At 41.5% G+C, this 57,671-nt stretch carries 49 protein-coding genes (1 of these 49 running past the window's edge); 34 read left to right on the forward strand and 15 right to left on the reverse strand.

All coding sequences use genetic code 11. The features are described from left to right. Positions 1 to 3,335: Ig-like domain-containing protein (locus tag BCY91_RS14760; RefSeq protein ID WP_120182820.1), on the forward strand; the 3,335-nt coding region annotated here is incomplete at its 5' end. A 216-nt stretch (positions 3,336 to 3,551) separates the two neighbouring features. Here BCY91_RS14760 and pepT read toward each other — a convergent pair. Continuing rightward, positions 3,552 to 4,793 (reverse strand): peptidase T, encoded by a 1,242-nt coding sequence (gene pepT / locus BCY91_RS14765; RefSeq protein ID WP_120182821.1) that lies wholly within the window; start codon positions 4,791 to 4,793, stop codon positions 3,552 to 3,554. Positions 4,794 to 4,912: 119 nt separating this feature from the next. On the opposite strand from pepT, the gene BCY91_RS14770 reads away from it, so the two are divergent. The 13 genes from BCY91_RS14770 to BCY91_RS14830 all read left to right on the forward strand — a co-directional run bounded on the left by BCY91_RS14770 (position 4,913) and on the right by BCY91_RS14830 (position 23,155). After that, on the forward strand, positions 4,913 to 5,683 hold the full coding sequence (locus tag BCY91_RS14770; RefSeq protein WP_120182822.1) for a hypothetical protein: 771 nt from the start codon (positions 4,913 to 4,915) through the stop codon (positions 5,681 to 5,683). Positions 5,684 to 5,687: 4 nt separating this feature from the next. Then, positions 5,688 to 6,050, forward strand: coding sequence for an MmcQ/YjbR family DNA-binding protein (locus tag BCY91_RS14775; protein ID WP_120182823.1), 363 nt, complete (start codon positions 5,688 to 5,690; stop codon positions 6,048 to 6,050). After that, positions 6,031 to 6,654 carry a rhomboid family intramembrane serine protease gene (locus BCY91_RS14780; protein WP_120182824.1) on the forward strand — a complete coding sequence of 208 codons (624 nt, stop codon included), beginning with the start codon at positions 6,031 to 6,033 and terminating at the stop codon, positions 6,652 to 6,654. The genes BCY91_RS14775 and BCY91_RS14780 overlap by 20 nt, the downstream gene beginning before the upstream one ends. 138 nt (positions 6,655 to 6,792) lie before the next feature. Then, positions 6,793 to 7,257 carry a ribosome maturation factor RimP gene (locus BCY91_RS14785; RefSeq protein ID WP_120182825.1) on the forward strand — a complete coding sequence of 155 codons (465 nt, stop codon included), beginning with the start codon at positions 6,793 to 6,795 and terminating at the stop codon, positions 7,255 to 7,257. 33 nt (positions 7,258 to 7,290) lie between these two features. After that, a complete protein-coding gene (nusA, locus tag BCY91_RS14790; RefSeq protein ID WP_120182826.1) occupies positions 7,291 to 8,526 on the forward strand; it encodes a transcription termination factor NusA in 1,236 nt (411 codons plus the stop codon). Between the two features lie 61 nt (positions 8,527 to 8,587). Next, positions 8,588 to 11,527, forward strand: a complete 2,940-nt coding sequence (infB, locus tag BCY91_RS14795) for a translation initiation factor IF-2 (RefSeq protein WP_120182827.1) — start codon at positions 8,588 to 8,590, stop codon at positions 11,525 to 11,527. A 152-nt stretch (positions 11,528 to 11,679) separates the two neighbouring features. After that, complete coding sequence (purL, locus tag BCY91_RS14800; protein WP_120182965.1) at positions 11,680 to 15,345, forward strand: phosphoribosylformylglycinamidine synthase; 3,666 nt, start codon at positions 11,680 to 11,682, stop codon at positions 15,343 to 15,345. A gap of 249 nt (positions 15,346 to 15,594) precedes the next feature. Further along, positions 15,595 to 17,691, forward strand: a complete 2,097-nt coding sequence (locus BCY91_RS14805) for a HEPN domain-containing protein (RefSeq protein ID WP_120182828.1) — start codon at positions 15,595 to 15,597, stop codon at positions 17,689 to 17,691. Between the two features lie 21 nt (positions 17,692 to 17,712). Further along, positions 17,713 to 19,224, forward strand: a complete 1,512-nt coding sequence (locus BCY91_RS14810; protein WP_120182829.1) for a TSUP family transporter — start codon at positions 17,713 to 17,715, stop codon at positions 19,222 to 19,224. A gap of 13 nt (positions 19,225 to 19,237) precedes the next feature. Further along, positions 19,238 to 19,960 carry a phosphoadenylyl-sulfate reductase gene (locus BCY91_RS14815; protein WP_120182830.1) on the forward strand — a complete coding sequence of 241 codons (723 nt, stop codon included), beginning with the start codon at positions 19,238 to 19,240 and terminating at the stop codon, positions 19,958 to 19,960. A gap of 267 nt (positions 19,961 to 20,227) precedes the next feature. After that, entirely contained in the window at positions 20,228 to 21,118 is an 891-nt protein-coding gene (cysD, locus tag BCY91_RS14820; RefSeq protein ID WP_120182831.1) for a sulfate adenylyltransferase subunit CysD, read from the forward strand. Then, complete coding sequence (locus BCY91_RS14825) at positions 21,118 to 22,365, forward strand: sulfate adenylyltransferase subunit 1 (RefSeq protein WP_120182832.1); 1,248 nt, start codon at positions 21,118 to 21,120, stop codon at positions 22,363 to 22,365. Before cysD ends, BCY91_RS14825 begins: the two co-directional genes overlap by 1 nt. A gap of 175 nt (positions 22,366 to 22,540) precedes the next feature. Then, on the forward strand, positions 22,541 to 23,155 hold the full coding sequence (locus tag BCY91_RS14830) for a LysE family transporter (RefSeq protein WP_120182833.1): 615 nt from the start codon (positions 22,541 to 22,543) through the stop codon (positions 23,153 to 23,155). Positions 23,156 to 23,224: 69 nt separating this feature from the next. On the opposite strand, the gene tamL is transcribed toward BCY91_RS14830, so the two are convergent. Beyond that, positions 23,225 to 25,516 carry a translocation and assembly module lipoprotein TamL gene (gene tamL, locus BCY91_RS14835; RefSeq protein ID WP_182995404.1) on the reverse strand — a complete coding sequence of 764 codons (2,292 nt, stop codon included), beginning with the start codon at positions 25,514 to 25,516 and terminating at the stop codon, positions 23,225 to 23,227. A 1-nt stretch (position 25,517) separates the two neighbouring features. Then, the gene (locus BCY91_RS14840; protein WP_120182835.1) at positions 25,518 to 30,545 is read right to left on the reverse strand and encodes a translocation/assembly module TamB domain-containing protein; all 5,028 of its coding nucleotides are present in this window, start codon (positions 30,543 to 30,545) and stop codon (positions 25,518 to 25,520) included. Between the two features lie 284 nt (positions 30,546 to 30,829). Between BCY91_RS14840 and trxA the strand changes: the two genes are divergently transcribed. The 3 genes from trxA (at position 30,830) to BCY91_RS14855 (ending at position 33,000) form a co-directional block, all read left to right on the forward strand. Then, positions 30,830 to 31,150, forward strand: coding sequence for a thioredoxin (gene trxA, locus BCY91_RS14845; RefSeq protein WP_120182836.1), 321 nt, complete (start codon positions 30,830 to 30,832; stop codon positions 31,148 to 31,150). Between the two features lie 159 nt (positions 31,151 to 31,309). Continuing rightward, positions 31,310 to 31,909: an OmpH family outer membrane protein gene (locus BCY91_RS14850; RefSeq protein WP_120182837.1), complete on the forward strand. Its 600-nt coding sequence runs from the start codon at positions 31,310 to 31,312 to the stop codon at positions 31,907 to 31,909. A 113-nt stretch (positions 31,910 to 32,022) separates the two neighbouring features. After that, the gene (locus BCY91_RS14855) at positions 32,023 to 33,000 is read left to right on the forward strand and encodes a Gfo/Idh/MocA family protein (RefSeq protein WP_120182838.1); all 978 of its coding nucleotides are present in this window, start codon (positions 32,023 to 32,025) and stop codon (positions 32,998 to 33,000) included. A gap of 115 nt (positions 33,001 to 33,115) precedes the next feature. Here BCY91_RS14855 and BCY91_RS14860 read toward each other — a convergent pair whose 3' ends face one another. After that, a complete protein-coding gene (locus BCY91_RS14860; RefSeq protein ID WP_120182839.1) occupies positions 33,116 to 33,514 on the reverse strand; it encodes an RNA-binding S4 domain-containing protein in 399 nt (132 codons plus the stop codon). 73 nt (positions 33,515 to 33,587) lie between these two features. Here BCY91_RS14860 and BCY91_RS14865 point away from each other — a divergent pair, with 73 nt between their 5' ends. The 4 genes from BCY91_RS14865 to BCY91_RS14880 all read left to right on the forward strand — a co-directional run bounded on the left by BCY91_RS14865 (position 33,588) and on the right by BCY91_RS14880 (position 37,673). Further along, complete coding sequence (locus tag BCY91_RS14865; RefSeq protein ID WP_120182840.1) at positions 33,588 to 34,406, forward strand: 2,3,4,5-tetrahydropyridine-2,6-dicarboxylate N-succinyltransferase; 819 nt, start codon at positions 33,588 to 33,590, stop codon at positions 34,404 to 34,406. Positions 34,407 to 34,590: 184 nt separating this feature from the next. Beyond that, positions 34,591 to 35,862 (forward strand): nucleotide sugar dehydrogenase, encoded by a 1,272-nt coding sequence (locus tag BCY91_RS14870; protein WP_120182841.1) that lies wholly within the window; start codon positions 34,591 to 34,593, stop codon positions 35,860 to 35,862. Positions 35,863 to 36,292: 430 nt separating this feature from the next. Then, complete coding sequence (locus BCY91_RS14875; RefSeq protein ID WP_182995405.1) at positions 36,293 to 37,117, forward strand: O-antigen ligase family protein; 825 nt, start codon at positions 36,293 to 36,295, stop codon at positions 37,115 to 37,117. Further along, complete coding sequence (locus BCY91_RS14880) at positions 37,104 to 37,673, forward strand: L-threonylcarbamoyladenylate synthase (protein ID WP_120182843.1); 570 nt, start codon at positions 37,104 to 37,106, stop codon at positions 37,671 to 37,673. Before BCY91_RS14875 ends, BCY91_RS14880 begins: the two co-directional genes overlap by 14 nt. A 141-nt stretch (positions 37,674 to 37,814) precedes the next feature. Here BCY91_RS14880 and BCY91_RS14885 read toward each other — a convergent pair whose 3' ends face one another. Together BCY91_RS14885 and BCY91_RS14890 are read right to left on the reverse strand one after the other, a co-directional pair. Beyond that, entirely contained in the window at positions 37,815 to 38,024 is a 210-nt protein-coding gene (locus tag BCY91_RS14885; protein ID WP_245989166.1) for a hypervirulence associated TUDOR domain-containing protein, read from the reverse strand. 154 nt (positions 38,025 to 38,178) lie between these two features. Continuing rightward, positions 38,179 to 38,580, reverse strand: coding sequence for a GreA/GreB family elongation factor (locus BCY91_RS14890; protein ID WP_120182966.1), 402 nt, complete (start codon positions 38,578 to 38,580; stop codon positions 38,179 to 38,181). A 428-nt stretch (positions 38,581 to 39,008) separates the two neighbouring features. On the opposite strand from BCY91_RS14890, the gene BCY91_RS14895 reads away from it, so the two are divergent. From BCY91_RS14895 to BCY91_RS17980, 5 genes are all read left to right on the forward strand, one after another. Continuing rightward, entirely contained in the window at positions 39,009 to 40,409 is a 1,401-nt protein-coding gene (locus BCY91_RS14895) for a CCA tRNA nucleotidyltransferase (RefSeq protein WP_120182967.1), read from the forward strand. Between the two features lie 38 nt (positions 40,410 to 40,447). Continuing rightward, complete coding sequence (locus BCY91_RS14900; RefSeq protein ID WP_120182845.1) at positions 40,448 to 41,065, forward strand: IS1096 element passenger TnpR family protein; 618 nt, start codon at positions 40,448 to 40,450, stop codon at positions 41,063 to 41,065. A gap of 135 nt (positions 41,066 to 41,200) precedes the next feature. Then, complete coding sequence (gene miaA / locus BCY91_RS14905; RefSeq protein WP_120182846.1) at positions 41,201 to 42,133, forward strand: tRNA (adenosine(37)-N6)-dimethylallyltransferase MiaA; 933 nt, start codon at positions 41,201 to 41,203, stop codon at positions 42,131 to 42,133. Beyond that, a complete protein-coding gene (locus tag BCY91_RS14910; protein ID WP_120182847.1) occupies positions 42,108 to 42,584 on the forward strand; it encodes a hypothetical protein in 477 nt (158 codons plus the stop codon). Before miaA ends, BCY91_RS14910 begins: the two co-directional genes overlap by 26 nt. A gap of 28 nt (positions 42,585 to 42,612) precedes the next feature. Further along, positions 42,613 to 42,693 (forward strand): type II toxin-antitoxin system RelE/ParE family toxin, encoded by an 81-nt coding sequence (locus BCY91_RS17980; RefSeq protein ID WP_120182968.1) that lies wholly within the window; start codon positions 42,613 to 42,615, stop codon positions 42,691 to 42,693. 1 nt (position 42,694) lies between these two features. Here the strand turns inward: BCY91_RS17980 and BCY91_RS14920 are convergent, their stop codons facing one another. From BCY91_RS14920 to dnaE, 6 genes are all read right to left on the reverse strand, one after another. Continuing rightward, positions 42,695 to 43,462 carry a hypothetical protein gene (locus BCY91_RS14920; protein WP_120182848.1) on the reverse strand — a complete coding sequence of 256 codons (768 nt, stop codon included), beginning with the start codon at positions 43,460 to 43,462 and terminating at the stop codon, positions 42,695 to 42,697. 110 nt (positions 43,463 to 43,572) lie between these two features. Then, positions 43,573 to 44,223 carry an NAD(P)-dependent oxidoreductase gene (locus tag BCY91_RS14925; protein ID WP_120182849.1) on the reverse strand — a complete coding sequence of 217 codons (651 nt, stop codon included), beginning with the start codon at positions 44,221 to 44,223 and terminating at the stop codon, positions 43,573 to 43,575. An 86-nt stretch (positions 44,224 to 44,309) separates the two neighbouring features. Then, entirely contained in the window at positions 44,310 to 44,720 is a 411-nt protein-coding gene (locus BCY91_RS14930; protein ID WP_120182850.1) for an Rrf2 family transcriptional regulator, read from the reverse strand. Between the two features lie 193 nt (positions 44,721 to 44,913). Continuing rightward, entirely contained in the window at positions 44,914 to 45,303 is a 390-nt protein-coding gene (locus BCY91_RS14935) for a type II toxin-antitoxin system VapC family toxin (protein WP_120182851.1), read from the reverse strand. Next, positions 45,300 to 45,500: a type II toxin-antitoxin system VapB family antitoxin gene (gene vapB, locus BCY91_RS14940; RefSeq protein ID WP_120182852.1), complete on the reverse strand. Its 201-nt coding sequence runs from the start codon at positions 45,498 to 45,500 to the stop codon at positions 45,300 to 45,302. The genes BCY91_RS14935 and vapB overlap by 4 nt, the downstream gene beginning before the upstream one ends. Before the next feature lie 61 nt (positions 45,501 to 45,561). Beyond that, positions 45,562 to 49,929, reverse strand: coding sequence for a DNA polymerase III subunit alpha (gene dnaE / locus BCY91_RS14945; RefSeq protein WP_120182853.1), 4,368 nt, complete (start codon positions 49,927 to 49,929; stop codon positions 45,562 to 45,564). Positions 49,930 to 50,161: 232 nt separating this feature from the next. Here dnaE and BCY91_RS14950 point away from each other — a divergent pair, with 232 nt between their 5' ends. Genes BCY91_RS14950 through folE form a run of 3 tightly spaced genes read left to right on the forward strand, consistent with a single transcriptional unit; the run spans position 50,162 to position 51,931 of the window. Then, positions 50,162 to 50,548 carry a hypothetical protein gene (locus BCY91_RS14950; RefSeq protein ID WP_120182854.1) on the forward strand — a complete coding sequence of 129 codons (387 nt, stop codon included), beginning with the start codon at positions 50,162 to 50,164 and terminating at the stop codon, positions 50,546 to 50,548. Between the two features lie 8 nt (positions 50,549 to 50,556). Further along, positions 50,557 to 51,219 carry a sigma-70 family RNA polymerase sigma factor gene (locus BCY91_RS14955; protein WP_120182855.1) on the forward strand — a complete coding sequence of 221 codons (663 nt, stop codon included), beginning with the start codon at positions 50,557 to 50,559 and terminating at the stop codon, positions 51,217 to 51,219. A gap of 49 nt (positions 51,220 to 51,268) precedes the next feature. Then, the gene (gene folE / locus BCY91_RS14960; RefSeq protein WP_120182856.1) at positions 51,269 to 51,931 is read left to right on the forward strand and encodes a GTP cyclohydrolase I FolE; all 663 of its coding nucleotides are present in this window, start codon (positions 51,269 to 51,271) and stop codon (positions 51,929 to 51,931) included. A gap of 55 nt (positions 51,932 to 51,986) precedes the next feature. Here the strand turns inward: folE and BCY91_RS14965 are convergent, their stop codons facing one another. From BCY91_RS14965 to BCY91_RS14975, 3 genes are all read right to left on the reverse strand, one after another. Next, on the reverse strand, positions 51,987 to 52,505 hold the full coding sequence (locus tag BCY91_RS14965; protein ID WP_120182857.1) for an RNA polymerase sigma factor: 519 nt from the start codon (positions 52,503 to 52,505) through the stop codon (positions 51,987 to 51,989). Between the two features lie 70 nt (positions 52,506 to 52,575). Then, complete coding sequence (gene murB, locus BCY91_RS14970) at positions 52,576 to 53,589, reverse strand: UDP-N-acetylmuramate dehydrogenase (protein ID WP_120182858.1); 1,014 nt, start codon at positions 53,587 to 53,589, stop codon at positions 52,576 to 52,578. Between the two features lie 131 nt (positions 53,590 to 53,720). Further along, complete coding sequence (locus BCY91_RS14975; RefSeq protein WP_120182859.1) at positions 53,721 to 54,158, reverse strand: sterol desaturase family protein; 438 nt, start codon at positions 54,156 to 54,158, stop codon at positions 53,721 to 53,723. A gap of 71 nt (positions 54,159 to 54,229) precedes the next feature. On the opposite strand from BCY91_RS14975, the gene BCY91_RS14980 reads away from it, so the two are divergent. The 5 genes from BCY91_RS14980 to BCY91_RS15000 form a co-directional block, all read left to right on the forward strand. Beyond that, complete coding sequence (locus BCY91_RS14980) at positions 54,230 to 54,835, forward strand: TetR/AcrR family transcriptional regulator (protein ID WP_120182860.1); 606 nt, start codon at positions 54,230 to 54,232, stop codon at positions 54,833 to 54,835. Positions 54,836 to 54,954: 119 nt separating this feature from the next. Continuing rightward, entirely contained in the window at positions 54,955 to 55,572 is a 618-nt protein-coding gene (locus BCY91_RS14985) for a TetR/AcrR family transcriptional regulator (RefSeq protein ID WP_120182861.1), read from the forward strand. After that, positions 55,553 to 56,158, forward strand: a complete 606-nt coding sequence (locus BCY91_RS14990; protein WP_182995406.1) for a TetR/AcrR family transcriptional regulator — start codon at positions 55,553 to 55,555, stop codon at positions 56,156 to 56,158. Before BCY91_RS14985 ends, BCY91_RS14990 begins: the two co-directional genes overlap by 20 nt. 14 nt (positions 56,159 to 56,172) lie before the next feature. Then, on the forward strand, positions 56,173 to 57,525 hold the full coding sequence (locus tag BCY91_RS14995; protein ID WP_120182969.1) for a TolC family protein: 1,353 nt from the start codon (positions 56,173 to 56,175) through the stop codon (positions 57,523 to 57,525). 82 nt (positions 57,526 to 57,607) lie between these two features. After that, on the forward strand, positions 57,608 to 57,671 hold the start of the coding sequence (locus BCY91_RS15000) for an efflux RND transporter periplasmic adaptor subunit (protein WP_120182863.1). The gene runs 992 nt beyond the window's last position; only the first 64 of its 1,056 coding nucleotides appear in the window; it begins with the start codon at positions 57,608 to 57,610; its stop codon lies beyond the right edge, outside the window.

Below are 57,671 nucleotides of genomic sequence, written 5' to 3' on the forward strand. Positions count from 1 at the left end.
TAGACATCACAGCGACCGGCGGAACAGGAAGCTATACCTACGTGTGGGACAACGGGAAGACCGGTGAAGATCTGACAGGTCTCACGGCCGGGACCTATAAAGTTATCGTTACGGATGCGAACGGATGTACGGCCACAGAGACGGTAACGATCGCCCAGCCAAGCGCTCCGTTAAGTTTGACCGGAACAAAAACAGACGTGAAATGCTTTGGTGAGAACACGGGAGCAATAGACATCACAGCGACCGGCGGAACGGGAAGCTATACCTACGTTTGGGACAACGGGAAGACCGATGAGGACCTGACAGCACTCACGGCCGGGACCTATGAGGTAACGGTAACGGATGCGAACGGATGCCAGGCGACAGAAACGGTCACTATTACCCAGCCGAGCGCTTCACTAAGCATCAGTGAAAACCATGCTAACGTGAAGTGCTACGGGTCTGCCAGTGGAAGCATAAACATCAGCGTAAGCGGAGGAAAAGCACCTTATGTTTATTCTTGGAGTAATGGAGCTATTACTCAAAACTTAAGCGCTTTGGAAGCAGGAGATTATACTTTAACAGTAAAAGACGCTAACAATTGTTTGGCGGCAATCGAAATAACAATTAGCCAACCTTTAGCGCCTTTAACATTAGTAGAAAACCATGAAGATATATTGTGTTACGGTGACGCAACAGGTAGTATTTCCTTAAAAGTGGATGGAGGTACAGCGCCTTACAGTTATCTATGGACAAATAACAAGGTAAGTAAAGATCTTGAGGGATTAAAAGCTGGGATTTATGCGGTAACAATTACAGATGCTAAAGGATGCACCATTGGCACACAAATTCAAATTAATCAGCCTGCTGCGCCTTTATCCATAACAGAAACACACCAAAACGTGGCTTGCTTTGGAACAAATACCGGAAGCATTGCTATCAATGTTTTAGGCGGAACTGCTCCGTATGCTTACGAATGGTCAAATGGGGTTGAAATCCAAAATCTAGACAATTTATTTGCAGGCGATTACGAAGTTAAGGTAACCGATAAAAACGGCTGTACCGTTATCAAAAAAATCCAGATCACTCAGCCCGTTGCTCCTTTGGCATTGAGCGAAACGCATGTAAATAATGGCTGCTATTCCGATAACATAGGAAAGATTACCCTTACGGCAACAGGAGGTGTTACTCCTTATACTTACCAATGGAGCAATGGCGCTACCACCAAAAATTTAGCAAACCTTGCCCCAGGTGTTTATCAAGTTGTGGTTACTGATAAAAACGAGTGTACACAAACATTATCAGTAGAAATTTTACCAATAAAGCCCTTTATAGTTAAAACCGAGGTAGAACAGATAAAATGTTTCGGGGATAACTCGGGTAAAATAAACCTTCAATTAAGTGGAGGAGAAGCTCCTTATCAGGTAAGTTGGTCTAACGGTTCAACTGGTCTGAGCCTACAAAACTTAGCTCCCGGAAATTATACCTATTCTGCAAAAGATGCTTTGGGTTGCGTTCAAACAAAGACCATCACCATCACTCAACCGCAACTACTTTCTGCAAAAGCTGAGGTTAAAAATACCAGTTGTAAGTACTCTCCAGATGGAGCAATAAAACTCAATGTTTTAGGCGGTACACAGCCTTATCGATTTATTTGGAATGGTACCGATAGAGGACAAAATAGTTCGTTAATCAATGTTAATGCAGGTAAATACGATATCACAATTATCGATGCAAATAATTGTTCTTTCAGCTTGGTAGCTGATGTTTTGCCAGGAAATTGTGCGCCAACTGCAAAAAACGACAGTTACAGCACCCTAGAAGATACGCCAATAACCATAAAAACGCCGGGAATTATCATCAATGATAGCGACCCCGATGATGACGATATCCGCGTTGCGGTGCATACGGCTAAAGACCCTTACGGCGATTTGGGCGATATTGACGGTGACAAAACCTCGTTTAAAACCACAAACGGTCGGATTATTTTAAATGCCGAAGGTTCTTTTACCTATATCCCAAACAAGAATTTTGTGGGTACCGAATATTTTATTTACAAAGCTACGGATGGCGATTTACGTTCGGATTATGCACGTGTCAGCATAGAAGTTACAGCCGTAAACGATCCGCCAAACGCAAATGACGACCATTTTACCATCAATGAAGATGAAAAATTGCTGGGCTCGGTTGCTTTAAATGATACCGATCCGGAGAACGACGAACTTCAATTTACGGTGGTGCTGCCGCCAACAAAAGGCAAGCTCAACCTTAACAAAGACGGTACTTTTGAGTACATCCCTGAAGCAAATTTTCACGGGACAATTACTTTTGGCTACCAAGTGTGCGATCCCGACGGCCTGTGCGATCAAGCGACAGCTACCATAGTGGTTATTCCGGTAAATGATGCGCCAATTGCTATGGATGATAAGTTTTCGTTGAAACGCGATGGCCAGATTGCCGAAACTGTTGCCACAAACGATACCGAGCCGGATTACGATCCAATGGTATTTAGCAAGCTCACTAATCCCGCGAACGGAAATTTAACGTTTAACGCCGATGGAACTTTTATTTACAAACCAACAGCTAATTTTAAAGGGATAGACACTTATAGCTACCGTGTTTGTGATCCTTTCGGTTTGTGCGATACCGCAACCGTTTCGCTTGTAGTGCAGCCGGTGGTTACCGTGAATTTAACACCAAGCAGGGCAGAGATAAAAGAAGGCGACACCATCTCGGTTACTGCAGTGCTCACAGAATCTTTGTTGGAAGATTTAACCGTATTCTTAAGCTACGGCGGTTCGGCACAAAATGAGCTAGATTATAAGCTGAGCGGCAATTTTATCTCAATGCTTATCCCTGCAAACCAAACCGAAACTACGCAACGGATTATTGTAAAAGCACTTGTGGACGATGTTAAGGATGATAACGAGACTGTAATTGGCAATATCAGCTCAACATCGCACCCAACTTTTGTCAACATCGGCACAAATTCGCTTATAAACATACGGGATGTTTATCCGGAAACGGTAACAAACACGCCGGATGAAAATCCGGACATTAACCCGGATCCTATGTTTTCACCAAACGGCGACGGGCAGGGCAATGAAAGTTTTATTATCTACAACATCACTAAATATCCGAACAACGAAGTGGTGATTTTTAACCGTTGGGGCAACGAGGTGTACCGCACCAAAGGCTACGATAACAAAGGCAATTCCTTTAAAGGCATCGCCAACGTGGGCATTTTAACAAATACCAATAAAGAACTGGTAGATGGGGTTTATTATTATTTGATTTATACCCACGAAAACAACAAACAAAAACTGAACAAAGGCTATGTGATTTTAAAACGATGACCGGTTGGTCCGGTGTCCGGGTTTAGTTGGTTCGGTGTTAGTTGGTTTGGTATTGATTGTTCAAAGTTTTCAGACTTACGATTTTTTCTGGCTAAGTGTGCAGAAAAATCGTAGGTCTTTAGAATACGTTTATTTACACCCACCCAACCTTTAACCTTAGGCCTCAATCCTTTACCAACCCTTCAGCCTCAACCCTTCAACCTTACGCCTCGGAAATCAGGCCCGCTCCTCCCAAATCATAGCTAAATTCACAATTGTTCTTACGGCTGCTTCCATATCTTGCACAGAAACCCATTCCTGTTTGCTGTGAAAAGCATGTTCGCCCGCAAATAGATTGGGGCAGGGCAAGCCCATAAATGATAATCGCGAGCCATCTGTTCCGCCGCGGATACTTTGTTTTTTCGGACTAATGCCCGCTCTTTCAATGGCTAAAAGCGCAAACGCGCTCACCTGTGGATGTTGCGCAATCACTTGTTTCATATTCCGGTACTGTTCGCTTATGCGGTAAGCGACCGATGCGTTAGGGTAGTTTTTAAGTACGTTTTCGCAGATGTTTTTTAATTCTTTTTCATGCTCGTGCAGTTTATGGTCCTCAAAATCCCTGATAATAAAGTCGATTAGGGCCTCTTCAACTTGTCCGCTAATGTTAACCGGATGCACAAAGCCTTCTTTATCTGCGGTGCTTTCTGGCGAAAGCCGGTTTTTGGGAAGTGCCGCAATTATCTCTCCGGCAATTTTAATGGCACTTTCCATTTTGCCTTTTGCAAAACCCGGATGTGCGCTTTGGCCTTTTATGTTCACCTGCATCCCATCGGCAGAGAAGGTTTCATCTTCAAAAGAGCCTAAAGTTTCTCCGTCTATAGTGTAGCCAAAATCGGCGCCAAGCTTTTTTAAATCTAAATGATCCACTCCTCGTCCAATTTCTTCATCGGGTGTAAACAAAACTTTAATTTCGCCGTGCTTGATATGCGGATTTTGCATCAAAAAATTCGCAGCGTCCATAATTTCTGCAATTCCGGCTTTATTATCGGCACCTAAAAGTGTGGTTCCGCTGGCGGTTATAATATCGTTTCCAATTTGCGCTTGTAAATCCGGGTGTTCGTGCAAACGCAAAACAACGGTCTCGTCATCGGGTAAAACTAAATCTTCTCCCTGATAGTTTTTGTGCACAATGGGTTTTACATTTTCGCCGCTACAATCTGGCGAGGTATCCATGTGCGAGCAGAAGCAGATTACCGCTACTTTTTTTGACGTATTGGCCGGAATGGTCCCAATCACGTAACCAAAATCGTCTATGCTAGCATCTGTAATGCCCATTTCTAGCAGTTCTTTAACCAATTCCTGGCCTAATATTTTTTGTTTAGCGGTAGATGGGAAAGTAAGGGAGCTATGGTCCGATTGGGTATCGAATTTTACATATTTTAGAAAGCGCTCTTTGACTGTATGTTGGATGTTCATAAAATACAATTTTGATTATCAAATTATTTGAAATATTTTTATGCCTTGTTCTGTGAAAGACAAAGAAAGTAAAAGATAGGTTGATAAACTTTAGAATTTTACATTAGCTTTTGAATAATTTGAAAAAATTAATATTTGCCCTTTTACTTTTTGTATCAGCAAATGCTTTTTCGCAAGCTACGTTTTACCGCATTGGTTTGGGCGTTAATGCTGGTTTAACAACAGCTTATACGGGTTTAACATATGGTCCCAGTCCTGTAGAAGGATTAGTAGGTTTTGCGCCAAGTAAAGGTTTAATGACTAACAAAACACGCTCTTTCGGCGGTTCTTTAGATTATTATTTTACGCCCTTTATTTATGGAGGCATCAACTACAATATGGTGCAATTGAAAGACGGAACAGATAAACATAATAGGGCTTTTGTTTCGGATTTTACCAATATTGAAATAAGAGGAAACGTTTCGGTAGGGCAGTTTATTGATTTTTCTTACAGTCCGTTTTTGTACGCCATACGTAACGTAAATGCTGGTTTAGGGATTGGTTTTATCAGCGGGACTAATAACGTGGCAGATTATGATCCTAATTTAAGTGTAACAGACACCAATCCTTTTCCGAGAAGGATGCACGCCGGAGACCTAGGTAAATCAAAATTCGACGGCGTGGTAGCTTTGCCAATCAGCATCGGTTATAATTTAAACCTGTATAACGCTTACCAAGAGGTGAAGTTTGTGGTAGGCTTTCAATACAAAATGGTATTTACTACTTCCGATGATTTAGATGGTTATGCAGATGATCCGAAAATTTTCCAAAACAACGCTAAAGATGCCTATACCTCTTTCGGGGTTTCTTTAAAATACTTATTTGGGCCTAGCGGCTTATACTTCAAGTAACCTGGTGAATATTGAAAGCCTCAGAAATTACTGCCTAAGCAAAGCCGGAGCTGCAGAAAGTTTCCCTTTCGGCGAAGAAACACTGGTGTTTAAAGTTGGCGATAAAATTTTTTTATTGGCGGGGCTGTCCAATCCCATAAGCTTCAATGCCAAATGTACACCCGCTTGGGCACTAGAACTTCGGGAAAAATATGCGGCCGTACAGCCGGGCTACCACATGAACAAAAAACATTGGAATACCGTTTTTTACAACCAAAACCTGCCAAACAGTCTTTTAACCGAGTTGATTGATCATTCGTACAGCTTGGTTTTTAACAGTTTACCTCAAAAAATACAACAACAAATCCATGCAACAATTTCTAAATGAAACGCCGGTATCGTTTGTTATTTTCGTTTTTACCATAGCTACCAGCGTTTACGCCTTTTATAACCCATCATTATACGGAAGGTTGATGTTGCATCCTTACTCGGTATCTCGCGGGAAAAGTATTTTCCAGCTGTTAAGCAGTGGTTTTGTACATAAAGATTGGCAGCATTTAATATTTAATATGCTGTCTTATTATTTCTTCGCCTTCAACTTAGAGCGCGCAATTGGCCATTGGCAGTTTGCTTTGTTGTACTTGCTTTCTTTAATCCTAAGCGATTTGCCAACCGTCCAGCAGCATAAAAACCATTATAATTACCATAGTTTGGGCGCGTCAGGCGCAGTTTGTGCCGTTTTATTCTCTTATATCCTTTTCTCGCCTTTCTCTTCCTTATTTATCATCCCAATACCATTTCCAATTCCGGCAATCGTTTACGGCGTGCTGTTTTTGGTTTACAGCTCATACGCTAGCAGGCACGCAAATGACGGGATAAACCACGATGCACATTTCTACGGTGCTATATCCGGCGTATTAATCACGGTGCTGTTGTATCCTCAGGTAATCCAATATTTCATCAGCACTGTTGAGGCTAAGTTTGGGATTTAGTATTGCAAATCAGTAGGTTATCAAAATAAAATTCAACAAAATTGCGTCGCAAGCTTGAAACAATAGAAAAAATTGTTACATTTGCAACGATTCGAAAGAGGGGACGATAGTCCCCTCTTTCTATTTTAGGTACAAATTATGGGCGTAGAGGCACGTATTAGAGCGTTAGTAGAAGAAAAATTGGCGGATAGGCCTGATCTTTTTATTGTTGAGCTAAAAGTAGTAAACAATTCAAAGGTGATAATTCTGTTAGACGGCGATAAGGGCATAGGCATACAAGATTGCGCGGCGGTTAGTCGCCACGTAGGTTTTCATTTAGAGGAAGAAAACCTTTTTGACAGTGCTTATAACCTTGAAGTTGGCTCGCCCGGTTTAGATGCGCCTTTAGTATCAGATAGGCAATTACAAAAAAATGTAGGCCGCCTTTTAGAAATAAAACTTAAAGACGGTAAAAAAACCGAAGGAGAGTTGCTAGGCGCCGATGAAGAGCAGGTGGTAATTATGGAGGTGCTTAAAGAAAAAAATCGCAAGCCCCGTAAAGCCGAGCGCGGTATAAAAAGAGACGAAATAGCCGAGATAAAAGTTGGCGTTTCTTTTAAATAACAACGTAACAAAGAAAAATATCAATGATATAAAATGAGCAGTATTAATTTAATCGATTCATTTCAGGAGTTTAAAGACTTCAAGAATATTGACCGCCCGACGGTTATCAGTGTGTTGGAAGAAGTTTTCCGCAGTATGTTGCGCAAGCGGTTTGGCACCGATGAAAATTGCGACATCATCGTAAACCCAGATAACGGAGATTTGGAAATTTGGAGAACGCGTACCGTTATGGAAGATGGTTTTTCTGAAGATGACGATCTTGAAATTGAACTGGCAGACGCTCATAAAATAGATCCGGATTTAGAAGTTGGGGACGATTTTATTGAACAGATTACCTTAGAAAGTTTTGGCCGCAGAGCAATTTTAGCAGCCCGCCAAACTTTGGTTTCTAAAATTTTGGAGTTAGAGAAAGACGAAATTTTCAAAAATTATAAAGATAGGGTAGGCGAAATTGTTACCGGAGAAGTTTACCAGGTTTGGAAAAAAGAAACTTTGGTTTTGGATGATGAAGGTAACGAGTTGATTTTGCCTAAAACAGAACAAATCCCGGCAGATTATTTCAAGAAAGGCGATTCTGTACGTGCAGTGGTGCATAAAGTGGAAATGTTGAACAGCAACCCACGCATCATCATCTCCAGAACAGCGCCAGAGTTTTTACAGCGTTTGTTTGAGCTGGAAGTTCCAGAGATTTTTGACGGCCTCATCACCATCAAAAAAATCGTGCGCGAACCGGGCGAAAGAGCTAAAGTTGCTGTAGAATCTTATGATGACCGTATAGATCCGGTAGGTGCCTGCGTAGGTATGAAAGGTTCGCGTATACACGGGATTGTTAGAGAGTTGAAAAACGAAAACATCGACGTTATCAACTTCACCAGCAATATTTCACTTTACATCCAACGTGCATTGTCGCCAGCAAAAATCACCTCTATTAAATTAGATGATGAAACCATGCGTGCGGCGGTTTACCTTAAGCCAGACCAAGTGTCATTGGCAATTGGCCGTGGCGGACATAATATTAAATTGGCCGGGAAATTAACCGGTTACGAAATTGATGTTTATCGCGAATCTACCGAAGAAGAGGAAGATGTGGATTTAGAAGAATTTGCAGACGAAATTGACGGTTGGATTATCGATGAATTTAAAAAGATAGGTTTAGATACCGCAAAAAGCGTAATTGCATTAAGCACTGCCGAGTTGGTAAAACGTACTGATTTGGAAGAAGAAACGATTGAAGAAGTGCTTGATATTTTACGCTCGGAATTTGAATAATTTTTGTTTTGCAGTAAGTAAACGTACTTTTGTTTTATATAAGTTAGAAAGAGAACATTAAATGTCAGAAGACAAAAAACTAGGAATTTTAAAAGTTGCGAAAGAGCTAAACATCGGTTTAGGAACCATCGCCGAGTTTTTGAATGGCAAAGGCTTCAACGTAGAGGCTAAACCTAACACAAAGCTCGACGATGAGATGTACCGTGCTCTTTTAAAAGAATATCAGGGCGATAAGATCCTGAAGGAGGAGGCAAAAAGTATCGTAATTGGTAAAATCCGTCGCGAAGACGCAAATACCACTATCGAGTCTACTCCGGCTGCAGCACCGGCTAAACCAAGTGATGATCATGAAGAAATCCTGATCAAAAACGCGGGCGCTCCGGCTGTTCCGTCGCAACCGGCTGCCCAAAAACCGGCAGAACCGGAAGTTCCTAGTACAGGCAACGCTCCTGGCGTTAAAGTTGTTGGCAAAATTGATCTTGATAGCTTAAATACCAGGACCCGTCCGGAGAAAAAAACGGAAGAACCACAACCCGAGCCGGCAAAGCCCCTAGCGCCAGAACCGGTAAAAGAAGAAGCTCCAAAAGCCGAAACTAAGGTGGAAGTACCGGAGCCGGTTAAAGAAAAAGAGCCAGAAGCACCAAAAGCAGAGGAAAAACCTGTCGAGGTAGCTCCTAAAGAGGAAAAAGCACCTGTTGAAAAGCCGGTTGCTACATCTGCCCCAGCAAAAGCAGAAGAAAAACCTGCGCCGGTGGTTAAAAAAGAAGAGCAAAGCAGCACTACAGAGGAGGATGACGAGGTAATTAGGGCCAGGGCAAAACAGCTTACGGGGCCAAAAGTTATCGGCCGTATTGAACTTCCGGTAGATCGGAAAAAAGATCAGCCGGTGGCATCTTCATCAAACCCTAATACAGCTGATAATAAACGCAAACGTAAACGCAAACCTACTGTTGGTGGTCCAGCCAGGCCGGGTCAAGGTCAGGGACAAGGTACCGGTGGCGGTTTTAACCGTGGCCAAGACGGTGGCAACAGAAACAATACCAGGCCTCCGCATAAAAAAGGACAGCCTTTGCCGCCTAAAGCAGAGCCTACAGATAAAGAAATCCAAGATCAAATTAAGGCTACTTTAGCTAGATTAAGTGGCGCAGGTAAATCAAGCAAGTTTGCACAGCGCTCCAAACTAAGAAGACAAAAACGCGACGACGTAGCAGCCAACGCCGAAGAAAGAATGATGGCGGAGGAAATGGAATCAAAAATCTTGAAAACCACCGAGTTTGTTACCGCAAACGAGTTGGCTACCATGATGGATGTTTCTGTAACCGAGGTTATTGCTACTTGTATGAGCTTAGGCTTGTTTGTTTCTATCAACCAAAGGCTAGATGCCGAAACCTTGACCATCGTTGCAGATGAATTTGGATACGAAATCCAGTTTGTTGGTGCCGAAGAGGAAGAGATAAATTTGGAAGAGGAAGACCGCGAGGAAGATTTGGTTTCGCGTTCGCCGATAGTAACGGTAATGGGCCACGTGGATCACGGTAAAACATCATTGCTGGATTTTGTTCGTAAAGCAAACGTAATATCTGGCGAAGCCGGCGGTATAACACAACATATTGGTGCTTATGAAGTAACGGTAGAAGGCGACAAGAAAATCACTTTCTTAGATACGCCAGGTCACGAAGCCTTTACAGCCATGAGGGCGCGTGGTGCTAAAGTAACCGATGTTGCCATTATTGTAATTGCAGCGGACGATACCGTGATGCCACAAACAACGGAAGCAATTAACCACGCAATGGCGGCAAACTTGCCAATTGTATTTGCGTTTAATAAAATGGATAAGCCGGGTGCAAACCCAGATAAAATACGCGAGCAACTATCTGCAATGAACATTTTGGTAGAGGAGTGGGGCGGTAAATACCAAACCCAGGAAATTTCTGCTAAAACCGGGATGAATGTAGATAAGCTTTTAGAAAAAGTACTGCTAGAGGCCGAGTTGCTTGAGCTAAAAGCCAACCCTAAAAAACGAGCCGTAGGTACTGTTATTGAGGCGCAGTTGGATAAAGGTAGAGGTTATGTAGCCACTGTTTTAGTAGAAGCCGGAACGTTAAAAGTAGGTGATCCTATTTTGGCGGGCTCGTACAGTGGTAGAGTAAAAGCTTTGTATAACGAGCGTGGCGCCAGAATCCAAAAAGTTGGACCATCGCAACCGGTACAGGTTTTAGGTTTCCAAGGTGCGCCACAAGCGGGCGATCGCTTTAACGGTGTGGAAAGCGAATCAGAAGCGCGCGATATTGCAAACAAACGTTTACAATTACAACGTGAGCAAGGTTTGCGCACGCAGAAACACATCACGTTGGATGAAATTGGCCGTCGTTTGGCTATCGGTAACTTTAAAGAGCTTAACATTATCATCAAAGGTGACGTGGACGGCTCTGTTGAGGCACTTTCAGACTCGCTACAAAAACTATCTACTGATGAAATTCAGGTGAAGATTGTTCACAAAGCGGTTGGTCCAATCTCAGAATCAGACGTGTTATTGGCTACAGCTTCAGATGCGATTATTATCGGTTTCCAGGTTCGTCCATCTGCCGGAGCGCGTAAACTGGCCGAAGCCGAAGAGATTGATGTTCGCTTGTACTCTGTAATTTACAAAGCCATTGAAGAAATTAAGTCTGCAATGGAAGGGATGTTGGCGCCAGAGTTTGAAGAGAAAATTGTGGCCAACGTTGAGATACGAGAAACCTTTAAAATCACCAAAGTGGGTACCATTGCAGGTTGTATGGTGTTGGATGGAACCATCAACAGAAACAGCAAAATCCGCATCATTCGCGAAGGTGTAGTGATTTACACTGGCGAGCTCGAATCGCTTAAGCGTTATAAAGATGATGTGAAAGAAGTTTCTAAAGGTTACGAGTGCGGTTTAAACATCAAAGGTTACAACGATATCCAAGTGGGCGATATAGTTGAAGCTTACGAGCAAGTAGAAGTAAAACGTAAACTTTAAAGTTCTAAATTAATATTACAAGCCTCTGATTTTTCAGGGGCTTTTTTGTTTTGAGGCATTTCGACGTTCAGCAAAAACTGTATAATCCTTCACCAAAAACAGACAAAAGCCAAACAAAAAAAAGCTATTTTTGCGTTTTCAAAAAATCGAGCATGATTTACTTCTTTCAAAATCCATCAGATACCATTTTTGTTTTACAAGCCGAGCAAACGCTTAACGATGCTGATATCCAAAAATTGGAATGGCTATTTGGCGACGCTAAAATTATCCAACAGGAAACATTAGAAGGTTCTTTTGTTGGTCCACGTGCCGCGATGATTACCCCTTGGAGCACCAACGCTGTGGAAATTACCCTTACTATGGGTATCGGTGGCATCTTGAGGATAGAAGAATTTAAGAGAGTAGATGCAGATTTTTCTGATTTTGACCCGATGCTTTCTCAGAAATATTCGGGTTTAGGTCAAAACGTATTTTTCAACGATATTAAACCTGAGCCCATTTTAGAGATTACCGACATTGTGGCATATAACAAGCAGGAAGGCCTTTCTTTAAGCGATGAAGAGGTGAATTACCTGACGTCGTTGGCGCAAAAATTGGGCAGGCCGCTAACAGATTCTGAAGTTTTTGGTTTTTCGCAAGTAAACTCCGAGCACTGCCGCCATAAAATCTTCAACGGAAAATTTGTGATTGATGGGGAAGAACAACCTTCTTCATTATTTAAGCTCATCAAAAAAACATCAGAAGAAAACCCTAATGATATTGTTTCTGCTTATAAAGACAATGTGGCTTTTATAAAAGGTCCAAAAGTGCAGCAATTTGCGCCAAAGCGTGCCGATGAACCTGCGTTTTATGCGGTAAGCGATTTTGACTCTGTAATATCTGTTAAGGCAGAAACACATAATTTCCCTACCACGGTTGAGCCTTTTAATGGCGCGGCAACCGGTTCTGGTGGCGAAATACGCGACCGTTTAGCTGGCGGACAAGGTTCTTTGCCATTGGCCGGCACAGCCGTCTATATGACAGCGCTTTCGCGTTTAGCGGATGACAGACCATGGGAAAAAGGGGTGAAAGAAAGAGATTGGTTGTACCAAACACCAATGGATATTTTAATTAAAGCATCAAACGGTGCAACAGATTTCGGAAATAAATTTGGCCAACCTCTAATTACCGGCTCTGTTTTAACTTTTGAGCACGAGGAAGACGGCAGAACTTTGGGTTTCGACAAGGTGATTATGCTTGCCGGCGGTATCGGTTACGGTAAAGCCAGTCAGGCGCAAAAGAAGAAGCCAAAACAAGGGGATAATATTGTGATTTTAGGTGGCGATAACTACCGTATTGGTATGGGCGGTGCAGCAGTTTCTTCTGCCGATACCGGCGAACATGGTAGCGGTATCGAACTAAACGCCATCCAACGTTCTAATCCAGAGATGCAAAAAAGAGCAGCCAATGCGGTGCGCGGATTGGTAGAAAGCGATTTAAACCCGATTATTTCTATCCATGATCACGGCGCTGGCGGTCATTTAAACTGCCTTTCCGAATTGGTGGAAGAAACCGGCGGATTGATTGATTTGGATAAATTACCTGTTGGCGACCCGACTTTATCTGCAAAAGAGATCATCGGCAACGAATCACAAGAACGTTTAGGTTTGGTGATAGGGGATGAGCATATTGAAACTTTGCAAAAGATAGCAGACAGAGAACGCTCGCCAATGTACACCGTGGGCAAAGTCACCGGCGACCACCGTTTCACCTTTAAATCCGAAAAAACTGGCGCAAAACCAATGGATTTAGAGCTGGCGGCGATGTTCGGCAGTTCGCCTAAGATTGTGATGACGGATAAAACCGTTAAACAACAATATCAGGGCATTAGCTATGATAGCGCAAAACTGCAAACCTACTTAGAACAAGTTTTACAACTGGAAGCAGTTGCTTGTAAAGACTGGCTAACCAACAAAGTGGACCGTTGCGTTGGCGGACGTGTAGCCAAGCAACAGTGCGCAGGCCCTTTGCAGCTGCCTCTGAACAATTGCGGCGTTACCGCATTAGATTTTCAGGGGAAAGAAGGTATTGCAACCTCGATAGGACACTCGCCTTTAACCGCCTTAATTGACGCGGCGGCGGGCAGCAGAAACGCTGTTGCCGAAGCGCTTTCCAACATTATTTGGGCACCTTTAAAAGACGGTTTAAAAAGCGTGTCGCTTTCCGCCAATTGGATGTGGGCCTGCAAAAACGAGGGTGAAGACGCACGTTTGTACGAAGCGGTGAAAGCTTGTTCGGATTTTGCCATAGCGCTTGGCATCAATATCCCAACCGGAAAAGACTCTCTGTCCATGAAACAAAAATATCCGGACGGTGAAGTTATTGCGCCCGGCACGGTAATTATTTCTGCAGGTGCCAACTGTAACAATGTTTCTAATGTGATAGAGCCTGTTTTGCAAAAAAACGGTGGTGCTATCTATTATATCAATCTCTCTAACGACACTTACAAACTTGGCGGTTCTTCTTTCGCACAGATATTAAACAAAATTGGCAACGAGGCGCCAGATGTTAAAGATGTCGCTGCATTGAAAAATATGTTCAATGTAATGCAACAGCTGATAAAAAACGGTAAAATTGAAGCAGGTCACGATATTGGAAGCGGGGGCTTAATTACTACTTTATTAGAAATGTGCTTTGCTGATGTGAATTTGGGCGCAAAAATCGATCTCAGTTCGTTAGGAGAAGAAGACAGTATAAAATTGTTGTTTTCAGAGAATATCGGCTTAGTTTTCCAAGCAAAAGCTTCAGCAGAAGAAGTTTTAACAAAGGCAGGTGTGCAGTTTCATAAAATTGGTGAGGTGCTTTCAACCGCTAAGTTGGAACTTAGCAATGCCACAGATCAATATAGTTTTGACATTGCGCACTTGCGCGATGTTTGGTTTAAAACATCGTACCTGCTAGATAGCAAACAAACCGCCAACGGCTTAGCCAAAGAGCGTTTTGATAATTATAAAAACCAACCGCTAGTTTTCAAATTTCCAGCAAATTTTGATGGGAAAGCGCCACAGATTAACCCTACTAAACCGCGTCCTAAGGCAGCAATCATCCGCGAAAAAGGCAGTAACTCTGAACGCGAAGTAGCCAACGCCATGTATTTAGCAGGTTTCGATGTGAAGGATGTTCACATGACCGACCTAATAACCGGCCGCGAAACTTTGGAAGATATACAGTTTATTGGTGTTGTAGGTGGTTTTTCCAATTCGGATGTTTTGGGTTCTGCTAAAGGTTGGGCCGGTGCGTTTTTATATAACGAGAAAGCTAAATTAGCGTTGGAGAACTTTTTTGCTCGGGAAGATACGCTTTCGGTAGGTATCTGCAACGGTTGTCAGCTGTTTATCGAGCTGGGTTTAATCAATAAAACTCACCAACAGAAGCCTAAGATGTTGCATAACAAGAGCGGCAAGCACGAGAGCATATTTACCTCATTAAAAATCGAGGAAAACAATTCTGTAATGTTATCAAGCTTAGCCGGTACAACTTTGGGGGTGTGGGTATCGCACGGCGAGGGCAGGTTCTCTTTGCCTTATAGCGAGGATAAATACAAAATTGTAGCAAAATACGGTTATGATCAGTATCCGGCCAGCCCTAACTTCTCTGACTACAATACTGCTGTAATGAGCGACGATACCGGCCGCCATTTAGTGATGATGCCGCACCTGGAGCGTTCACTTTTCCAGTGGAACTGGGCAAACTATCCAAAAGGCCGAAAAGATGAGGTTTCGCCGTGGATGGAAGCCTTTGTTAACGCCCGTAAATGGATTGAAGAAAGAGAAAAGTAACAGCAAATCGCTTCAGATTATACAGCCTCAAAATGCTTTTGAACAAAGAGCAATTTGAGGCTTTTTTAATGCAAAAGACATTTCTAAAAAAATAAAGTCTACTAAATCCATATATTTTATATATTTGTCGCGGATTTATCTTCCGATAGGCTTTGGAACTGCTCTAAAGCCTTTTGTGGGAAGTCCACCACGGTGTTGTTTGAAATTGATTTAAGGAACAAACCGTCTAAAAAGCATTTGATTTAAATTATGTTAAGTTTTAGAAGCGAAATTGAGAACCCGGTAGTTCAAAAAGAAATTATTGACCTCGAGCGCAAAATCCGCGCTTTCCGCGATGGCAAAATCCACGACGATAAATTTAAAAGTCTAAGGTTGGCTCGCGGTATTTACGGTCAGCGCCAGCCGGGCGTTCAAATGGTGCGTATCAAAATCCCTTTCGGAAAAGTGACTTTCCAGCAGATATTGAAAATTGCCGATGTGTCGGACGAGTTTGCATCATCAAACCTGCACTTTACTACGCGTTCTGATATCCAAATCCACTACGTAAGTTTGGACCGTACGCCCGAGCTTTGGGCGCGTTTGGCCGAAGACGGAATTACCACACGCGAAGCCTGCGGAAACACCGTACGTAACGTTACAGCTTCTTGCATAGCCGGTATCGACCCGAAAGAGCCTTTTGACGTTTCGCCTTATGCTTACGCTTTCTTTAAATACTTTTTGCGCAATCCTGTTTGCCAGGAGATGGGCCGTAAGTTTAAATTCGGCTTTTCTTCAAGTGATGATGATACCGCGATATCTTTTATTCACGATGTGGGTTTTATCCCGAAAGTAAGGATAGAAAACGGCGAGGAAGTGCGCGGTTTTAAAGTAGTATTGGGCGGCAGTTTGGGTGCACAGCCATACATTGGCCAGTTGGTAACAGAGTTTATGCACGAGGATTTAATTATTCCTTTTGGAGAGTCTGTTTTGCGCGTTTTTGACCGTTTTGGCGAACGCACCAACAGAAATAAGGCACGTTTAAAATTCTTGTTGAACAAAGTGGGTTTTGATGAGTTTTTGAAAATGGCCGAGGAAGAGCGCATTGCCACTAAGGTAAAAACTTACAAAATAGACCGCGATAGCATCCCAACACCTAACATCCCAGAGGCGATTGTTACGGATGTAGAAATTCCGGCCGAGCGCAAGCTGGCTTACGAAATGTGGTTGGCTACAAACGTGTTCGAGCAAAAGCAAAAAGGTTTCAACGGTGTTTTTGTAAAGGCAAAAACCGGCGATATGTCAACCACGGTAGCTCGCCAGTTTATTGCGGCTATCAGACCGTACGCTTCAGACGAGTTGCGTGTAACCATCAGCCAAGGTTTGTTGTTAAAATACGTGCGTACCGAAAACCTAGCGGCGCTGTTTTTAGCTTTAGATGCATTAAAACTAACCGAACCGGGCCATGATAGCGTTGCCGATGTTACAACCTGCCCAGGAACAGATACTTGTAATTTAGGTATCTCCAATTCTATGGAGCTTTCTCGCGTGCTAGAATCAGTGATTTACGAAGAATACGAGGAGTTTGTTTACAACAAAGACATCAAAATAAAAATTAGCGGCTGTATGAACAGCTGTGGCCAACACGGTATTGCACATATTGGCTTCCACGGAAGCTCTATGAAAGTGAACGGCAGAGTGATGCCAACCGCACAGGTGCTTATTGGTGGCGGTGTAGTTGGAAACGGAGAAGGCAGAGCGGCGGATAAAGTGATTAAAGTGCCTACCAAACGTGCGCCGCAGGTATTGCGTGCCATTTTAGACGATTATAAAATGAAGTCTGATGCTTATGGCAATTTCCATCAATATTACGATGCAATGGGTAAAGATTATTTTTACCAGTTGTTAAAACCTATCGCAGACCAGTCAAACGTGGAAGACCATGAATATATAGATTGGGGGCATGAGGAAACTTATGAGAAGGCGATTGGCGTGGGCGAGTGCGCAGGGGTAATTATTGACTTAGTGGCTACCTTGATGTTCGAAGCCGAAGAAAAGTACAGCTGGGCCTTAGAATCTTACGAAGCTAAAGCTTGGGCTGATGCCATTTATCACGCTTACAATACCATGATTAGCGGTGCAAAAGCATTGCTCTTAGATAAGGGAGTTAGCAAAAGCACACAAATTGCAGTTTTAGATGCGTTTGATGAAAACTTTAGCGGCCAGTTTGGGCTTGCCAGCTTAAAAGATATAGTTCTGCAAATCAATAAAAACGAGCCGTCAGAAACTTTTGCAGAAGCATATCTGGCGCAAGCCAATGACTTTTTAGGTCAGATTAAAAATTTTAGAGAACAACCCGCAATAGTTTAATTTTTAGCCGTAAAGGCGTATATGAGTTTACCAACTAAAGATATTGCGGATAAGACTATCGAAAACGGCAACGAGCTGTTTCCGATATTTTTAAAATTGCACAACCTGCAAACTTTGTTGGTAGGTGGCGGTAACGTAGGTTTAGAAAAGCTTAGCGCTTTATTAAACAACAGTCCGCAAGCCAAAGTAAATATCGTTGCAGATCGCTTTTTGCCCGAGGTAAAAAGTTTGGCAAACGCACACACGAACATCAACATCATCGAACGTAAGTTTGAAGAAAATGATTTAGACGGCGCAGATTTGGCCATTTTAGCTACTGATGATTACCAACTGCACCAGTACATTTGCACTTTAGCTAAAGAGCGGGGCATTTTGGTAAACGTTGCAGACACGCCCGAGCTGTGCGATTTTTATTTGAGTTCAATCGTTAAAAAGGGCAACTTAAAAATCGCCATTTCTACCAACGGCAAGTCGCCTACGGTAGCAAAGCGTATAAAAGAGGTGTTAAATGAGAATATCCCTAGCGAAATTGATGAGACGCTAGAGCATATGAATCAGTTGCGCAACACTTTAAGTGGCGATTTTAGCGATAAAGTACGTGCTTTAAATGCAGCAACGGCAACTTTGGTACAAAAGCCCGAAGAGCAAGTTCCTTTATCGCCACGTAAGGTGAGTTTCGCAATCTGGAGCTTGGTAGTAGCTTTTGCGGCACTAACCTTTTATGTGGTTTGGAAAGAAGAGCCAGAGTTTAGAGCTTATGTAGAGGGTATAAACCCTAAATTTTACTGGTTTTTGGGGGCAGGTTTTGTGTTTGCGATGATTGATGGCGCCATAGGAATGTCTTACGGGGTAACCTCGACAACGTTTTCGCTCTCCTTAGGTATTCCGCCCGCATCTGCAAGCACCGCAGTCCACATTTCCGAGATTTTGAGCAACGGAATTGCCGGCTGGATGCACTTTAAAATGGGAAACGTAAACAAGAAATTGTTTAAAATCTTGATTATTCCCGGAATTATCGGCGCGGTTAGCGGTGCTTTTATTCTTTCGTCATTAGAAGAATACAACCATTACACCAAACCTTTAATTTCTGTTTACACGCTTATTTTAGGTATAGTAGTGCTTAAAAAGGCCTTAAACATCCAAAGAAAGAAACGTGCTAAAGCCAAAAAAATCACAAAAATTGGGCCTTTGGGCTTTTTTGGAGGTTTTATAGATGCGGTAGGTGGCGGTGGCTGGGGCTCAATTGTGTTGTCTACACTAATTGCAGGTGGCAGAAGCGCGCGCTACTCTTTGGGTACCGTAAAAATGACGCGCTTTTTTATCGCGCTTTTAAGCTCGCTCACCTTTGTTACCATGTTAGATGGTTTACGTTGGTACGCCGTTGCCGGTTTGGTAATAGGAAGCGCTTTAGCGTCGCCAATCGCTGCTAAAGTGTCTAATAAAATATCAGCTAAAACCATTATGGTTGCTGTAGGTATAATAGTAATTTTGGCCAGTTTAAACACCATCAGTAAGTTTTTACTGGCATTTTAACAGAATTGTGCAGATGAATATAGAAGAAGTAAAAAAAGCAATTGCCGGATTTAGTCCGCAAGAAGTGCTGGCTTTTGTATCCCAAAGCTTTCCCGGTAAGGTTATTTTTTCTACCAGTTTTGGCTGGGAAGATCAAGTAATTACCGATATGATTTTCTCGGCAAACTTGCCCATCAAAGTTTTCACTTTGGATACCGGCCGTATGTTTACCGAAACCTACTACACTTGGAACCGTACATTGGAGCGCTACCAGAAACCTATCGACGCATTTTATCCTGATAAAGAGAAATTGCAGGAAATGGTGAGCAAAAAGGGGCCAAGCAGTTTTTACGACTCTGTAGAAAACCGCAAAGAGTGCTGTGGCATTCGTAAGGTAGAGCCACTAAATCGCGCCTTAGCGGGCTATGATGTTTGGATTACGGGTATCCGTGCAGACCAATCTGCGAACCGCGAGGATATGCACTGGGTAGAGTGGGATGCTGCGCACAACTTAATTAAAGTGCATCCGCTGTTTTTTTGGACTTTAAATGAAGTTAAAAGCTACGTGAATGATAAAAATGTACCCTACAACCCTTTGCACGATAAAGGTTTCCCAAGCATAGGATGCCAACCTTGTACCCGCGCCGTACAGCCGGGTGAAGATTTTAGAGCCGGACGCTGGTGGTGGGAAGATGCAAGTAAAAAAGAATGCGGTTTGCACGATGTAAGCGCGCATGAAGAAGTGTTTAAACCTTAAGGTAAGGTTTAAGGTACGAAGTATAAGGCGTAAGGTTTAGGATGTTGAGGTATATAACGCAAAGCTTAAACAGAAAACTTGTATAAAAATAGGTTTACGCTTATTTAATTGATATAAAATTTAAAAGTATTGGATTAGATTTCTGACGGGAAAACGCCTCCTATCTCACATCTCAATACTCAATATTAAAAAAGAAGTTTTGAGCAGAGTTTAAGTCGTTTTATAAGTCTCATATCTCACATCTCAATACTCAATACTAAAATAAAAATGGATTATTTAGATCAACTCGAGGCAGAAGCAATTGCAATTTTAAGAGAAGTTGCCGGGCAGTTCGAAAAACCCGCTCTCCTTTTTTCTGGAGGAAAAGATTCGATTACGTTGGTGCGTTTAGCCGAAAAGGCTTTCCGCCCGGGGAAATTTCCCTTCCCGTTGGTGCATGTAGATACAGGCCACAACTTTCCGGAGGTAATTGAATTCCGCGACAGGATGATAGAGAGAATTGGTGAAAAACTGATTGTTGGGCATGTACAAGATGCTATTGACCAAGGTAAAGTGATTGAGCAAAAAGGGAAAAATGCCAGCAGAAATCCTTTACAAACCGTTACTTTGTTAGAAACGATAGAAAAACATCAGTTTGATGCTTGTATTGGTGGCGCACGCCGAGATGAAGAAAAAGCCCGTGCAAAAGAACGTATTTTTTCTGTACGCGATGAGTTTGGCCAGTGGGATCCAAAACGCCAAAGGCCAGAACTTTGGAACATCTACAACGGCAAAATACATAAAGGAGAAAATGTGCGCGTTTTCCCGATAAGCAACTGGACAGAGTTGGATGTTTGGAATTACATTAAAAGAGAAAATATCGAAATCCCGTCTATCTATTTCTCGCACAACCGCGAAGTGATTGAACGTAACGGCGTTTGGATGGCTGCGCATGAGTATTTGAACATGGACGAGGATGATGTAGTGGTAACCAAAAGTGTACGTTTCCGTACCGTTGGCGACATGACTTGCACTGCTGCCGTAGAATCAGAAAAAACAGAGATTGATGATATTATCCAAGAAATCAGTCAATCGAAAATTAGTGAAAGAGGCGCGCGTATGGACGACAAAGTTTCTGAAGCCGCCATGGAAGACCGTAAAAAAGGAGGATATTTCTAATGGATATTTTAAAATTTTTAACAGCAGGCAGTGTTGATGACGGTAAAAGTACCTTAATTGGCCGTTTACTTTACGATACAGGTTCTGTGCTGGCCGATCAGTTAGAAGCTATCCAAAAATCCAACCGCAAAAATGACGACGGCACGGTTGATTTAGCTATTTTAACGGATGGATTAAAAGCCGAACGCGAGCAGGGCATAACCATTGATGTGGCTTATAAATACTTTCAAACAGAGAAACGTAAGTTTATTATTGCCGATACCCCGGGACACATCCAATACACCAGAAACATGGTTACTGGGGCTTCAAATGCCGATTTAGCCATTATTTTAATTGATGCGCGCAAAGGCGTAATTGAGCAAACCATCCGCCACTCGTACTTGGTTTCTCTGCTTAATTTAGAGCATTTGGTGGTTTGCGTAAATAAAATGGATATGGTGGATTATAGCGAGGAAGTTTTTGAGAAAATCCATGCAGACTATCACGCTTTAGCGGTTAAACTAAATATACACGAGGTAACTTTTATTCCTGTAAGTGCTTTACGCGGCGATAATATTGTGCACGAGTCTTTAAATATGCCTTGGTACAAAGGCAAAAGTTTGTTGGATCATTTAGAGACCGTTCCGGTACGCGAAATGGACACTTTATTACCTGCACGTATAACGGTGCAGTGGGTGGTACGTCCGCAAACCGACGAACTGCACGATTACCGCGGGTACGCAGGTCGTGTGTTAAGTGGTGCCATTAAAACAGGTGATGCGATAAAAATTTATCCTTCCGGAACCCGCTCAACGGTAGCACGCATCGAAACATTTGACGGAGACCATAACATTGCAGAGGAAGGCAAGTCCATTACTTTGCACTTGGCAGATGATGTGGATGTAAGCCGTGGCGATCTTTTTGGTGAGGTCGAACGTCCGCCGATTGTAGCTAACGAAATCGAAGCTGATATTTGCTGGATGGACACCCGCGAGCTGGATACCTCGGCAACTTATTTTATACAGCACAACAGCCGTGTTACGCGCTGCAAAATCAAAGAGATTTTGTATAAAGTAAACATCAATACTTTAGAAAAGGTTAATGCCGATACTTTTGGGTTAAATGATATTGGCCGCGTAGAAATTAAAACAGCCGATGAACTTGCTTTTGACCCTTACGAAACTAATAAGCGCAACGGTGGCGCCATCATTATTGATAGCCGTACAAATGTAACGGTGGGCGCTTTAATGCTGAGGGCTGCTTTATAACAACATACGATACTTACTAGGTTAATTTTAAATCTCCCAGCTTTTTGTTGGGAGATTTTTTTTGCACTCAGCTAAAGCGAATGGTGGTTTGGCAATTGATCTGAAATTTTTCCCCTCTTATCTGATTATGTAAAATAGAGGTTCGCGATAAATATTTCCTTTTATCTTTGCGACCATGCTTTTGCTCACCTTCTTTGTAGCCGTAGTTGTCAATTTTGTGGGATACATCCCGCTAGGCAACATTAACCTTACGGCAATGCAGATTTCCATAAACAAGGGGCTTAAACAGGTATTGGTATTTGCCACTAGTTTTGCCTTGGTAGAGGGCGTTTTCACTTACGTTTTAATGCGCTTTGCCGAGTGGTTTGCCAGCAAAGAAAGCTTTATGGTAGTGCTAGAATGGGCAATGGTTGCAATATTCTTGCTGATGGGATTTTTGAGTTTGCGCCACTCAAAAAAAGAGCGTAAACCCAAAGAAGTGTTAAAAAAAAGAGACAGTATTAGAACAGGGATTATTTTAGGCGTTTTTAACCCGATGATTATCCCGTTTTGGACTATCGGCGGAACTTATTTAATTGCCCATGATTGGATTACCACCGAAGGTTTTGGTTTAGAAGTTTTTGCAGTGGGCGCCTCCGTCGGGTCCTTTTCTTGCTTGTACCTGTTTGGCAGATTTGCCCAGTATATCCAAAACAAATTCGCTTTTAGCAACCGAGTAATTAATAAAAGCATTGCTTTGATGTTTTTTGGTTTGGCGGTATTGCAAACGCTTCGTTTAACGGTGTTTTAACCAGACTTGCATCCAGATTTTTTGAGCGCAATAATCCTTTCCGGAATGTACATAGCTTGATAAGTTAGCTTAAAAAGGATAGCCTATCGCTAAGTTAAACACCAAATTTTCTTTCCGCCAGCTTTTATCTCCAAACCTGATATCATTAATTACCCATCTGTCGCCTTTAGGCAAGTATGGTTTGCGGATTGGGAAAGCTAGGTCTAGCCTTAAAATCAGGAAAGATAAATCTAAACGCAATCCGGCACCGGCATCTGCCGCTAACTCGCTTAAAAATTCATTGGAAAACTCGGCGCCCGGTTTATCCGGATTTTTATTCATCAACCAAATATTTCCTGCATCCACAAAAACGGCACCTTTAAAAATAGAAGTAAAATCATAACGATATTCGGCGTTAAGCTCCAATTTTAGATCACCGGATTGATCTGGCAAAAAGGAATCGGCGTTAGCGGGTTCTAAAAAGCTTCCCGGCCCTATGGATCGCGCCCTAAATCCGCGCAAACTATTGGTTCCGCCAATAAAAAACTGTTTAATAAAGGGCAGTTGAGATGAGTTTGCGTACGGATAGCCGACGCCTGCAATAATTCTGCTGGCGATGGTGGATTTGGCGCCCAGCTTAAAGTAGTCCCTAAAATCGTGTTCCATTTTAACATACTGACTAAACGGAACGTCAAATATGCGGGCGGTATCCCCGCGCAATACATCGCCATGTTTAAACAAACCCGCAAGCGTTCCGGCTACATCAATTTGTCCTTTATAATAAATGGTATTTTTACGTTGTGTTTCTGCCGTGGTGGTGTAAGTAAAACTGTATGAAGGACCAAAAATCAGCTGATTTTCTATCACGCGGTTTAGGCTAGGGATAGAGTCTGCACGCTTTTTATATTCGTCAGACACGTTGGTAGCGTGCGCATAGGTAATCTCCGTCAACTTTAAATTGTGTTCTTTACGTACGCTCTCTTTCCATAAATAGCCAAAAGATCCGCGAAAGGTATTTAAAGAATATAATTTTGCCCGGTTTTGGTATTCGAAACCTAGCGTGGCAACCGTTTTAGGCGTAAAAGCCGAAACCGATTTAAACTTGAAAAACGGCGTTACAAACTTTGGCCACGTTAAGCTTGCATCCCCACCAAAACGCAAAACATTATAGCCTTTGTTTTGCCCCGAAACCTGAGTTTCTGTTCCGGCGAAAGCGGTAATGGTTAATTGCTCTGCGCCACGGAAGGTATTCCTATTAGTCCAGTTTAAATTAATCTCGGAACCGGTATAATTGGCCGAATTGGTTTTGCCTAAAAGTTCTAAACGGATAGATTTTTTAGGCAAAGGAGTTAAATAATAGTAGGCGTCTAAAGCGCGGTTTGTAGAATCTGAAGGGTTAAATTCATTCTTTACAAATTTGAACGTACCCACGTTAACCAAGCGGTTTAAAGATAAGTTATGGTCGGTACGGTTGTAAATGTCTCCCTTGTTAAACTGCAACGCGCGGTCAAATATGGCGGGTTTAAACTTTCTTTTTGGATCAACAATGGTTAAATCCTTGTAATGGTAAGCCGAATCTAAAATACGTTGCACGCTATCATCGCCTAAGCTGTAATCCGGATAAACGAAAATATCATCAATAGTGTACACATTTTTAGCTTGCTGCGGCGTTTGATCTTTCACCTTCATAATCATATCCACCTGGTGCGTGCCAACCGTGCTGTCCACCTGTACCAGTAAATAATCGGGTCCAAAATAAAAGAAGCCTTGTTCTTTCAGTTTTGCATCTATGCGCGTACGTTCGGCCTTTATCTTGTCCAAATCGTAAGGTTCGCCGGCTTTAAAAAAAGTATTTTCTTGCGTGGCGGCCACAGCTTTACCTAATTTGCTGGAGTCGGTGGGGAATTTTACCTCTCTAATTTTGTACTGAAAATTTGGCTTAACCGTATAAATTGCAGTGGCACGTTTACGTTTAACGGTAGAATCTGCGGAAGCGCGCCCTTTAAAATAGCCACGGTTCTCTAGCCGGTTCTCAAGCAAACTCACGTTATAATCTAAATCAACTTTTGAAAAATAAACCGGTGCCTGGCCAAACTTGGTGTTTAAGAAATGTTTTAAGCCTTTTTGTTTGTCTGTTTTGGTGATGTTGTAAATCCATAACTTAGGGCGCAAGCCTAAAAAAGAAGAATTTGGTCTTGGGCGTAAAACGCTCTCCAGCTCATCTTTTAAAATCGATTTTTCGGAACGTGTAACACTATCGCCTTCAATCTTCACTTTGGCGCCAACATACAGCAACTCGCCCTCAGGCAAATATTTGGTGTTGCTGCACGCGGATACAAACAGTCCGGTAAACAATAAATAGATATATGGCTTCAACTTCATCTTATTTGCTCTCGATTTTTTCTTTCTTTTTATCTTCCTTTTTGGTTTTTGATTTCTCAAAAAGCTCTTTAAACTTATTGTAATCCATAGTGATGATGAAACCCACGCCGGTTTCAATCACTTGCCCTTGCAACGCTACCTGATATTGGTTTTTGCGGTAGGCGCGTAACAGGTAGCGCCCGTCTTTAGATAAAGAATAATCTACCGCTACATCGCCCGCAATATTATTGGCTTCGCGGTTGGCCTGTTGTGGACCTTCTAAATTGAAATTACTTCCGATGGTGACTTTCAAGCGGTCGTTGAGTAAGCGTTTTGATAAGCCCACGTTTAAGTCGGTGCGGTTTTCTCTTTGGCCGGTGGTGTAATCATCGGTAGATTCTAAATCAAAGTTCAGCTCTACACCCTGAATCAAATCTCCTGCAAAATTGTTGAGCTGTTGCGATATCATTTTACTTACACTTTGGCGCACTAAAGTTTCGGCACCGCCAGAACCGGCTTCGCTGGCAAACGGATTTTCGCCCACAAACCTGTTAAGCAATAGCAAGGCAAACACTTGCTTGTTTAACTCGGATGGTTGTTGCCTTAGCTGTTCCAGTTTTGTTTTTGAGGTGCTAATGATGTCGGTAGAAACATTGTAGTTGCCGTCTGGAAGCGTGATGTCGAAACTGATCTCCGGTTTCATCAATTCGCCTTTCATCATCAGAAGCACGTTAAAAGGCAATTTTTGCTTGTACGTATTGCGCACTGCTTGGCTAGCGGTCCCAAGTTGGTCGCCCACTAAATCAATTGGTGCGGTTTCGGCAATGTAAATGGCAGTTACATCTAAGTTAGCTGATAAAGGGTCGCCGGTCCATAAAATGGTACTTCCTTTTTGAATCTCAAACTGCCGTTTAATAAAGTTGAACGACATTTCATAGTAGCCTTCTTGCAGTTCGTATTTACCGGTAAGCGATATTTTGCCTGATGGGTCGATACCGGCGCTTAGCTCGGCTTCGCCTTTTAGTTTTACAAAGTCGCCGTTGCCCTTATCAATAATCATGGTAAGCTCGGCTTCCGGATCTACCTCAATGGCCATTTGCAAATTTATGCCGGTGACGCTGCTTTTATTAAGCGAATCTTGAAGTACAAAAGCTTTGTTAAAGGCGGGGTCGTCTTGGTCCACAAATTCTACAATCCCTTCTTTATCCGCTATGCCCGGGTCCGATTGTGGCAATACCAAAGTAAGTTTGGTGTCTTTATTGATTTTTAAACTCCCATCGATAACCGGATTATCCAAGTTTCCTTTGATGCGCATTTTTGTATCAAAGAAAAGTTTGCCGTAATATAATTCGTTGTCTTTCTCGGTAGAGTTTACGGCCATAAAATTATCGGCGGTAAGCTCTAAATTAAAGCGGTAATCGGTAAACGTTTTGGTGTAAATGACGCCATTCAAATTAAGCTTGTTATCCGCCGAATCTGCCAATGAAAAGTTGTTGAATAAAATGCCGTCGCCATTAAACACAATTTTATTGGGCGCAACTTTGTAGTAGGCATTTAATGGCGTAATTCTAAAAGCTGCATCATTAAAGGCAATATCTCCACGTACGTTTGGTGCGCTGGCCGTACCGGTAATTTTAAATGCACCGCTTAAAAAACCCGTAGCATCTTTTAAATTGCCCATAGTAAAGCCTTGAATACTTTTCAAATTCAGCCTTTGCATATCCAAATTCATATCAAAACTGCTGCTATTGGTGTTGTAAATGCCTTTAAGGTTTACTTGGTTTCCGTTACCGGTAATGGCTACATCGGCATTAAAAACGTTAGCGGTATTGTTATTCACTTTAACAGCCAAGTTACCCACGGTATCTGCCATAAAAGTGAAATTTTGGACTTGCATATCCGCATTGAAAGTAGGGGTGGTAGCTAAGTTTTTAGCCAACACATTTCCGTTAATTACACCACCGGCCAATAAAGAATCTTTAGAAATAATACTGGTAATGGTTTCTATTTTAAAATTATTGAAATCTATAGCCACCGGCGAGTTAGCGGATTCTTGTTGCGATTGTATTTTGATAGATTGGCCCGCGTTGCTAAGCACGAAGTTGTTGGCATATACGCCGCTTTCGCCAAAGCGGATGAGGTTGTCTTCCGTAATTTGCCACTTTTGGTAATTCAGTTTAAGTCCGTCTAAATTTAAACGGAACTCGCTATCCCGGTTTTCTAAGGCTTTTAAATTACCTGCAATTAAATAACGCTCTTTGCCGGCTTGGTCTAAAACGCGCAAGCGGTAATCCAGCAAATTGTTTTTCATTTGCCCGTTTAGGCTGGTTTGTGGCAACAGCAGAGATTCGCTTTTAATCTCATCAATATCTAAACTATATTTTAAGGCTGCACTGTCTGTGTTTACTTTCAATTGTCCGTTAGAAATGGTATAATCTCCGTAAATTATTTTTGGGATATTTCCGTTAACCCTAATGCTGTCGCCGCGGCTGTTGTAGCGGCCCGTGATGCTCAGCGGCTCTAGTCGGGTTAAACCCGGAACAAAAGCGTATAAAATAGGGTCATCTGCCACTTTTAAAGCAAACCTAAAACTTTGTGGATGCAGGGTATCCGGTTTGGTGGTTGCACTTCCGGTATCGTAATATTTAGAGATAGAATGGCTTAAAGCCGTGCCCACTTCTGATAGTTTGTATTTGCCCGTAATATTAGCCGATAGCACCTGCGAGTTTAATCTGATACTGCTGGTATCGCCGTTTGCGCTGGCAATTACTTTCACCGTATCCAATTGGTAACGTTTTTTCGCATCGGCAACCAAAAGCTTGGTCAAAAATATTTTTCCGTTTAAATAATCCGGGTCTGCGGTTTTAATATCGGCATCTAAAACACCGCGCACGCGTAAAGCTTCGCTATTCAAATTCAAAGCTTTTAGGTTGGCACTGTCTAAATTCAGCTTCATTTTAACAGCCGGATATTTACCCGCAAAGCTTCCGCTGGCGCTTAAATCAAAATCTAAATTAGGGTCCTGCATGCCGGCTTGCGCCTTAAACACGCTGTTGGCAATATTGCCTTTTAAAGCCAAGTTTTTATAGGTGTAACCGTTAAACACGGCTTTAACCAAAGTTCCGTCCAGGTTGGCATTGGCAGTTTTTGGATCCAAGCCGGTTCCGTTCACTTTTGCGCGAAGGCTTATGCGGCCTAAAGAATCGTTTTTGATTAAACTGCCCACATCAAAATTATTGATGTCCACAATGGCATTGTATTTTTCACGGTTTTTAACACGCTGGTCAAAAGCAGCTTTCACTTTAGCCGTTCCGTAACTGCTGGCAAGCGCCAAATTGGTCGCAAAATTATTGATGCTTCCTTTAAAATATCCTTTAGCAGCAAATTGTGAAGGCAATTGGATGTTTGGCGGCAAGGTTCCTTTTGGCAAGAAGGCATTGATATCTTTGGCGCTAGAGCGGAATTCTTTGATATCCAAATCAAAGTAAGCTTTTTCGGCATCGGGCAAACCTTTAATACTACCGCTTGCCGCAATGCGGGTGTTGCCAATACCGCTAATCTCCAATTTCGGTATCCGCAAATCGCTTACCTTACCAATAACTTTGCTGTTGATGTTCATCACGGCATTGGACATGGTATTAAAAGGCGCTGTTGAAGCTAATGTTGGCACCAGCAAAAGAATGTCTTTAAAACCCAATTTACTTCCGCTAATGTTGGCGTCTATGTAAAGCTGTCCCGGGTTGTTTGACAGCGACTGGATAGATGGATATTTGGCAATGACTTGGTTTTTAAGCAAGGTTTGTGGCGTTTTAAGATATAAATCTTTTAAAAACGCGTTTTTAGGTCCATAGAAAAAGTTAGTGCGCAGTTCTTGAACGTTTAAACCGCTTTTATCTTTTATAGTGAACTTATTGATGTCGCCAGAAATAGTGTCCAAACTATAATAAAAGTTATCAGCGTTAAGATTGATGTTGCTGAGGTTGAGGTGCATAAAGTCCATGCCTTTTGTTTGGCGCGGAGCATTCATATCATCAAACGCAAAGGCTATGTTCTTAAAATCCGCTTTGCGTAAATTCACTTTCCAACTGGCGTTTTCTGCGGCTGCCGAAGTATCAGTAACGGTAGCTGTTTTTACCGCCTGTTTTTCGGCCTTTCCTAATATTAAATTTCCTTTGGTATTTCTAAAATCAATGGATTTGATATCCACCAACTGCTTTTTAAGGTCAATTTTATTAAAGTCGATGATGAGTTTACCTAAATTAAGTTCGGTGTTTAAATGGGTTCCTTCGTTATCGTAGCCGATGACGATTTGCGACAAATCAACTTTTCCCAAATCCAACTTTAAATCTGGCGAGGCCGAAGCAGAATCGGCTACGGCAACTGCGCCTTTGGCAACTTCATCCAACATGCCCTGTTTTAATTGCAGGTTTAAGCCGTTTAAGGTGATTTTCGGAATTTTAAAATCCATGCTGTCCAAATTAAACCGGCGGATGCGGGTATCAAAATGGTTGACGTAAACATCTAAATTGTTTTTGCTGATGGCATCATCAAAGCGGACGCGTACCCTGTCCAAATTGATTTTATCGATAGAGAACTTCATGGCCGAAGTGCTGTCCGTAGGTTGTTCTGGTTTCTTTTGCTCGTTCATAAAAGCATTAACCATGTAATCAAAATTGAAAACCGAATCTTGGTTTCTTTTGATGTTGGTGGTGATGCCTTCTAAATCGATAGAATTCAACTCTATTTGATTGTCCAATAATTTGAACAGCGAAATATCTACGGCCAGCTTGTCGCCCGCTAATAGCGTGTCTTTCTGTTGGCTTTCAAAATAGAAACCTTTTAAAACCAGTTTTTTGGGTAGGCCAATTTCTATCTTCTCAATTTTAACCGGTGTTTTAAATTTCCCCTCTAAAAAGGTGACAACCTTGTTTTTAACCAAGTTTTGGATGGCCGGGATTTGGATGAGGACAACAAGCAACAAAAAAAGCCCGATAATGCTTCCCACTATCCAGGCTAATATTTTTAAACTAAGTTTCAGGTATCTGTTCAAACGATAAAAGCTTTGCCTTTGCTAAAACAAAGGTTACGCCAAATTGCTTATTTGCTTGTTTTAAAGCTGGCAGAACAGCTCCCCGTCAACAATAATATCCATCTAAATTTATGTGGGAATAGGTAGAAAAGTAAGGTGATTACCGGGAAAAAAAATTAGAAACGGAACAGAGTTGAAAGACATGTTGAGATATAACCTTTACCTATCACAAGATTATAAATATCTATTTGCTATCAAAAGAGCTTGGCTTTATATTTGGAGTTCATCATTTAAAATATTTGATCATGGCATTAGAAATTACAGACGCCAACTTTGACGAGTTGGTTTTAAAATCAGATAAACCGGTATTGGTAGATTTTTGGGCAGAGTGGTGCGGTCCGTGCCGCATGGTAGGCCCGGTTGTGGAAGAAATTGCTAAAGAGTATGAAGGTAAAGCAGTTGTGGGCAAAGTTAACGTGGACCACAACCCAGATATATCGGTGAAATTCGGTATCAGAAATATTCCGGCTTTGCTGTTCTTCAAAAACGGCGAAATTGTAGACAAACAAATCGGCGCAGTGCCAAAATCTGTTTTATCAGGCAAGTTAGATGCGCAACTAGCATAAAACATATTGTTAAATAGCTTTTAAAAAACGGCCTTCTTTGTTATTAAGGGAGGCCGTTTTTTTATTTTATAAAATTTAACACCTTTTAACGTTTTAAAAGGCCTAAGTATTAGGATACCTTTTCTGATTTTCTATATTTGCGGATAAATCAAATTAAAAATGACCAAGTTTATTTCCAAAATTACACAGGCTGGTGCTGGCTTGGCAATGGTAGTTGCGTTGGCGGCCTGTAACAATAACCAAGAAGCTAAAACAGCCGTAAAGCCTAAGGCTACGGCAAATGCCGACGTTAAAAACGAGTTTGTGTATGTGAACTCGGATTCGTTACTGGCTAAATACGAGTATTTTAAAGATATGAATGCCAAGTTGGAAGCTAAATCTAAACGTGCAGAGGCCGATTTAAAAGATAAAGGAACAGCTTTCCAGCGCGAAGTGGCTGCGTACCAACAGGGGGCAAACACCATGAGTGCAGACCAGCGCCAAAAAACAGAAGAGCGCTTGGCACGTAAACAACAAGAATTGCAAGGTTTTCAGCAAAATGCCGGCGCTGCTTTACAAAATGAGCAAGCTGCCGAAAGCGAAAAATTATACGATAAAGTAGCCGACTATTTAAAAGGTTATGCCAAAAAGAAAGGTTATAAAATGGTGTTAACTTACACCAAAACCAACCCAACTATTTTGTTTGCCGATGAAAGTTTAGATGTTACTGCCGAGGTTATCCAAGGCTTAAACGAAGCTTATAAAAAAGATAAAAAATAACTGAAACATAATGTTCAGAAAGCTCGATCTTATTCGGGCTTTTTTTTTGAGTAATTTTAAGTCTAAGTACTTGCTACTAACAACTAACAAACCAACCACCTAACCAACTAACGATGATAAACTGGGGAATACTAGGCTGCGGCGACGTTACCGAAATAAAAAGCGGTCCCGCGTTTAACAAAGTGGGCAACTCGCGCGTAGAAGCCGTTATGCGCAGAAACGCTTCCAAAGCAGAAGATTACGCTAAGCGCCATGCAGTGGATAAATGGTATAGCAAGGCCGATGATTTAATTAACGATGCAAATATTAACGCCATATACATTGCTACGCCACCGGCACCGCACAAAGATTATGCGCTACAAGCTTTGAAAGCTGGCAAAAACGTTTACATTGAAAAACCGGTTACTTTAAACAGCGTCGAGTGTAAAGAATTGATAGAGGCAGAAAAGCGTTATGGAAAGAAGGTTGTGGTAGCACATTACCGGCGCGCACAGCCATTTTTTCTGAAACTGAAAGAATTGATAGATCAAGAAGTAATTGGCGACATCCGCTTGGTAGATTTAAAACTTTATCAGCAACCCGGATCAGAAGCTATTGCCAAAACCGAGGAAAATTGGCGCATCAACCCGGAAATTTCTGGAGGCGGTTTGTTTTTTGATTTGGCACCTCACCAGTTGGATATTTTAGTACATATTTTTGGTAAACCTTTGGCATTTAACGGTTTTTCTGTAAACCAACGAAAAACGGAGCCGGTGGCGGATGTTACCCTTGGGCAAATTTTGTTTGCGAAAGATGTTGCCTTTACCGGCACATGGTGTTTTAATAGTTTGCCAGAGGATGAAGTGGAACGTTGCGAAATTATTGGTAGTAAGGGAAAAATCAGTTTTTCTTTCTTTAGCGCCAATATGAGTTTAACCGCCAACGGAAAAACCATCCATTTTGATTTTCCGCCTATGCAACACGTACAGCAAGCTATGATTGCAAAAACCGTTGATTACTTTGCCGGCGTTAATGGCGAAAATCCTTGTTCTTTACAAGACGCACTAGTAAGTATGGAGGTGATGGAGAACTTTATGACGGTTAAGGTTTAATAAGGTTTAGATAGGTTAAACAGTTTGATCGATAAATTTAATCTTTAAAATATCCAAGTTACTTATAACTTAGCCAACTAACTCCTAACAAACTAACCATCTAGTCCCTAAACAACTAATCCTCCTCGTCGTCAAAAAAGCTCTCGCTCAAATCGTCAATTTCACGACGGTCTTTTTTAGTTGGCCGTCCGGTACCGCGATCGCGTTTAAGTACCGGCGCATGAAACATAGATTTAAAGCGCGCAGTTTCTTCCGGCGGGGTTAAATCGGCGTAAGCCAAAACCGCTTTTTTAGCGTCAACACGGGTTGTTAAAAGCTCTACAACTTGTATCGTGCGTTTTTCTATAGCTTTAGAAACTTGGTAAACCTCGCCAATTTTTACCTCATGACTGGGTTTTATGTTGGTTCCATCTTTTTTCACACGTCCGGCCCGGCATGCTTCTGTTGCTAAAGAACGTGTTTTAAACAACCTTATGGACCATAAATACTTGTCAATCCTTAGTTTCTCCGTCATCAATCCAAAATTAACGCAAAATTCACGCTTATCGTAAAAAAACCTTTATTTTGCGGATTAAACGAATAAAAAAATGATTGCCGAATTAAAGAAATTAGTTGAAGAAGCTTGGGAAGACAGAAATTTGCTCAACTTCAAAGAATATAGAAATGCCATTGAGCGGGTTATTGACCGTTTAGACGTGGGTGAACTGCGCGTTGCAGAACAGGTTGGTACAATTTGGCACGTGAATGAGTGGGTGAAAAAGGCGGTTGTGCTTTATTTTCCAATCCGCGAGATGGACGAGTACAGCGTGGGGCCTTTTGTTTACCACGATAAAATGAAACTTAAGACTGATTACAAAAAGAACGGGGTTAGAATTGTGCCGAACGCGGTTGCACGCTACGGGGCGCATTTAGCAAAAGGTGTAATTATGATGCCTTCGTACGTAAACATTGGCGCTTATGTGGATGAAGGTACTATGGTGGATACTTGGGCTACCGTAGGCTCGTGCGCACAAATTGGTAAAAACGTTCACCTTAGCGGTGGTGTAGGTATTGGCGGTGTTTTAGAACCTTTGCAGGCAGCGCCGGTAATTATCGAAGATGGATGTTTCTTAGGCTCACGCGCAATTGTAGTAGAAGGCGTGCGTTTAGAGAAAGAGGCCGTTTTGGGCGCAAATGTGGTATTAACCGCATCAACCAAAATTATTGATGTAACAGGGCCAGAACCTGTGGAGCATAAAATGGTGGTTCCGGAGCGTTCTGTAGTAATTCCGGGTTCTTATACCAAAAAGTTCCCTGCTGGCGAGTACCAGGTGCCATGTGCTTTAATCATTGGCAAAAGAAAAGAATCAACCGATAAAAAAACATCGCTGAATGATGCTTTAAGAGAGCATAATGTTGCGGTGTAAAAATTGGTAAATATTAAAAAGTGTAAAAGGTTTAAGGTTTTCTTAAGCCTTTTATTTTTGTGATGGATCCGGTGTTTTTTTACTGTATTCAAGATGTTAGGAAAAAAGGTAAAATTGATTTCAGATGTTAAGGTTTAATTGAAACAAACCTACAATTCATGCGCTAAATTTCTACATTTACAGCATGAATTTGTCCGACGCGAAAATTGCCGTTATCGGCCTCGGGTATGTAGGCCTACCTTTGGCTTTAGAATTTTCAAAAAAATATCCGGTAATCGGTTTTGATGTTAACAAAGAGCGCGTATCTCAACTTAAACAAGGTATTGATACTACTTTAGAAGCCAATGAAAGCGAACTTCGCAACGCAACAAACTTAAAATTTACCAATGATGCTCAGCTTCTGGGCAATTGCAATATCTATATCGTATCTGTACCAACGCCGGTTGATAAGTTTAACAGTCCGGATATTTCTTTATTGCAAAAAGCTAGTGCAACCGTAGCCAAAGCTTTAAAAAAAGGCGATATTGTAATTTATGAATCTACCGTATACCCGGGTTGTACAGAAGAAGATTGCGTGCCTATTTTGGAGAAAGAAAGCGGATTAAAGTTTAATGTGGATTTTACCTGTGGTTATTCTCCCGAGCGGATTAATCCAGGCGACAAAATAAACACGCTCACCAGCATCCTTAAATTAACATCGGGCTCAACGCCACAAGCAGCACAATTTATAGACGCCTTGTACGGAAGCATCATTAAAGCCGGAACTTATTTAGCGCAAAGCATTAAGGTGGCCGAGGCGGCGAAGGTGATTGAAAACTCACAAAGAGATGTAAACATTGCTTTTGTGAACGAACTTGCCCTAATTTTTAACCGCCTAAATATAGACACACAGCATGTTTTAGATGCAGCGGCCACTAAATGGAACTTTTTAAAATACAAACCCGGTTTGGTAGGTGGCCATTGCATAGGTGTAGATCCTTATTATTTGGCACAAAAAGCGGAATCTGTGGGTTATCGGCCGTCAATTTTATTGGCCGGCAGGCGCATTAACGATGCCATGAGCGAGTTTATAGCCGATGAAGTGCTAAAAGGCGTGATAGATAGCGATGTTAAGGTTAAAGGCAGCAAAGTGCTTATTTTGGGCGTAACCTTTAAAGAAAACTGCACCGACGTAAGAAACACTAAAATTGTTGACATTTATAACAAACTGAAAGCTTTTGGATTAGATGTAACCGTGGTTGATCCTTGGGCAAGCGCGCAACAGGTAAAACATGAGTATGATATTGATTTGCACCAGCTTGCCGATGTGGAAAACACGCAATTTGATGCCATTGTGCACGCCGTTGCACATCAAGAATTTCAAAACCTCGACTTTAAACCGATGATGCACGCGAATACCTTTGTGTACGATGTAAAAGCAACCTTGCCTCCAAATTTGGTGAGCAAACGCCTATAAACGGCAGCTTAAGTTGAAAAAGATGGGAAAAGCCATTTTCAAGAAAATCGACTTTAACCTTTTTGATGGCTTTAATCTTCTTTGCTTTTGTTTGGTGTGCGGATTGTTTTTTTCGCGCGCCATACTTTCTATAAGTTGTGTGTTGTTATTACTCCAGGCTATTTATAGTTATTTTAAGGCGCCTTTTAAACTACAACAATCTAAACTAGTAATAGCCTTTTTCTTTATCTACGCGTGTTACGCCCTTCGTATTTTGGCTGGCGGAGAAAACCTGGCGTACGGATTGCATCTTTTATTTAACCACGCGTTGTTGCTGCTGTTGCCCAGCGCTTTTTTATTCAAAAGAAAAATTTTCTCAAAGCTTTTATATCAAATCGGTTGGGTTTTTATCGCTTGTGCTAGCCTAAGTTTATCGATATTAAGCATTCAAGTGTTAGTTGATTTTGATGCTTTTGTAAGCGCGGTAGAGGCGAGTAAAAACGTTGAACCGGTTATAGGTTCCCACCATTCTAACTTGAATTTGCTGTATGTAATCGCGTTCGGGTTTGGTTTAGTAACGGCAGAAAAAGAGAACCGTCCTTGGGCACGCCTGTTACTGCTTATTTTGCTGGGGCTGATGTTTTTTCAGCTACACCTCATCGCATTTAGATTTTCTGTTATCGCAGTTTATATTTTTTTAGCGCTTTATCTAATCCGGTGGCTACTAATAAGCAACAGAAAATCAGTTTGGCTTGCCTTATTTATGGTTTTATTTTTTGCTGTGGTTTTTAGTTTTGTGCCCTCTATAAATGCGCGTTATCAAAACACCGTACAAGATTTAAAGGTGTTTAAGCAGAACAAGAATCCAAATTTTAATTCACTAACTCAGCGGATTTTAGCGTTGGATTGTGCCTATAAAATCATTTTACGTCATCCGCTTTATGGCGTTTCGCCAACCATAGCCGAGCAAAGAATGCAGGAGCAGTACGCCTTAAACAGCTATTTGCTGATACCAGAGAACCGAGTGTTTGTGCATAATCAGTTTGCGTATTTTCTGCTGTGTTTTGGGGTTTTAGGCGGTGCGGTACTAGCTTTGGTAATTTTGTGGCTGATATTTAAACAGTTTACAACAAAAGGTTACGGTTGGATATTATTGCCGTTTGTTTTGCACATGCTAATTGAAAATACTTTAGAAAAGCAAATTACATTAGCGGCATTTATTTTTTTAGTTTTGATAATCCAAAAACACCAACAAACAATTAATGCTACAAACTGAAATTAATAAGGCTTTAGAAATCTTAAAAAACGGCGGATTAATACTTTACCCAACAGATACCGTTTGGGGCATAGGCTGCGATGCCACCAACCCAGAAGCAGTAGCAAAAGTTTATGCGCTAAAAAGACGCGAAGACAGTAAAAGTTTGATTATTTTGCTAGATAGCGAGAACAAGCTTCAAAGTTACGTGTCCGAAGTACCGGATGTTGCTTATGATTTAATTGCCTACGCAGAAAAACCCTTGACCATCATTTATTCCGGGGCAAAAAATTTAGCGTCCAATCTTATCAACCAAGAAGACGGAAGCATTGCCATCCGCATCCCTAAGCATCAGTTTTGCCAGCAACTAATTCAGCGTTTTCGTAAGCCCATAGTTTCAACTTCTGCAAACATCAGCGGAGAGCCAACGGCAGCCACATTTGCCGAACTTTCTGAAACAATCAAGACGGGCGTTGATTTCGTGGTAGATTGGGAACAAGAACTTACCGAAAAAAAGCAGGCTTCCACCATTATGAAGCTGGAGGCCGACGGTAAATTCAAGTTTATCCGGAAGTAAGAATTTTAGTCGGCTTCATGCGTTAAAGCATCGGCTTTATGCGCCGCTAAGCTTCCGGTTTTATCACTTTACCTCGTACTGTGGCTCATCTTTGCTAGCACGCCTTTGTTCCTAAACCCTAACCAACTAGCACCTAACCACCTAACTAACTAAACTCAAAGCTTTCCCCTTGTGCGCTGCCACATGGTCGCTTTTGTCGCTTTTAATTTCATATTGAGGGTCATCTTCGCTAGCGTGGTGTGTATAGCCTTTATAGTCAAAATTTTTGGTATGTACTTTTACAATTTTCCCAGAAACATGGCCCGCTTCCGAATTCCATTTTACATGGTCGCCCACTTTAAACTTTTTCATGATTTTTATACTTCTGTTTCAAACAATTAAACCAAAAACTGCTCCAATATCTAAGCCCCTAACACCTAGCCCCTAACATCTAACCATCTGACAAAAAAAACCGATGCCTCATTTGCTGAAACACCGGCTTTAAAATTAACCTCGAGCTATAAATCTATGGAAGACGCTCAACCTTCAATATCTCTACGTTGCTTTGTACACCGTCAAGCTCCCAATTTATCAAATCGCCTTCTTTACATCCAACGGTAGCTAAGCCAATTTTGCTTAAAATGGATTCCGTTTTGTTTTTCTTTCTGGCACGCTCTGGACCTACAAAAGTGTAAACCAGCTCTTCGTTGGTGCTGTGGTTTTTTACCGTTACACGCGTGTTAATGGTCACAACATCGGCAGGTAAATCTTTTCTCAACACTTGCTCGGCATATTTAAGTTGCGTGTTCAGCACTTCTTCCTCCTCGCGCGTTACCTTTCTTCTTCTAATATGCTCTTTTATTAAATCGTAAATCCCGGTAGTTAATACAATATGTTTTGGGTTTGCTTCTAAAGTTTCTACTGACATGATTATCTGTTTGTTTTTACCGCTGTTTGCCAAATTCTAAATCCGTCCCAAAACAAAACATAGCATAAGCGCTTGCTTTGCAATACCGAATTAGCGTGCCGCGGTTAGCGGTTAATAAAAAAATATGGGGAGTGCTTGCCCTGCCTTGGGATTTGACAGGGGTTAATTTATAAAGTCTTTATTGGTTTTTAAGAAAGCACGGTCCAGAACATAAGCCGATAAACACGAAAGGTTTAAGCGGCAATTACTCTTATATAAATAAACCGACATGTCCATTTTACAATTAATCTTTAAAACACTAAGATAAGCAAATTTTAAAGAGGAATAAAGATAGCTTTGTCATCTTGCCATACTAAATGCGCTATAAAGCATTTTCAATAAACAGCGCCTTTGCTATATTTGCAGCTTCGCAAATCAGAAAACGGCAGTTGGAAAAGCACCTTACCCATCCGATATTCAAAATTGTCTCCCGCATTGCACAGCAACAAAAAGTGGAGGCCTTTGTTATTGGAGGTTTTGTGCGCGATATTTTTCTGCATCGCAACTCAAAAGACGTTGATATTGTAGTGCTGGGCAACGGTCCCGATTTTGCAACCGCAGTGGGCAAAGCCATTAACGCGCAGGTTACTGTTTTTAAGAACTTTGGTACGGCAATGCTTCGTTATCACGATTTGGAGGTGGAGTTTGTGGGTGCGCGTAAGGAATCGTACCGCGCCGAATCCCGGAAGCCCATTGTAGAAGACGGCACTTTAGAAGACGACCAAAAACGCCGCGATTTTACCATCAACGCTATGGCTATCGGTTTATCCGCCGAAAACTATGGCCAGCTGATAGATCCCTTTAACGGCATTCAACATCTGGAACAAAAGGTAATGGTAACACCTTTAGATCCGGCTATCACTTTTTCTGATGATCCTTTACGGATGATGCGCGCCATACGTTTTGCATCGCAACTGAATTTTAAAATTAGCGATGAGGCATTAAAGGCCATTGCAACAAATAAAGAGCGCATTGCCATTGTTTCTAAAGAGCGCATTACCGACGAATTAAACAAAATTATTTTATCGCCGGTGCCTTCTATCGGTTTTAAATATCTGTTTGATACCGGCTTATTGCATTTGATATTTCCGGAGATGGTAACGCTTTATGGCGTGGAGTACATCAAAGGAAAAGGACATAAAGACAATTTTTATCATACGCTGCAGGTGCTGGATAATGTGGCCAAAGTAAGTGACGATTTGTGGTTGCGATGGGCTGCTATTTTGCACGATATTGCCAAGCCTGCAACAAAACGCTTTGATAAAAAACAGGGCTGGACCTTCCACGGGCATGAGGATAAAGGCGCGCGAATGGTGCCAAAAATATTCGATAAGCTTAAACTTCCGCTTAACGATAAAATGAAGTTTGTGCAGAAATTGGTCTTATTGCACTTGCGCCCCATTGTGTTGGCAAAAGAAGTGGTAACAGACTCGGCGGTGCGGAGGCTTTTGTTTGAAGCCGGCGAAGATATTGACGCCCTAATGACGCTGTGCAATGCGGATGTTACTACCAAAAACGAGTACAAAATCAAAAAATACCGTAATAATTTTGAGCTTGTTCAGCAAAAACTTAAAGACGTAGAAGAAAAAGACCAAATACGCAACTGGCAACCACCGGTGAGTGGCGAAGATATCATGACGGCTTTTAATATTAAGGCCGGCAGAGAAGTAGGGATTATCAAAAACCAAATACGCGAAGCCATTTTAGACGGTGATATCCCCAATAACCGCCAAGAAGCTTTGCAGCTGATGGCAAAATTGGGCGCCGATTTGGGCTTGAAACTTGCTTAGTTATTTCAACAATTATCAATCAAAAAATATTTTACACCATGGCAGTTTACAGATTTAAAATAAGTTTTGAGGATTATGACGACGTAGTGCGCGAAATCGACATCAAATCCAACCAAACTTTTAAAGATCTCCACTTCTTTTTTTTGAAGCAGATTGGTTACGACCCCGAAAAACCTTCGTCGTTTTACGTAAGTAATGATCAATGGATAAAAAATGAAGAGCTAGCTTATCTGCCTACGCAACGTAAAATTGATAACGGTGTAGCCCTGATGGAAAACTCGCGTTTAAGCCGTTTTATCGATGATCCGCATCAGAAGTTTTACTACGTGTACAACTTTGATAAGCCTTACGAACTGCATGTAGAGCTGATTAAAATTTTGGATAACGATGCGACTAAAGAGTTTCCGAGTTTATTTAAAGCTATAGGAGAAGCGCCGAAAATTATCGTTCCGTTTATGTCGCCAGATGATGATTTTGATGCTGATGATGCCGATGAACTGGACGATAACGATATGACTTTGGCCAGTGATGATGAGTTAGACAGTTTGAATACCGATACTGAAGTCGATGACGGAGACAATGATGAAGAAGGTGGTGACGAAGAAGACGAATTTTCAAACGAGTTTTCAGACGACGATTACGACGATAGAGATTAAAAAGTAAAAAGTAAAAAATAAAAAGTCAAAAAATTAAGACTTCCGGCGAGAGTTTGGAGGTCTTTTTTTTTTGATAGTTGGGCGCAGCGGATCCGCTTGGTGCAAAAGCGCTATATTTGTTAAAAACAGCTTAGTTTGGGTAAAGCAAAAACATTAATTGCAGTTGTAGGGCCAACCGCAATCGGCAAAACAGCGATGGCTATCAAGCTTGCGCAGCATTTTGAGACGGAGATTATCTCGGCAGATTCGAGGCAGTTTTTTAAAGAGATGAGCATTGGCACAGCCAAACCGAATGCGCAGGAGCTTAAGGCGGCAAAACATCATTTCATAGGCGCTATCTCCGTACAAGATGATTATAACGTAGGAGATTTTGAGGCACAGGCCTTAGTTACCTTACAGCATATTTTTGAAAAAAATAAGGTTGCCATAATGGTAGGTGGCTCTGGCTTGTATGTAAACGCAGTTTTATACGGTTTTGATGAACTGCCTAAGGCACCCGCCCAAGTGCGCGAAGGCTTAAACGCACGTTTAGCCGAAGAAGGTTTACCTGCTTTGCAACAAGACTTGCAAAAATTAGATCCAGCTTATTATGCAGAAGTTGATTTGAATAATCCGCAGCGCGTCATCAGAGCTTTGGAGGTTTGCATCAGCACGGGAAAACCTTTTTCTTCCTTCCGCCGCCAGAAACAACGCCGTGAAAGGGATTTTGAGTACATCCTCATTGGCTTAAACGCGGATAGGGAGTGGCTTTATCAGAGGATAAATGAGCGCGTAGACCTGATGATGCAAGACGGTTTGGTAGAAGAAGTGAAATCTTTGCAAACATTCCAACATTCAAATGCGCTTAAAACCGTGGGCTACTCGGAGATATTCAGGTATTTAAACGGCGAGTGGACGCTGGCGCAAGCAGTTGATAAATTGAAACAAAACACGCGGAACTTTGCCAAACGCCAAATTACTTGGTTCAAAAAAAATGAAGGGATCCGTTGGTTTAATCCGCAGCAATTTGATGAAGTGGTAACGTTTATTGAAAGCAAGCTTAATGATGAAAAAACAGAGCACGGCTAGTACCAGTGGTTTTTTAATGGGTCTGATGCTGGGCTTTTTGATTGGTTTGGCCATGTTTAAAGAAACACCAAGATCAGAAAGGAGCGAAGCATTCCCTTATTTAGTGAGTGCCGGAGCATTGTTTTGTTGCTACGCTGGGTTTAAAATTGGCGCTTATCACGATTTTCAAAGCTACCGCGATGAATTTTTAGGAATAAAAAACATTAGCACCCGATACCGCACGCAAGATGGTTTTTGGCAAATAGAAAGCCTGTGGCAACAATATCCGGCGAAGGAACAAATTTTAATCACCACTATTTTAGACAACGAAACGGTTAGCATTTTTAACAATTTGGTGATTGCCAACCACGGCTTTGCCGCAAATGGCAAAAGCGCGCAAAAATTGCACGATGAAACACTAAACGACTTGGTACAACAATTAAAAGATAATTTTAAGCAGAGTGCGGGTTAACGATGCATTTTGCCAATCTTAGTGCAGAATCAATGAAGAACACCGCCTTATTGACAAAGTTATAGATGATGAAATATTAATTGCCAAGTGCAGGTTTCATTATGATTAGCTTACCAAACCCATCTAATGCCGCCAGAAAGATCAATGCGATTCATGCTTTCATAATTGTCTTTGTCTAGTTTTAAGGTTTGTTGCCCTGCGCTGGTGGTATATTTTAATTTTTTTAATACGCCAAGCATATATCCGGCCTGTAATCCTAAATACAAACTGTTCGAAAGTTTAAAATCTGCACCAAAATCCAAGCTCGCGCCAATGTTAGAACCCGTTATTTTAATCGGGTCTACCAATCTTCCTTCGTCCTTATAGCTGATATACCCTAGGGCAATATTTGCCAGCCACGTGATTTTAGCAGATTTAGATTGTGCGCGGTTGTAAAATACAGCGCCCACAAACTGCGTATTTATATTGTCGGCCATGGATCCATAACGTTGTTGGCCATAAGCGTCTTCAACATAAACATTCGCCATGCTATTTTTGCTGTAAAAACTTGAATATTTTAAACCTAGACCAATATCTTCTCGCCAAAAATAGCCTCCATCTACGCTAAAATGCGAGCCCGATTTTAGCTCTTTAACGTACTGCCTAAAGTCTTCCGGAACGTTATTGTTGGTTTTGCTCATTAAAAAGCTTGGCCCTCCGCTAAAAGCTAGCCTAAATTTTTTTAAAGGAATTACACTTGGTTTTGCGCCAATTGCATTTTCCGGTACGCTATCCTTTAAAACAGTAATATTTTGTGCGCTAATTTTGTTGATGTTAAAAGTGCTAGCTTTTGCGTTAATTGAAAGCGCCAAAGCAACTAAAAGTATAGGTTTACGCATAGTTTTTTATAGCGTATAATATATCTAAATGTTTGGTTTAGCAAGCGCAAGCAGAAAATATTTTAGAGCGGTGGTTTCCAAAAATATGCGCGTTTCACAGCAATCCGTGTTTAGTAAGCTGCCGTAAATCTTTGGCGCACGTGTTTTGCCTGCTCTGCCTCGTCTATAATAGCTACCGCTAAATCTTCTACCGAAAGTTTAGAGCTGTTCGCAGCATCAAAAACAGGTTCGTCTTTACCTAAGCGGTATTTTCCGGTTCGGCCTGTATTTATGCCTGGGTGCATTTCTATGGCCGGACTAAAAAAGGTCCAATCAAAGTCTGTTTGTGATTGCAAATGGTTAAGGTAATCGCGTGCAGCTTTGGCTCCGTTTTTAAATTCGGCCGGAAACCCGTCTGTATCCACCAACTGAAAGGTTGGCGCAATGTACAAACTTCCGGCGCCACCAATAACAATAAGGCGTTTGCCGGCTTTTTTTGCGGCTTTTTCAACAGCTTTTGATCCTGCCAAAAAGTCGTTGTATAAATTAGGATTTTCCCAACCGGCGTTAAATGCGCTTACTATTAGCTCTGCATTTTGGAAGATATCGGCAGTTTCTTCCGTATTTAACACGTCTACATCCTTGGTCGTCAGCTTTTCATTTTCAAAAGCTAGTTTTCCGCTGTTTCTGGCCAAGGCAATCACCTCATGACCACGGTTTAATGCTTCGTTAACTAAGGCTTTGCCCACAAATCCTGTGGCACCTACAATTGCAATTTTCATGATAATCTATTTATTGATAAATATTTGCGATAAAATTTCGCGATTAATAATGTAATTTTATTTGGCACAGTTATTCGTTAAAAAAATCAATCAAACTTTTTACAAAAGTCTTTTAAATTTATGTTCGATAGTTTTTGCAACATTGCTTGTTCTGCTTCGGAATATAAATTTTCCAGGTGCCCGTTAATTTTTTTACCAACAGGGCATTTAGGATTGGGAGTGTTTTTAGCTAAAGATAAGATGGATTTAGGGAAAACTAATTTGAATATAAACCCCAGATTAATATCTGATGCTTTTTTTGCTAAATAGCAACCGCCATTTTTTCCTTCTTTGCTGCTTACAACTCCAGCTTTTTTTAAAACAGAAATTTCTTTACGGACCAAAACAGGGTTGATGTTGATACTGCTTGCAATATAGTCTGATGAAAGAAGTTCTCGTTCGTTTTTACAAAGCAAAACCAAAATATGCGTGGCAATGGCAAAACGTCCGTTATTCATTTCTGTAATGTTTTTTATTACAGTACAAAAGTAGAAACAATTTTTATAGGATTGTAGGCTTATTGAACGAAATTACTTTTGTTTGACGAGGAAAGGTGAAGGTGATGGAGTGTTTTTAACCGGCGCAGCTTGGAGCTGAGACCAAAAAAGAGGCGCCGGTTGTAAACCAGCGCCGGCTCTCGGAGTAGGAAACCTACCACGTTAAATTGAGATTTTTATAAAGAACAAAATTTTGATATTTAGAAATTAGAGTAAGTTCTTCTGTTATTGCTTGAACAATTATTAAACGATCAAAGGGATCTTTATGGTGGTTTTCTAAGGCTAAAAGTGTGGTGAGATGGTTAAATTCTATGGGCAATAGTTTGAAACCATTGTTTATAATCTCGTTTTTCAAATCTGTTAATGAAACCTGCATACTCATCTTATTTAAACTGAGCTTTATTGCTATCTCCCATAAAGAAATGATGCTGATATGCTTTTTGGAGCGTGAACTTTCGATATTTTCTTTTGCTAACTTGGAAAGTTGTATATCCCCATTTAGAAACCATAACAGCGTATGCGTGTCAAGTAAATAGTTTCTCACATGTAGTCTTTGAAAATATCAAGAGGTTCATCAAAATCTTCCGCTAACTTTATTTTACCTTTTAAGGCGCCAAACATCGGACGTGCTTTTTTTAGATTATCGCTTTTTTTTATAAGTTCGTCAATGTAGGCCATTGCTTGCTTCTTCAAGTCGGCTGGCAAAGCATCCAATTTTTTATATAACGTAAAAGTTGTCATAGCTTTAGCTAAAAAACTATTTTCCAGACTAAAACGCGAAAAAATCCCGGTTTATTTCTCTTTAACTCAACACATAATCCAATTCCATTTCATCTAAACTGCACAACAGTTCTTTGCTGATATTAATCTGCCGGCTTTTGCTAGGTAAGTCTATTTTAATTTTTTCTTTACGATCCAGCACCACAAAACCTAGTTTTTTACTGCCCATGTGGTTATTGAATATTTCGTCTAAATCGCTAATTAAAGTGCCGTTAATGTGTTCCAATTCTAAACAAATGTCAATCTTGCTGGATTGTTTTTCTAGCACATCCCTCAAATCAGAAAATTCTTGGAAATTAATGCGCGAGCGTTTGCTGCCATCCGGATTAGAGAAATAACTTACATTCCCTTTGATATAGAGGTAATTATTTGGCACTAAGTGGTGTTTAAATTTTAAATAGTCATCACGGAAAATGGCAAACTCGAAAGCATCATCATAACCTTCCAGTTTAAAATATGCGAAACCGCGCCCGTCTTTAGAGACTTTGTGCACCACAGAAGTAACAATGCCGCCAACTTTAAATTGGAAATCTAGCCCTTTATCAATATCAGCGAAAGCGGCCAAATTGCCTTTTGTGCAGTATTTACTCAGTACCAATTGGTATTCGTCTAAAGGATGCCCTGAAATGTAAATACCCACCACGTCTTTCTCGTTAGCCAGTTTTTTTATTAAGCCCCACTCTTCGCAGTCCGGTAAAGAAGGTTCGGGCATTTCAACAGCGGTACCGCCACCAAATAAGCTCCCTTGCGATGAATTTTCGTTTTCTTTATGTTTTGCACCGTATTTAATGGCCTGTTCTAGCATGCTGCTGCCACCATCTTCATAAAAATATTGTGCGCGGTGTGTGCCCTCGAAGCAGTCAAAACCACCGGCCAATATTAAATTTTCTAAGGCTTTTTTGTTGGCCGCCCGCAAGTCAACGCGTTTGGTTAAATCAAAAATAGATTTGTATTTGCCGTCTTTACGGTTTTCTACAATGGTTTCCACAGCGCCGGCGCCCACACCTTTTATGGCGCCCATGCCAAAACGGATGGCGTTGTTGTGGTTTACTGTAAATTTATAGTGCGATTCGTTAACATCTGGACCTAAAACCTCTAGGCCCATGCGCTTACATTCCTCCATAAAAAACGTCACCTGTTTAATGTCGTTCATGTTGTTAGAAAGCACCGCGGCCATATATTCTGCCGGATAATGCGCTTTTAAATAGGCCGTTTGGTAAGCAATCCAAGCGTAACAGGTAGAGTGCGATTTGTTGAAGGCGTAACTAGCAAAAGCTTCCCAATCTTTCCAAACCTTTTCTAAAACTTTAGGGTCATGACCTTTTTCTGCTGCCTGCGCGATGAATTTGGGTTTCATCTTATCCAGCACATCCTTTTGCTTTTTACCCATCGCCTTACGCAAAACGTCGGCTTCGCCTTTGGTAAAACCGGCCAGTTTTTGCGAAAGCAACATCACCTGCTCTTGGTAAACCGTGATGCCATAGGTTTCTTTCAGGTATTCTTCGCTTGCCGCGATGTCGTAGGTAATTTCCTCCTCACCGTTTTTACGGCGCACAAAGCTTGGGATATAATCCATTGGCCCGGGGCGGTAAAGCGCGTTCATGGCAATTAAATCGCCAAAAACGGTAGGGCGCAACTCTTTCATGTACTTTTGCATCCCCGGCGATTCGTATTGGAAAATACCTACCGTTTCGCCTCGCTGGAAAAGCTCATAAGTTTTCTCATCATCAATAGGGAAGTGGTCCGGATCCAGCTCGATACCTGTTTTTTGCTTCACCAATTTTACAGTGTCCTTAATCAGCGTAAGCGTTTTAAGGCCTAAAAAGTCCATTTTTAACAAGCCGGCACTTTCTACCACCGAGTTGTCAAACTGGGTAACGTACAAGTCGGAGTCTTTTGCCGTAGCTACGGGAACAAAGTTGGTAATATCACTTGGCGTGATGATAACGCCACAAGCGTGAATGCCGGTATTACGTACAGAGCCTTCTAAAACCTGTGCTTGCCGTAAAGTTTCGGCGCTTAAATCGCTGCCCTCTGCAATGCCTTTTAGCAGGTTCACGTTTTCCAATTCTTCGGAGCGCAAAGCACTTTTTAGTGCCGTATCGTCTAAATTGAAAATCTTCGCCAGCTTCATATTTGGGATGAGTTTCGCAATTTTATCGGCTTCAAAAAGGGGCAAATCCAGCACGCGTGCCGTATCACGGATAGATGATTTGGCGGCCATGGTGCCGTAAGTGATAATTTGCGCAACCTGGCTGGCTCCGTACTTATTAATTACATAGTCCATCACGCGTCCCCGGCCCTCATCGTCAAAATCGATATCAATATCGGGCATTGAAACCCGGTCCGGATTTAGGAAACGCTCAAAAAGCAAATCATAAGCGATAGGATCAATATTGGTGATGCCCAAGCAATACGCCACTGCCGAACCTGCCGCCGAGCCCCTTCCCGGGCCCACGGAAACATCCAACTCTCTCGCTTTCGCGATAAAATCCTGTACAATCAAAAAATATCCCGGGTAGCCGGTTTTCTCGATGGTGGCCAGCTCAAAATCCAGTCGTTCTTTAATGGCGGGCGTTATTTCATCGTAACGTTTGGCGGCGCCCAAATAGGTAAGGTGCGCCAGATATTTATTTTCGCCACGTTTGCCACCGTCTTGCTCATCCTCGGCCACCAAAAACTCTTCGGGAATCTCGAATTTTGGAAGCAATACATCGCGGTGAAGCGTGTAAGCCTCAATTTTATCTACCACTTCTTGAATGTTAGAAATGGCTTCGGGAATATCAGCGAAAAGCTTCTTCATCTCTTCGCCCGATTTGAAATAGTATTCGCTGTTGGGCAGGCCAAACCTAAAACCACGGCCCCGGCCTTTTGGCGTAGCCAATTTTTCGCCGTCTTTTACGCAAAGCAAAATATCGTGCGCGTGTGCATCTTCTTGGTTTACGTAATAAGTGTTGTTGGTAGCTATCAGTTTAACTTGGTGCTTTTGTGCAAGCGCAACCAAAGTTTGGTTTACATTGTTTTCGTCCTCTTGGTTGTGGCGCATCAGCTCCACGTAAAAATCTTCGCCAAACGTATCTTTCCACCACAATAATGCTTCCTCGGCCTGCTTCTCGCCCAGGTTTAAAAGTTTATTAGGTACTTCGCCGTAAAGGTTCCCAGAAAGTACAATCAAATCTTCTTTGTATTGTTCAATTACGCTACGATCTATCCGTGGCACATAATAAAAACCTGCTGTGTACGCAATGGACGACATTTTTGCCAAGTTATGGTAGCCTTTTTTGCTTTTCGCCAGAAATACAATTTGGTAGCCATTGTCTTTGCGACTTTTATCGGTATGGTTATCGCAAACAAAAAACTCGCAACCTACAATAGGCTTAATAATGGTTTCTGTGGCGCTTTGTCCGGCTTCTAAAGCGGCTTCGTTTTTAGCTTTTGCCGCTTTGTTATGGTTCATCACGGCGCTAACAAAATGGAAAGCACCCATCATGTTGGCGTGGTCTGTAAGGGCAACAGCCGGCATTTTGTGTTTGGCGGCCGCTTTTACCAAAGCACCAACAGACGTGGTTGATTGTAAAATGCTAAACTGCGTGTGGTTATGCAGATGCACAAATTCGGCAGAAGCTAAATCGGCTAGGTTGGCGGCTACGTTCTGTTGGTTAACGGCGCCAGCCTGTGTAGCTGTGGCCGCTTTTATTTTTGCCGATTCTTCTTTAAGGTTGATGTGTTTTAAGCCGATGGATTTAAAAGGCTCGGTATTTACACTTTTAAAGTTGGTAAGATATTCTTCCTCGGCCTGTAAATCGGCAATGGTGAATACATCTTTCCGTAAAAGTTCAAAAAAGCAGCGGGTAGTTGCTTCCACATCGGCGGTGGCGTTGTGGGCCTCTGCAAAAGGTTGGTTAAATAAATACTGGTGCAGTTCTGTTAAAGTAGGCAGTTTAAATTTGCCACCACGGCCGCCCGGGATTTGCAGTAAGCTTGCGGTAACCTCTGTACAGGTATCTAAAACCGGCAGGTTAAGCAAGTTGTTTTGGATGCCCAAGCGGTGAAACTCGGCACCCATAATATTGATATCAAAGTTTAGGTTTTGGCCAACAACAAATTTGGTTTCGCTTAGCGCGATGTTGAATTTCTCCAACATTTCTGCTAAAGAAATACCTTGCTGGGTGGCCAAATCCGTAGAAATGCCGTGAACACGCTCGGCATCATACGGAATGTTGAACCCTTCGGGTTTTACCAGATAGTCTTCATTTTTGATGAGCCGGCCCATGTCATCATGCAGTTGCCAGGCTATTTGTATACAACGGGGCCAATTGTCGCTATCGGTAACGGGGGCGTCCCATCTCTTCGGCAAACCTGTGGTCTCGGTATCAAAAATTAAATACATATTCGGATATATTATTGTTAGCTAGCACTTTGAAAACGGCAGATAGAAATTCTGACGCGATACCAAATTTATCAAAAATTGGGAAGCTTTTGGGGCTGTTGATAATTTGTTATATCATCCAAAATTCATAAATCATAGTCATTGTTTTTAGTCTTTTTAAAAAAATGAGATTTTTTGTCACCTTTTTTTAAGTGCCCAACTCTATTAGCATACAAAAACAAATAAATAGATTATGGAAACTTTAGCTTTAAATGACAAAATTAAAACCACTTACAATTTATTATATATTGTGTTTGTGGTAGTGCCAATTGTGGCAGGAATTGATAAATTCACCAATTTATTGGTCCAGTGGGACCAGTATATTAACCCAGCGATATTAGGGTTGTTGCCTTTTTCGGCACACACTTTTATGATGATTGTTGGCGTAATTGAGATTGTAGCCGGCATAATTGTTTGGAAAAAAGCCAGCGTTGGCGGTTATATTGTAGCAGCTTGGTTGGCTTCTATCGCGATAACGTTAATTTTTAGCTTGCACTTTTTAGATGTTGCTGTGCGAGATTTAGTAATGGCCATTGGCGCTTTTTCAATGGCTAATTTAGCGCGCGCCTTAAAGCTATAATTTTAGATATGGAGTTGCCCCAAACTTATACCGATGCCGAGCTGGTAAAGCGAATAGTTGCAGGAGAGACATTTCTGTTTGAAATCTTGATACGCCGTAACAATTCTTTTCTTTACCGCTTAGGCAGATCGTACCGTTACAACCACGAAGACACTCAGGATTTAATGCAAGATACCTTTGTAGATGCTTTTACACACCTTGCAAAGTTTGAACATCGCTGCAGTTTAAAAACGTGGCTGCTAAAAATTATGCTCCATAATTGTTTCAAAAAACAAAACAAATGGGCGTTTAAAAATGTTAAAGCAAAAGATATCAACGAACAGTGTATGCCTATGTTTAGTGATGATAAACACACAGATACATCAAAAACGGTGTTGAACAATGAGTTGAATATGATTATTGAAGATGCCTTAGAAAAAATACCGACAGACTACCGGGTGGTGTTTACGTTAAGAGAGGCAAACGGTTTAAAAGGTGCAGAGGTGGCAGAGATTTTGGCAATTTCTGAAGATAGCGTGAAAACCAGGTTAAGCCGCGCTAAACGTATGCTAAGGCAAGAGATTGAGAAAATTTATTCAAAAGAAGACATTTATCAGTTTAACCTAATTTATTGCGATAAAATGGTAAACCGGGTAATGGATAAAATAAACGTGATTAAGGATCAAAACTAAGGACAGATTAAGAATTAAAAATTCAGCTTTAGAGATATACAAAACATTGATGAAAATATACGCCGAAAAGATTGATAAATGTGGTGAAGACCATTTTTCTGCCAATATAGACACGCCTTTACGACCGGGAGCATTTTTGATGGATGATGAGGAGAAAATTGAGGCCATTGCTAAGAACTTTAAAAACATTATGGAAATTTTAGGTTTGGATTTGACAGATGACAGCCTAAAGAATACGCCGCATCGCGTAGCTAAAATGTACGTTAAAGAAGTGTTTAAAGGTTTAAATCCTGCAAATAAGCCAAGCATTTCTATGTTTAACAACAACTACCAGTACAGGCAGATGTTGGTAGAAAAAAACATCACGCTATACTCTTATTGCGAACATCATTTTGTGCCCATTATAGGCAAAGTCCACGTAGCATACATTTCAAGCGGAGAGGTAATTGGCCTTTCAAAAATTAACCGGTTGGTACAGTATTATGCCAACCGCCCACAAGTGCAAGAGCGCTTAACCCAGCAAATAGCAAACGGACTTAAAGAAGCACTAAACACGCCACATGTGGCTGTAATGGTTGATGCAGAACATCTTTGCGTAGCTTCCAGAGGTATTAAAGATACCGCAAGCAGTACAGTAACTTTCCACTTTTCCGGAGATTTTCAAGAAAAAGATGTGCGTGCGGAGTTTTTAGCTACCGTTAATGCAAAATAAAACTTGCAAGTGCGTCACGCCTCTCAACACCAATTATTAACATATTTATTACTAATTAAGCGGCTTTGTTATAATCATGGGCGCTTAATTTTTGTTTCAGTAGCTTGCGTGCCATGTGGATGCGTGTTTTTACCGTTCCAATGGGGATGTTGAGCTGTGCGGCAATCTCGTGGTACTTAAAGCCAGAGAAGTAAAGGGTAAAGGGCAAACAATAATCACTGCTGATGCTTGCCATCGCTTCGTCAATGTCCTTTTTTAAAAACTTGTTGTCGCTATGGTTGTAGTTGGCGCTGTAACAAAGCTGGGCAGATGTTAAGCTCTCTGATTGGCTGATGATACTTGTTGCTTTTGTCCATTTGCGGTACCTGTTGATAAACGTGTTTTTCATGATGGTGTACAACCAAGCGCTGATGTTACTTGATTCTTTAAAGCTATCGCGGTTTATCAAAGCTTTTAACAAGGTTTCTTGAACCAGGTCATCGGCTTCGTCCATATTCCGGGTAAACTTAAGTGCAAAGTTTTTTAAAGCCGGAACCTTCGGGTTTAATAATGCAGTAAATTCAATCTGAGTCATGGCGTTTAACTTTGTTTAACTTTTCTTGGAAAAAGTTAAACAAAAATTACGCCAACAATTTATTTCTGCTTTAAACGATGTTCACTTCGCGTTCTAGCTTTACGCCAAACTTTTGGTAAACCGAGTTTATAATTTGTTCGGAGAAATTGAAAACCTCTTTTCCTGTAGCTTCACCGTGGTTTACCAATACTAGGGCTTGGTTTTTCCAAGTGCCGGTATGCCCAACAATTTTTCCCTTCCATCCGCATTGTTCAATTAGCCAGCCTGCAGCTAATTTGACACCGTCGGGCACGTTAAAATGTACCACGTTTGGGTGTACCGCTACTAGTTTTTTAAATTGTTGTGCGGTTATTACCGGATTTTTAAAGAAAGAACCAGCGTTGCCAATAGTGGACGGATCCGGAAGTTTGGAAACCCGAATTTCTGATACGGTTTGGCTTACATCTCTTATGCTGGGTTCGGTAATTCCTCGGTTTTGCAATTCGGTACTGATGGCACCGTAGCTGATGTTAATTTGTGCCTGTGTAAATAATCTGAATTTTACGCTGCAAATAATGTACTGCCCTTTTTTTTCTTGTTTAAATATGCTTTCGCGGTAGCCAAAACGACAATCTGCTTTGTTGAAATGCACAAAATTGCCGCTTGCAATTTCAAAAGCTTCGCAACTTTCAAAAACATCTTTAAGTTCTACCCCATACGCGCCAATGTTTTGAATGGGCGAAGCGCCAACCGAGCCCGGAATTAAGCTCAGATTTTCTACTCCGGCAAAACCCCAGTCCACGCAGTAATTTACAAAATCGTTCCACACCTCGCCGGCGCCGGCTTCAACGGTAACTTCGTTATGGTTAATGCGGTGCTGTATACCGCGGATGTTCATTTTGATCACCAAACCTTCAAAATCTTGAGTGAAAAGCATATTGCTGCCGCCACCTAAAATCAAACGTTCGGTTTGGTGCCATTTAGGGTCGGCAAACAGCTCTTGCAGTTCTTCTTTTTGGTTAATTTCTACAAAATAACGGGCAAAAGCCTGAATGCCAAAAGTGTTGAAGTTTTGAAGAGAAACGTTTTGGTGGATTTGTAGCATGGGGCTGAGTATTGAGTATTGAGTATTGGGTATTGAGATTTGTAGCGGTAAAAATATCAAAATTGGATGATGACAGGAAGATAAACTAGCCGATTATGATTTCTAATGAACTAACAAGCTAATGAACTCCTTCACTTAAAAAACTTCTTGCTGGCCACTAAAAGGCCAAATTCTTCCGAACCATCTTTTTGGGTGCTTTTGTGGTGCATTTTATGCGCGCGCCTAATTCCTTTTAAATAACGGTTATTGCTTTTGAAGGCTTTAAAGCGGTTATGGATAAACCAATCGTGAAAAATAAAGTAGATAAACCCGTAAAAGCTAATGCCTAATCCTATCCAAAAATAAACGTTAAAATCTGTCTGTCCGTACCACATCAGCGCAAGCGAAATTAAAGCGAACGCGAGGCTAAACACATCGTTTAATTCAAAAAAGCCATGACGTTGCTGGTGGTGTGTTTTATGGATAAACCACAATGGCCCATGGAATAGGTATTTATGCAATGCCCATGAAAAAAGCTCCATCCCGCTAAGGGTAAATATGAGGATTAAAATTGCGTAGTACCAGCTCATTTAAAGTTAAAAATCGTTAATTAAGTGACGTATCGCTATTTTAGCTAAAAAATATTCCAAAACAAAAAGGTATGGAACAGCAAGATCAGAAAAGAGAGCAGATTTTAGAAGCTGCGTTAAAGCGTTTTGCGCATTTTGGTTTAAGCAAAACCACTATGAATGATATTGCCGGCGACTTAAACTTTTCTAAGGCCTTGCTGTATTATTACTTTCCGGATAAGCTGAGCCTGTATGCCGCCGTTTTAGAAAAAGTTTTCGCCGAAATTAACAGCGCCACCGCCCAGGCACTTAAAGGCGCTACCACGCCGGAACAAGCCGTAAAAGTTTATGCGAACGGTCGCGTAACTTTTTTAGAAAAGTATTTCCCTTTGCTGGATTTTAACAAGTTTTTAAATATTGATAAATACGAAGACCTGAAAAAAATATTGGAAGCGGCCAACGAGGCAGAAGTACAGCACCTAAAAAGCATTATGGAGATAGGGGTGAAGGCGAAGCAATACCATATTGAGGATATTGACCACACCGCCCGCTTATTGTTCGACGTTATACAGGGCATCCGCGTGTTGCATATTACCAACGCGCAGGTGCAATTTGGGATAGATAAAAAGTTTTTAAATGTAATATCGGACCGGCAACAGGAAATTATGTCGGTGTTTTTACGGGGGTTGAGGTGTTGAGGTAAATCCATCATCCAATTGTCATTAACAAAAAAAATCCCGCCAAGCCTTCGGCGGGAATTTTTTTTGCCGTACTTTTGACTAATTAATTTAAAAAGTCAGAAAGTAGGAGGTTCAAATTGAGCGTTTCAGCAACAGATCAAAAGCAAGAGCAAATTATAGAAGCGGCGTTAAAGCGCTTCGCGCATTTTGGCGTGGCAAAAACCACCATGAGCGAAATTGCCGATGACCTTTCTCTGTCTAAAGCATCGTTGTACTATTATTTTCCAGACAAAACCGCTTTGGTGCTGGCTGTTGGCGAAAATATCCTCAGCGTTTTTTTAGATGAACAAAGTAAGGCCTTAGCAAACGCCCAGTCTTTTGAGGAAGGCATTAACGCAATTATTGAGGTGCGCATTTGTTTTGGCCGCAAATATTTTATGATGCACATAGGCGACGGGCAAAGTGATGTAAACACCGCCGACCCAAAATTTAAAACTGCCTTAGATCATTTAAAACAAACAGAGCTGGATATGATGGCGGCTTACATCCGCCAGTATCAAAAAGAAAAAGTGCTAAAAGATGTGGATGCCAAAGAAACTGCCGAAGTGCTTTTGGATGTTTTGGTGGGCTTGTGGATTGCCGAGATACACATTCACCAAAAAAGCTTTGTGCCTACCAACGAACTTTTTGAACGGATTAGAACGAAAACAAAACGCATGGTTTCAATTTTTTGTGATGGAATTAAAAGAAACTGATATACAGGGTAGGATTATAGAAAAGGCAAGGGAGCTGTTTTTCTTTTTCGGGGTGAAAAGCATTACCATGGACGATATTGCTAAGCACCTCAGCATCTCTAAAAAAACACTGTACAGCTGTTATAAAGACAAAGCCGAGATAGTGAATTTAATCATGGGCGATTTATTGCAGGCGCACGTCGCAGAGATTTTAAAAACCAAGGAAACGGCGGCTAATGCAGTAGAAGAAGTGCTGACACAATCGCGCGTGCTGTACCAGATTTTTAAAGAGGTAAAGCCCAATGTGTTTTTTGAAATAGAGAAATACTTCCCAGAAATAGCCGGCCAATTTGCCGACCACCGCGGTACCTGCGTTTTAGAAAGCATCAGCCAAAACTTAGAGCGCGGCATTGCCGAGGGTTTATACCGCAATAACCTTGATATACCCTTTGTTGCCCGTTTACGCTTAAATGCTTTAATGTCCGCTTTTGACGAAAAAGCCTTTGAAATGGAAATGCCGACTCTACATATACTTAACAAACTCACATCTTTTTACTTACACGCCATTTGCAGTGCAGAGGGCAAAAATTTTATAGTAGAACAATAACAATGAAAACAACAATGAAAACAATAAAGCTGATGACGCTGATGCTTTTAGGCTTTGGGCTGTTAACTACGGCACAGGCGCAAGAAACGTTAACGTTAAAAGAGGCCTTAAACTATGCGCTAAAAAACAGCGAGAGCGTGCGCAAAGCCTACTTAAACATTGAAGGCGGCAAGTACGAAACGGCAGAAATTAGAGCGCAGGCTTTACCGCAGTTAAATGCCACAGGTACTTTAACAGATAACTTGCTTTTGCAAAAAAGCCCGCTGCCCGGAGAGATTGTAGGCAAGCCTGGCGAAACTATTTTGGTGGCTTTCGGACAAAAATGGAACTCGGCTATACAAGTGCAGGCAAGTCAGCAACTGTTTAACCAGTCGGTTTTTACAGGCTTAAAAGCGGCCAAAGCCGGCGAAGAGTACTATAAGCTTAACGCCGATTTGAGCGAGGAAAACATTTTGCAACAGGTGGCAACCGCTTATTACCAGGTGTTGGTTACGCGCGAGCAAATTGCGGTTATTGATAGTAACTTAAAATCGCTGCAAACCACGCAAAACATCATTGGCACGCAATACCAAAACGGCTTGGCTAAAAAAATTGATGTGGACCGTGTTAAGGTGAGCATCACCAACTTAAACAACCAACGCACCGAGCTTTTGAATGCTGTTACGCAGCAAGAAAACGCCCTGAAATTTTATATGGGGATGCCTATAAACCACGAAATTGTTTTACCAAAAGTTGAGCTGAACAAAATAAGTGAAGATGCTGTGGCTGTTGCCGATAGCGTAAACACCAGTTTTTTAACGCAGTTTAAGGTAATTAATAAACAAAAGGAGCTGTTGCAGTTTCAGAAAAAAGCTTACCAAGCCGAGTATTTTCCACGCCTGTCTTTTAACGCCGCGTACGGCTACTCGGGCATTAGCCAAAAATTCGATTTGTACGGTGGCAGCAACTCCACTGCGCGTTGGTTTGATGCTTCATCTATCGGTTTAACTTTAAACATCCCAATTTTTGATGGCTTTGCCAGAAGATCAAGAGTAAACAAAGCCGATGTAGAACTCAGGAAACTTAACGAAGACATCAGAAATACGCGCCAGTCTTTGAATTTGGCTTACAGCAATGCCAAAATCCAGATTAGAAACAGCGTGAACACCATTTCTTCGCAAGAAGAGAATATGCGTTTGGCCCAAGAGATTTACAACAGCACGCAAAACAACTATAAAAACGGCTTGGCCAGTTTAACAGATTTGTTAGACGCCGAGAACTCGTTAACCAAAGCCCAAAACAGCTATACCGAAGCTTTGTTAAACTATAAGTTGGCAGAAATCCAGCTGATAAAATCAAACGGAAACATCAAATCGTTATTAAACTAAAAATGGCCGGGCGCTAAGTCATCGGCGCAAGCCAAAATAAATTAAAGAGCTTTTAAAACTAACAATCCAAATAAATAAGAAAATGAAAAAAGTAATTGTACCAATTATAGCCATAGTTGCAGCGGTTGTAATTATTGGTTGGGTGC

The sequence above is a fragment of the Pelobium manganitolerans genome, assembly GCF_003609575.1.
In the GTDB taxonomy this organism is placed as follows: Bacteria; Bacteroidota; Bacteroidia; order Sphingobacteriales; family Sphingobacteriaceae; genus Pseudopedobacter; species Pseudopedobacter manganitolerans.

Coding starts and splice junctions, on each gene's coding strand:
- pepT (WP_120182821.1), bottom strand. CDS start 4,793: ATGAACATCCAACATACAGTCAAAGAGCGCTTTCTAAAATATGTAAAA.
- BCY91_RS14780 (WP_120182824.1), top strand. CDS start 6,031: ATGCAACAATTTCTAAATGAAACGCCGGTATCGTTTGTTATTTTCGTT.
- BCY91_RS14785 (WP_120182825.1), top strand. CDS start 6,793: ATGGGCGTAGAGGCACGTATTAGAGCGTTAGTAGAAGAAAAATTGGCG.
- nusA (WP_120182826.1), top strand. CDS start 7,291: ATGAGCAGTATTAATTTAATCGATTCATTTCAGGAGTTTAAAGACTTC.
- infB (WP_120182827.1), top strand. CDS start 8,588: ATGTCAGAAGACAAAAAACTAGGAATTTTAAAAGTTGCGAAAGAGCTA.
- purL (WP_120182965.1), top strand. CDS start 11,680: ATGATTTACTTCTTTCAAAATCCATCAGATACCATTTTTGTTTTACAA.
- BCY91_RS14805 (WP_120182828.1), top strand. CDS start 15,595: ATGTTAAGTTTTAGAAGCGAAATTGAGAACCCGGTAGTTCAAAAAGAA.
- BCY91_RS14810 (WP_120182829.1), top strand. CDS start 17,713: ATGAGTTTACCAACTAAAGATATTGCGGATAAGACTATCGAAAACGGC.
- BCY91_RS14815 (WP_120182830.1), top strand. CDS start 19,238: ATGAATATAGAAGAAGTAAAAAAAGCAATTGCCGGATTTAGTCCGCAA.
- cysD (WP_120182831.1), top strand. CDS start 20,228: ATGGATTATTTAGATCAACTCGAGGCAGAAGCAATTGCAATTTTAAGA.
- BCY91_RS14825 (WP_120182832.1), top strand. CDS start 21,118: ATGGATATTTTAAAATTTTTAACAGCAGGCAGTGTTGATGACGGTAAA.
- BCY91_RS14830 (WP_120182833.1), top strand. CDS start 22,541: ATGCTTTTGCTCACCTTCTTTGTAGCCGTAGTTGTCAATTTTGTGGGA.
- tamL (WP_182995404.1), bottom strand. CDS start 25,516: ATGAAGTTGAAGCCATATATCTATTTATTGTTTACCGGACTGTTTGTA.
- trxA (WP_120182836.1), top strand. CDS start 30,830: ATGGCATTAGAAATTACAGACGCCAACTTTGACGAGTTGGTTTTAAAA.
- BCY91_RS14850 (WP_120182837.1), top strand. CDS start 31,310: ATGACCAAGTTTATTTCCAAAATTACACAGGCTGGTGCTGGCTTGGCA.
- BCY91_RS14855 (WP_120182838.1), top strand. CDS start 32,023: ATGATAAACTGGGGAATACTAGGCTGCGGCGACGTTACCGAAATAAAA.
- BCY91_RS14860 (WP_120182839.1), bottom strand. CDS start 33,514: ATGACGGAGAAACTAAGGATTGACAAGTATTTATGGTCCATAAGGTTG.
- BCY91_RS14865 (WP_120182840.1), top strand. CDS start 33,588: ATGATTGCCGAATTAAAGAAATTAGTTGAAGAAGCTTGGGAAGACAGA.
- BCY91_RS14870 (WP_120182841.1), top strand. CDS start 34,591: ATGAATTTGTCCGACGCGAAAATTGCCGTTATCGGCCTCGGGTATGTA.
- BCY91_RS14880 (WP_120182843.1), top strand. CDS start 37,104: ATGCTACAAACTGAAATTAATAAGGCTTTAGAAATCTTAAAAAACGGC.
- BCY91_RS14885 (WP_245989166.1), bottom strand. CDS start 38,024: ATGAAAAAGTTTAAAGTGGGCGACCATGTAAAATGGAATTCGGAAGCG.
- BCY91_RS14890 (WP_120182966.1), bottom strand. CDS start 38,580: ATGTCAGTAGAAACTTTAGAAGCAAACCCAAAACATATTGTATTAACT.
- BCY91_RS14900 (WP_120182845.1), top strand. CDS start 40,448: ATGGCAGTTTACAGATTTAAAATAAGTTTTGAGGATTATGACGACGTA.
- BCY91_RS14910 (WP_120182847.1), top strand. CDS start 42,108: ATGATGAAAAAACAGAGCACGGCTAGTACCAGTGGTTTTTTAATGGGT.
- BCY91_RS14920 (WP_120182848.1), bottom strand. CDS start 43,462: ATGCGTAAACCTATACTTTTAGTTGCTTTGGCGCTTTCAATTAACGCA.
- BCY91_RS14925 (WP_120182849.1), bottom strand. CDS start 44,223: ATGAAAATTGCAATTGTAGGTGCCACAGGATTTGTGGGCAAAGCCTTA.
- BCY91_RS14930 (WP_120182850.1), bottom strand. CDS start 44,720: ATGAATAACGGACGTTTTGCCATTGCCACGCATATTTTGGTTTTGCTT.
- vapB (WP_120182852.1), bottom strand. CDS start 45,500: ATGACAACTTTTACGTTATATAAAAAATTGGATGCTTTGCCAGCCGAC.
- dnaE (WP_120182853.1), bottom strand. CDS start 49,929: ATGTATTTAATTTTTGATACCGAGACCACAGGTTTGCCGAAGAGATGG.
- BCY91_RS14950 (WP_120182854.1), top strand. CDS start 50,162: ATGGAAACTTTAGCTTTAAATGACAAAATTAAAACCACTTACAATTTA.
- BCY91_RS14955 (WP_120182855.1), top strand. CDS start 50,557: ATGGAGTTGCCCCAAACTTATACCGATGCCGAGCTGGTAAAGCGAATA.
- folE (WP_120182856.1), top strand. CDS start 51,269: ATGAAAATATACGCCGAAAAGATTGATAAATGTGGTGAAGACCATTTT.
- BCY91_RS14965 (WP_120182857.1), bottom strand. CDS start 52,505: ATGACTCAGATTGAATTTACTGCATTATTAAACCCGAAGGTTCCGGCT.
- murB (WP_120182858.1), bottom strand. CDS start 53,589: ATGCTACAAATCCACCAAAACGTTTCTCTTCAAAACTTCAACACTTTT.
- BCY91_RS14975 (WP_120182859.1), bottom strand. CDS start 54,158: ATGAGCTGGTACTACGCAATTTTAATCCTCATATTTACCCTTAGCGGG.
- BCY91_RS14980 (WP_120182860.1), top strand. CDS start 54,230: ATGGAACAGCAAGATCAGAAAAGAGAGCAGATTTTAGAAGCTGCGTTA.
- BCY91_RS14990 (WP_182995406.1), top strand. CDS start 55,553: ATGGAATTAAAAGAAACTGATATACAGGGTAGGATTATAGAAAAGGCA.
- BCY91_RS14995 (WP_120182969.1), top strand. CDS start 56,173: ATGAAAACAATAAAGCTGATGACGCTGATGCTTTTAGGCTTTGGGCTG.